The organism is Pseudomonas sp. BP8 (assembly GCF_017875955.1).
Lineage (GTDB): Bacteria > Pseudomonadota > Gammaproteobacteria > Pseudomonadales > Pseudomonadaceae > Aquipseudomonas.
The window spans coordinates 61,300-118,970 of record NZ_JAGINK010000001.1 but is presented as its reverse complement, the minus strand read 5'-3'; the positions used below and the strand labels follow the sequence as shown (position 1 = coordinate 118,970).

The window sequence follows — 57,671 nt, the reverse complement described above, 5'->3', positions numbered from 1 at the left end:
TCAATGGTTGTACCCGCGTCATTGCCAGCAGTTCGGCACGCCGGTCGGCCACCGCAGTGGCGAGCCGCAGCACATGGTCGTGTTGGGCATGGGCAAGCTCGGCGCGGTGGAGCTGAACCTGTCATCGGACATCGACCTGATCTTCGCCTACCCCGAAGGCGGCGAGACCGAAGGGGTCAAGCGCTCGCTGGACAACCAGGAGTTCTTCACCCGACTCGGCCAGCGCTTGATCAAGGCGCTGGACCCGGTCACCGTCGACGGCTTCGTGTTCCGCGTCGACATGCGCCTGCGCCCATACGGTTCGGCCGGGGCCTTGGTGCTGTCGTTCAATGCACTGGAGCAGTATTACCAGGACCAGGGCCGTGACTGGGAACGCTACGCCATGATCAAGGCGCGGGTGGTAGCCGGTGACCAGGCCGCTGGCGCGCAGTTGCAGGAGATGTTGCGCCCGTTCGTGTACCGGCGTTACCTGGACTTCTCGGCGATCGAAGCGCTGCGCACCATGAAGCAGCTGATCCAGCAGGAAGTCCGCCGCAAGGGCATGTCGGAAAACATCAAGCTCGGTGCTGGCGGCATCCGCGAGGTGGAGTTCATCGCCCAGGCGTTTCAGCTGATCCACGGCGGCCGTGACCTGAGCCTGCAGCAGCGGCCACTGCTCAAGGTCCTCGCCACCCTTGAGGGGCAGGGCTACCTGCCGCCGGCAGTGGTGGCCGAGCTGCGCGAGGGCTATGAATTCTTGCGCTACACCGAGCACGCGATCCAGGCCATCGCTGACCGCCAGACGCAGATGCTGCCCGAGGACGACACTGACCGTGCGCGTGTGGCGTTCATCCTCGGCTTTGCCGACTGGACCAGCTTCCACGATCAGTTGATGGCCTGGCGTGGCCGTATCGACTGGCACTTCCGCCAGGTGATCGCCGACCCGGATGAAGACGAAGGCGAGGGCGAGCTGGTGGTCGGTGGTGAGTGGTCACCGCTGTGGGAGCAGGCCCAGGATGAGGAGGCCGCTTGCCGCCAGTTGGAAGAGGCCGGCTTCCGCCAGCCGGCCGATGCCCTGCGTCGACTCGCCGGGCTGCGCGCCAGCCCGCAGTTGCGCTCGATGCAGCGCTTGGGGCGCGAGCGCCTCGATGCGTTTATTCCACGCTTGCTGGCCCAGGCGGTCGAGCACGACAACCCTGATCTGGTACTGGAGCGGGTGCTGCCGTTGGTCGAAGCCGTGGCCCGGCGCTCGGCCTATCTGGTGCTGCTCACGGAAAACCCGGGCGCGCTGCGCCGGCTGCTGACGCTGTGCGCCGCCAGCCCGTGGATCGCCGAGCAGATCGCCCGTTATCCGCTGTTGCTCGATGAGCTGCTCAACGAAGGCCGGTTGTTCAGCCCACCGCTGGCGCCGGAGCTGGCCAGCGAGCTGCGTGAACGCCTGACGCGCATCCCCGAGGATGACCTCGAGCAGCAGATGGAAGCCCTGCGGCACTTCAAACTGGCGCACAGCCTGCGGGTGGCCGCGTCGGAAATCAGCGGCAACCTGCCGTTGATGAAGGTCAGCGATTACCTGACCTGGCTGGCCGAAGCGATTCTCGACCAGGTGCTGGCCCTGGCCTGGCGACAGACGGTTGCTCGTCATGGCCAGCCCAAGCGCAGCGACGGCAGCCTGTGTGATCCGGGCTTCATCATTGTTGGTTACGGCAAGGTCGGCGGCATCGAGCTGGGGCATGGTTCGGACCTCGACCTGGTGTTTATCCATGACGGTGACCTGCATGCCGAAACCGATGGCGCCAAGCCGATCGACAGTGCGCAGTTCTTCACCCGCCTGGGCCAGCGCATCATTCACTTGCTGACCACCCAGACCAACTCTGGCCAGCTGTATGACGTTGATATGCGCCTGCGGCCGTCCGGTGCCTCGGGGCTGCTGGTCAGCTCGTTGGGGGCGTTCGAGCGCTACCAGCAGGGCGAGGCCTGGACCTGGGAGCATCAGGCGCTGGTGCGGGCGCGGGTGCTGGTCGGATGCAAGCAGGTGGCGGGTGCGTTCGAGGCGGTGCGGGCCAAGGTACTGGGTCAGGCCCGCGACCTCGATAAGTTGCGGGTGGAAGTCAGCGAGATGCGCGCCAAGATGCGTGACAACCTCGGCACCAAGCTGACCGGCGCGGGGACTGCCGGTAATGCCTTTGATGCGGGTGTTCCGTTCGATATCAAACAGGATGCGGGGGGTATCGTCGATATCGAGTTCATGGTGCAGTACGCCGCCTTGGCCTGGTCGCACGACCACCCGGCGCTGCTGCGCTGGACTGACAATATCCGCATTCTCGAAGAGCTTGAGCAGGCGCGGTTGATGCCGGCCAGTGATGCGGTGTTGCTGCGTGAGGTGTACAAGGCGTTTCGGTCGGCGTCGCACCGGCAGGCGTTGCAGAAGCAGGCGGGGGTTATCGATGCGGCGCAGTTTGCTGATGAACGCCGGGAGGTGCGGCGGATCTGGGGTGAGTTGGGCCTGACGTGAGATCGCTGGGGCCGCTTCGCGGCCCCAAAAAGCCTTGCTTCACCACCAGTGGTACACTGCACGCCACCTAGCCTGAATATAAAGAGGGGAGGCCGGCTGCATACTCTCCCCGAGCGTTCCTGGACAAAGCATGAGAATACTGATCATTGGCCCCAGCTGGGTCGGCGACATGGTAATGGCGCAAACCCTGTTCCAGTGCCTGAAGCAGCAGCACCCCGAATGCGTGATCGACGTGCTGGCGCCCGAGTGGAGCCGGCCGATCCTTGAGCGCATGCCCGAGGTGCGCCAGGCGCTGAGCTTTCCGCTCGGCCACGGCGCGCTGGAACTGGCCACGCGCCGGCGTATCGGCAAGTCCCTGGCTGGCCAGTACGACCAGGCGATCCTGCTGCCCAACTCGCTGAAATCGGCGCTGGTACCGTACTTCGCCGGCATCCCCAAGCGCACCGGCTGGCGCGGCGAGATGCGCTACCTGCTGCTCAACGACGTGCGCAAGCTGGACAAAGCCCGCTACCCACTGATGATCGAGCGCTTCATGGCCCTGGCCTACACGCCCGGCGCCGAGCTGCCACAGCCGTATCCGCGGCCGACCCTGCAGATCGAAGCAGCCAGCCGTGATGCAGCCTTGGCCAAGTTCGGCCTGGCACTGGACCGCCCGGTGCTGGCGCTGTGCCCGGGCGCGGAGTTCGGTGAGGCCAAGCGCTGGCCCGCCGAGCACTACGCCGCAGTGGCCGAAGCGATGATCCGCCAGGGCTGGCAGGTGTGGCTGTTCGGTTCGAAGAACGACCACCCGGTGGGTGAGTCGATCCGCGACCGGCTGATCCCGGGCCTGCGCGAAGAGTCGAGCAATCTGTCCGGCGAAACCTCGCTGGCCGAGGCCATCGACTTGATGTCGTGCGCCGACGCGGTGGTGTCCAACGACTCCGGCCTGATGCACGTTGCCGCCGCACTCAACCGCCCGCTGGTGGCGGTGTATGGCTCGACCTCGCCAGGCTTCACCCCGCCGCTGGCCGATCAGGTCGAGGTGGTACGCCTGGGCCTGGAGTGCAGTCCGTGCTTCGACCGCACCTGCCGCTTCGGCCACTACAACTGCCTGCGTCTGCTCGAACCCGGCAAGGTCATCGCCGCGCTGCAGCACCTGGCCGGGCCGAACCTGATCGATGTCATGGCAGAGGTCGACTAAGTGCGGGTGCTGATTATCAAGACGACGTCGCTGGGGGATGTGATCCACACCCTGCCGGCGCTCACCGACGCCGCTCACGCCATCCCCGGAATCCGTTTCGACTGGGTGGTGGAGGAGGGCTTCGCCGAGATCCCCAGCTGGCACCCGGCTGTCGATCAGGTTATCCCGGTGGCGATCCGCCGTTGGCGCAAGAACCTCTGGCAGACCTTCAAGAGCGGCGAGTGCAAGGCCTTCAAACAGCGCGTGCGCGAGCACAAGTACGACCTGGTGATCGATGCTCAAGGCCTGGTCAAGTCGGCCTGGCTGACCCGTTACGTCAAGGCGCCGGTAGCCGGTCTGGACCGTTTCTCGGCGCGTGAAGGGTTGTCCAGCCGCTTCTATGACCGACCTTTGTCGGTTGCCGTCGGCCAGCACGCGGTGGAGCGCGTGCGCCAGCTGTTCGCCCTGGCCTTGGCCTACGACCTGCCCGAGGGCCTCGGCGACTACGGCCTGGACCTCGCGCGCCTGCAGTTGCCGCCGACCAAGCCCTACGTGGTGTTCCTGCATGGCACCACCTGGGCCACCAAGCACTGGCCCGAGGCGTACTGGCGTGAGCTCGCCGAGCGCATGGGCCGGCGCAACCTGCAAGTGTGCCTGCCGTGGGGCAATCCGGCCGAGAAAGAACGTGCCGAGCGAATTGCCCAAGGCTTGAACAACTGCCAGGTACTGCCCAAATTGAACCTGGCCGGGGTCGCCCGCGTGCTGGCCGCGGCCAAGGCCTGCGTGGCGGTCGATACCGGCCTGGGCCACCTGGCCGCCGCGCTGGACGTGCCGACCATCTCGCTGTTTGGCCCCACCAACCCTGGTTTGACCGGCGCTTATGGACGTGTCCAGGTCCACCAGGCAAGCGACTTCCCCTGCGCGCCCTGCCTGCAGAAGAAGTGCACCTATAAACCGAGCGCCGAGGACCTGCGCCGGTTCGATCTCAAACGCGAGTGGCCGCTGTGCTTCACTCGCCTGAATCCCGAGCATGTGGCGAGCCGCTTGAGCGCGTTGCTGCTGGCTGAGGATGTCCGTTGATGCAACTGGCTTTCGTGCTTTACAAATACTTCCCCTTCGGTGGGCTGCAGCGTGACTTCATGCGCATTGCGCTGGAGTGCCAGCAGCGCGGCCACCAGATCCGCGTCTACACGTTGATCTGGGAGGGTGATATCCCGCCGGGCTTCGAAGTGCTGGTGGCGCCGGTCAAGGCGCTGTTCAACCATCGCCGTAACGAGAAGCTCAGCGCCTGGATGGCCGAAGACCTGGCCAAGCGCCCGGTCGACCGCGTGATCGGCTTCAACAAGATGCCCGGCCTGGACGTCTACTACGCCGCCGATGGCTGCTTTGAAGACAAGGCGCAGACCCTGCGTGGCGGGCTGTATCGTCGCTGGGGCCGCTACCGGCACTTCGCCGAGTACGAGCGGGCGGTGTTCGCCAAGGACGCGCGTACCGAGATCCTGATGATCTCCGAGGTGCAGCAGCCGCTGTTCATCAAGCACTACGACACGCCGGTGGAGCGCTTCCACCTGCTGCCGCCGGGCATCTCCCAGGACCGCCGAGCGCCAGACAACGCCGCCGAAATCCGTGCCGAGTTCCGCAAGGAGTTCAACCTCGGCGAGGACGACCTGCTGCTGGTGCAGATCGGCTCCGGGTTCAAGACCAAGGGCGTCGACCGCAGCCTCAAGGCCCTCGCCGCACTGCCGTCGGCACTGCGCAAGCGCACGCGGTTGATGGTTATCGGCCAGGACGATCCGAAGGTGTTCCAGCTGCAAAGCGCGACCCTCGGCCTTGGCGAGCAGGTACAGTTTCTCAAGGGCCGCAGCGATATCCCGCGCTTCCTGCTCGGTGCCGACCTGCTGATCCACCCGGCCTACAACGAAAACACCGGCACGGTGTTGCTCGAAGCCCTGGTGGCCGGGCTGCCGGTGCTGGTATCCAGGGTCTGTGGTTACGCCCATTACATCGCCGAGGCCGACAGTGGCCTGGTGCTCGACGAGCCGTTCGAGCAGGCCCAGCTAGACCGCTACCTGCAACAGATGCTCGAAGACCCGGCAGCGCGGGCGGCCTGGTCGCGCAATGGCCTGGCCTTTGCCGACAGCGCCGACCTCTACAGCATGCCGCAGCATGCCGCCGATGTGATCCTCAACCAGGAGCGCGCATGAAGCTGATACTGGCCGAGCCGTTCAAACGCCTGTGGGCTGGGCGTGATGCCTTCGAGGCCGCCGAGCAGCTGCAAGGTGAGGTGTTCCGCGAGCTGGAAGGCCGCCGCACGCTGCGCACCGAGGTCGACGGCGCCGGCTATTTCGTCAAGATCCACCGTGGCATCGGCTGGGGCGAGATCTTCAAGAACCTGTTCAGCGCCAAGCTGCCGGTGCTCGGTGCCGGCCAGGAATGGCGGGCCATCCAGCGCCTGCATGAGGTCGGCGTACCGACCATGACCGCGGTGGCCTATGGCGAGCGTGGCAGCAACCCGGCGACTCAGCACTCGTTCATCGTCACCGAAGAGCTGGCGCCGACCATCAGCCTGGAAGACTTCAGCCTCGACTGGTTGCAGCAGCCGCCCGCGCCGCGCCTCAAGCGTGCGCTGATCGCCGAAGTGGCGAAGATGACCGGCGGCATGCACCGCGCCGGGGTCAACCATCGTGATTGCTACATCTGCCACTTCCTGTTGCACACCGACCGGCCGGTGACCGCTGACGACCTGAGGCTGTCGGTGATCGACCTGCACCGGGCGCAGACCAGCGCCAGCATCAGCCGCCGCTGGCGCGACAAGGACCTTGCCGCACTGTACTTCTCGGCGCTGGACATCGGCCTGACCCAGCGCGACAAGCTGCGCTTCCTGCGTGGCTATTTCCAGCAGCCGCTGCGCCAGATCCTGGCCGACGAGGCAACGTTGCTCGCCTGGCTCGAACGCAAGGCGCAGAAACTCTATGAGCGCAAGCTCCGGTACGGGGATGCGCTCTGATGGCGGGTTGGACACTAGCGCCAGGCTATGCAGCGCTGGCGGCGGATTTCGGCAGCCTCGACGCGGTGTTCGCGGTCGAAGGCGAACGGCTTACCAGCGACCCGCTCAGCGAGGTCGTGCGCATCCAGCGTGACGGCGTGTATTACTACGTCAAGCGCTACACCGCCGCCGGCAAGCATATGCGTCGCTACCTGGGCCGGCCGCGGATCAAGGCCGAATGGCAGAACCTCAAGCAGTTCGCCAAGTGGGGCATCCCCACCGCCGAAGTGGTTGCCTGGGGTCTTGAGCGCAAGGGCATGGCCTTTGGCCGCGGGGCGATGGTGACCCGCGAACTGCCGCGCACCGAGGATCTTTCCGAGCTGGCCAAGCGCAATGACCCGCGCCTGGCCGACCGTGCCTGGGTCGATCACATCAGCCGGCAGCTGGCCCGCCACACCCGGGTCATGCACGATCACCACTTCGCCCACAACGATTTGAAATGGCGCAATCTGCTGGTCGACGACCAAGCCACGCTATTCTTCATCGACTGCCCGACCGGTGACTTCTGGCGCGGCTTCATGCTCCGCCACCGGGTCATCAAGGACCTGGCGTGCCTGGACAAGGTCGCCAAGTATCACCTGTCGGCCACCCAGCGCCTGCGCTTCTACCTGCAATACCGCGGGCACGCGCGGCTCAACGCGCATGACAAGCAGAGGGTGCGTGAAGTGGTGCGTTTTTTTGAGGGAAGGGAATGACCGATTACCTGGCCAGCAGCGACCTGGCGCTGCTGCAACGCCACGGCCTGAACGATTTCGAGGCGCTGTGGGCGCTGCAGCTCGATGCCGTGGACGAACCGAACACCGGCCGCGGCGGCTGGAGCAGCGTTTATCGCCTGGAACTCGAGGGCAAGGGCTACTACCTCAAGCGCCAGAGCGACTACCTCACGCGGACCCTGCACCGGCCTTTTGGCGAGCCGACGTTCGCCCGCGAGTTTCGCAACATCAGCCGCTACCAGAAACTGAAGATCCCTGCTTTGCAGGCGGTGTTCTATGGCGAGCGCAAGAGCAAGGGCGAGCACCGGGCAATTCTCATGACCCGCGCGCTGGACGATTGGACCGACCTTGACCAGTTGCTCGCGCAATGGCCGCAACTGGCTGCCGAAAAGCGCCTGGGGGTGCTTCAGGCCTGCGGTCGGCTGGGGCGTACCTTGCACGCGGCCGGTCAGGTGCATGGCTGCTTCTATCCCAAGCACATCTTCCTGCGTGAGCGCCGTGAAGGCTGGCAGGCGCAACTGATCGACCTGGAAAAAACCCGCCCGCTGCTGCTCGGCATGCGTGACCGGCTCAAGGACCTCGAACCCTTGCTGCGCCGGGCTCGCGCCTGGAGCGAAGGGGATGTGCGCAGCCTGCTCGCGGCTTACCTGGAGCAGCCTGCCGACAGCACGTTGGTCACTAACTGGCTGCAGCGCCTGGTGCGCCGCCGTCGTGAAAAAGAGGCCCGCTGATGCGTTTGTCTGAACTGAAACAGGCCGGGCGCAGCCCGAGCCTGCCGCTGAGCGTGACCCTCGCCGATGCCGCTGGCAGTGCCGAGCTGCAACTGCTCAGCCTGCTGCGCGTGCTGCCCGGGCAGCGCTATGTCGGGGCCGGGGTCTGGCGTGGTACGCCGGTGTTGGCCAAGCTGCTGGTGGGCAACAACGCCGCCCGGCATTTCCAGCGTGAGCTGGAGGGCGTCAAGCTGATGGCCGCGCAAGGCCTGACCACGCCCAAGCTGCTCGCCGACGGTCTCAAGGAAGTCGAGGGTGGCTGGTTGCTGTTCGAGTTCCTGGAAAACGCCGAGAGCCTCGGCGATGCCTGGGCCAAGGTCGAACATCTGCCGGTGCTCGCCGATGAGCAGCAGGCGGTGCTGGGCGAGGCGCTGAGCGCCGTGGCCCAGATGCATGCCAAGGGCCTCTGGCAAGCCGATCTGCACCTGGACAACCTGCTCCGCCACGCCGGCCAGCTGTACCTGATCGATGGCGCCGGGATCAAGGCCGAAACGCCTGGACAGAACCTGTCGCGCCAGCGCGTGCTGGAAAACCTCGGGGTGTTCTTCGCCCAGTTGCCCAAGCGCCTCGAGCCGTTCATCGAAGAGCTGCTGGTGCACTATCTGTTGGCCAACGGCGAGCATGCCCTGCCGCTCGAAGCGCTGCAGAAGCAGGTCGACAAGGTCCGCAGCTGGCGGATGAAGGACTACCTGGAAAAGGCCGGTCGTGAATGTACCCTGTTCAGCGTGCAGCGCAGTTTGTCCGGCTTGCGCGCGATCCGCCGGCCAGAGGTCGAGGCGATGCTGCCGGTGCTGGAGCAGGCCGATGCACTTATCGACCAGGGTTATCTGTTCAAGACTGGCGGCGCGGCCAGTGTGGCGCGCGTCGAGGTCGGCGGGCGCACGCTGGTGCTCAAGCGCTACAACATCAAGAATACTGCGCACTGGTTCAAGCGCTTCTGGCGTCCGAGCCGGGCCTGGCACTCGTGGATCGAGGGGCATCGCCTGGCGTTTCTCGACATCGCCACGCCCAAGCCGCTGGCAGTGCTGGAGCAGCGCGTGATGGGCCTGCGCAGCCGTGCTTACCTGGTGACTGAATATGCCGATGGGCCGGACTTGATCGCAAGCTTTGCGCCCTTTGTCGAAACCGGCGAGGCGCCGCAGGAGCAAGTCCAGGCGCTGGTGCACTTGATGCAGCAGCTGATTCGCGAGCGCATCAGCCATGGCGACATGAAGGGGCATAACCTGTTCTGGCAGGATGGCCAGTGGTCGCTGATCGACCTCGATGCCATGTGCCAGCACGCGACCCAGCTCAGCTTTGCCCCGGCCTACGCCCGAGACCGGGCGCGGATGCTGCGCAACTGGCCGACGGGCAGTGCGCTGCATACGCGGATGAACGAGCTGTTGCCGAGGTTGGCTGAGTAATCTGTGTGTGTCAGGGGTGGCCTCTTCGCGGGGCAAGCCCGCTCCTACAGGTTATGCAGCGGTACCTGTAGGCGCGGGCTTGCCCCGCGAACACCGGTGAAGCCGGTGCCATGCACCGCTGCAGATCAATCATTCACTGGCAACGCCAGCCAAGCACTGGCCCGCCCGGCTTGGCGCAGGCGAATCTGCCATTCTCCAGCGTGCCAGCGCAGTACCGCCCACGGCACCACGCCAGCGTCTTCTGCACCCGGTATCAACAGATGCCAGTAGCCTTCGAGCAAGTGCCTGCGCAGCGCCACCTGGCCGAAGCGCGTCGGCAGGTAATACTGTTCTTCAAAGGCCTGCACGCCATGCCCTTGCGCCACCAGCGTTCCGGCCAGGGGTGGCTGCAGGCGGCATTGCCCGAGCAAGCCAGGCAGATCCGGTAGGCCGTCATACCAGAGCACAGGTGAATCGACCACCCACTGGCCGTTGCGCAGGCGTTTGATCGGTTGCTGCAGATAGGCATCCGGTTGCTCAGGGTCGATCACCTGCCAGCGCTTGCCATCGAAGCTCACTTTGTAATGACTGCCCTGGTTGTCCCTGACGAAGTACTGCGACAAGCCACCAAACGACGACACCTGTTCGTAGACGCCGATGTCGTGCACGCCATCGATGCGATAGCGCAACGTGCTCGTGTCGACATTGACTCTGTAGCGGGCCGGCAATGGCAGTGGCGGTTGCTTGGGCAAGCCCCGTACCGCTCGACGCAAGATGCCGGTAGCGATGAAACTTCCCCCCGCATCTGTGGCATGGCTGATGGTGTTGTAGAGATGGCGCAACACGCCCTCCATGTCGTCGCGCTGGTGGGCCTGGATGCCATCGCAGATGTCGAGGACCATACGCCCGATCGACAACGCCATCAGGGCCTTGGCAGGCAGCACCAGGCTTACCAGATCCAGCAACCGCCAGGACAGGTCGATGACTGACTGGACATTGACCTCGCGGGTGGCCTGGCTGCTGGCGTCGACCGCCGCTAGTTGGCCGCGTACCTCTGCCATATACAACGCGAAGAACAGATCGTCGGTAACTGCTGGCATGCTTACGGAACTGCCCAAGCCCCCTTTGAGCAACAGCCGTTGCAGCTCACTCTCCTCGACCTGTGGTAGCCGAGCGCTCAGATACTGGCGCAGCGCCGGTTTGTCGCGCAGGGTGCGCAGCAATTGCCGGGTGGTGGAAAATTCGCGCCAGTTGCGTCGGTCTGGCGCTTCTGGGGTGTACATAAGAAACGAAGGCACGCTGCTTTGTTGGGTATTTATCAGTAACACCCCTTGCACCGTATGGCCCTTGATCAGCAGTTGCCGAACCGTGACTGCATGGCCATCTACAGGCGCGCGCAGCGCGTTGTCGGGCTGGTCCAGTACTGCCGTCGCCCAGCGGTAGCCACGCTCGACGCGGTGTTCGGCGAAGTGGCCGGCATACCTGGCTTTGACCGCTTCAGCGCGCATTCGGGCACGGTTGATCCGGGCATGGGCGTGCAGGCGCCAGCGGCCCGCGCGCGAATCGACCAACTGGGTATGGAGAAAATCTGCATAGCGCCCGCCGGCATTGAGGCTGCGCACCAGTGACTTGACATAGGTCGGCGTCAGCGCTGGGGGCAGCGTACGTGCCTCGACATGGCTGACACGTGCGGTCAACCAGTAGTCGTAATTGAACCAGGCGAGGTTGACCAAGGCCAGATCGTCCAGTGGCAAGCGCTCGGTGACCATTTCAATGGTTTCATCGCCGACCTGTTTGAGGCCGTGCCAGGTAACGAACAAGGATGGATTGAAGGGGTAGGGCTGCGGCCCGACCTGACGAGCGCGGGTGATGCTCACTGTTATGTCTTGCGGCGCCAGTTGCAGGCCGAAATCGTCACGCAGACGCTCCTGCAGGCGGGCTCGTGTCCATGTCCTGAGATCGTTTTGCCGCAGAAACTGCTGTTGGGTGAGGATGCCGGGAGCCGCCGCCATCTCACTGGCCACCACCAGTTCCTGCATGGTCTGCATGATGTGGCTGAGGCTTTGCGTGTCAGCGTCGCGCAGCCATGCCGGCATGTGTTTTTCCAGTAACCGCGAGTAGCGAGTGTTCAGCGTTGCCTGGGTAGCGAGATCATTGTCGAGTCTGATTGCAGCCATGACCTGTGCGTGGCGCGTGGTGGTCGACGGCGTCTGGGTGTTGTCCCAGAGCGATGGCAGATTCAGGCGCTGGCGCTGGGTGTCGATCAGTTGCAGCACCTGCGCTTCGATCGGATCATCGGCGTACCACTCATAACGCAGACGCGCAGCCAGGCGCGCCTGTTTGGCGGATTGCTGGTCCGCGTACAAGTGCAGCAGCGCTTTGCTCTGAAGAGGGTCGTCCAGCCGTTCGCACAGTTCGTCATGCAAGGCCTTGAGCGAGGGGAACACCTCGATGCCTTGCGACAGGCAGCACAGCAGTACCTCACCTGTCTGGGCATCAGCCTCGAGCAGCGTGCCTTCGGCGGTTCCCGAGATGATCACCATCGCCCCAGGCAGGTAGCTGCGCCAGTGAGGTTGCAGGTTTTCGAGCACAGGTCGATAGACCTGAGGCCGCTTGGCTGCCGGCATCTGCTGGCGCTGCCAGGCGCGTGGGTGCTCAATGCAGGCGCGCAGTGGTGCGGCCTGGTCTGCGCTCAGCGTGTCGTCACTGACGCGCAGGTCGATTTCGGCCAGCAGGTACAGCTGGCGCAGGGCGATCAGCGACTTCCTGCGGTTCAAACCTTGAGGATTGAGCTCTGACCAGTAGCTGGCCAGATCGCTGTGGATCTTGCGCCGCGTCTGCAGGTTATTGTGCAGCGGCTGCTCAATGACGGGCAGCTGTTCGAGCAGCGCGTTGATCTGGCCGGTGAGCGTTTCGATGAGTTTGAGAGGTTGCATGGCCCGCTCCTTGTCATGGGGGACCCTGCATCCTAGGCACGTCAAACCGGCTGTGACTGTAAACAGATAACTCAGCCGGGCTTGCGCTTGAGCAATGCCTGCAGCCCCAGCCCGGCAGGAATGCCCAAGCCGACCCAAGCCAGAACATCCCAGCCATTGTCACCGAGCAACGCCGCGAACAGCCCGATCGCACCCAGCAGCGCGATCAGCAGTGGCCAGGTAAAGATCCGCCAGGTGGATTGCGAGCGATGGCTCATGGCGTGGCCTTCCCACGGCTGCGACGCTTGTCCCACCATAGGTACAGGCCGCTGACGAGGACGACGATGGTCAGCACATCCAGCAGTGCCCAGAGGATCTGCATTGGCCGCCCGCCGTAGTCACCAAAGTGCAGCGGCTGGGACAGGCCCATCGCATCCATGTACCAGGGGCGCTCGCCGACTGCCGTGACGGTGAGGTTGCTGGCGTCGATCAAGACCGGGGTGAACAGGTGTGAGGTCAGGTGCGTGGCGCCGTTCATGAATACCGCGTAGTGGTGCTCGCTGGAAAAGCGAGTGCCCGGGAACGCGATGAAGTCGGCGCGCATGTCCGGCGCGGCGGCGGCGGCGATTTCCAGTAACTGGCTGGCTGCAGCCCGCTCGGTCAGCGGTGGTGTATCGCGATAGGGCGCAACCATCGCCGCCAGGCTGTCATTGCGCCAGGCGGCGATGACCAGATCCGCACAGGCACTGATAACGCCGGTGACGCCAACCACCAGCGCCCAGGTCAGGGTGACGACGCCGATCAGGTTGTGCAGGTCGAGCCAGCGCAGACGCGGTGACTTGTCCTGCCGGACCGTGGCGAAGGGCAAGCGGCGCATGAACGGCGCATACAGCACCGTGCCGGAGATGATTGCAACGACGAACAACAAGCCCATGAACGCCAGCCAGAGCTTTCCCGGCAGGCCGGCGAACATGTCTACGTGCAGGCGCAGGATGGTCATCATCACACCGCCGTTGGCGGCCGGCATGGCCACTGCTTCGCCGGTGCGGGCGTCAAGCATGAAGGTGTGCGAGTCGTTGGGGTCGCTGTCGGCAGTGGCGGCAGTAATGGCGACCACGCCATTGGGTTCATCTTCGTCGTAGCCGAAGTACTGCATGACTTCGCCGGGGCGATGCTGTTCGGCTTTCCGCACCAGTTGCTGCAGGTCCAGATGTGGGGTGTCGGCGGGCATCTGGCGCAGTGCGGGCGCGTCGCCGAGAAGGTGCTCCAGTTCGTGGTGGAAGATCAATGGCAGGCCGGTGAGGGCCAGCAACAGCAGGAACAGCGTGCAGATCAGGCTGCTCCAGGTATGGATAGCGGACCAGCGGCGCAGGGTTTGGCTTTTCATCACGGGGCTCATGTGTCGTCAGCATTGGGGCTGCCGTGCAGCCCTTCGCGGGGCAAGCCCGCTCCTACAGGTTCAGCGCTGAGCCTGTAGGAGCGGGGCTTGCCCCGCGAATGGGCCGCACAGCGGCCCCGGGCACCACTCAGAACTTATAGTTGACGCTGGCTACGACGTTGCGCTCGTCACCGTAGTAGCAGTAGTAACCGTCACAGGTAGACAAGTAGTCCTTGTTGAACAGGTTCTTCGCGTCCACTGCGACCGTCACGCCTTTGAAGCTGCCGTTCAGACGGCCCAGGTCATAGTGCACCGAGGCGTCATAGACGGTGTACGACCCCACATGCCCCCAATCGGTATTGGTGGTGTTGCCATAGGTATCGCCGACATAGCGCACGCCAGCGCCGACGCCAAAGCCATCCAGCGGGCCGCTGTGCCAGGTGTAGTCTGCCCAGGCAGTGGCCTGGTTACGCGGCACTTGCGCCATGCGCTTGCCTTCTTCAGCGCTGGTGCCCTTGGTGATCTCGCTGTCGTTATAGGTGTAGGAACCGATCAGCTTGAGGTTCTCGGTCACATCGGAGGTCGCTTCCAGCTCCAGGCCCTTGACCCGCACTTCACCCACCTGGCGGGTCACGCTGTTCTCGGTCACCGACATGTTTTGCTGGGTCACGTCGAACACCGCTGCGCTGAGCAAGGTCTTGCTGCCCGGCGGCTGATACTTCACGCCCAGTTCGTACTGCTTGCCTTCGGTTGGCTTGAAGGCGTCGGTGCTGTTGACCGTGCTACCCACGGCAGCCTGGAACGATTCCGCGTAGGAGATATAGGGGGTGATGCCGTTGTCGAACACGTAGCTCAGCGCCGCGTTGCCGCTGAACTTCTTGTCACGCTGGGTATTGGTGGCGTCGCCCAGGTTGTGGAACGTGGTGCCGGTATGCACCCAGTCCTCACGACCGCCGAGGGTCAGGCGCCAGTTGTCCATGGCCATCTGGTCTTGGATATAGACGCCGGTCTGCTGGGTCTTCTGGTCGTAGTCGTACATGTCGAAGTACTGGACGTTGGAGAAGTCCTGACCGTACACCGGGTTGTGGATGTTGCTCGGCGGCACGCCAGCCGAGCCCCAGCGCCAGCGCGCGTTGCTGTCGGAGCGCTGGTGATCGAGGCCGAGCAGCACGGTATGGCTGACCACGCCGGTCTGGAAGTCGGCCTGGAAGTTGTTGTCCAGGGCGAACTGGCTGATGTCTTCCTCGACGATACCTGCAGTGCGCTGCACGGTACCGTCGGCGCTGACCGCCTCATCAGGCCCTGCCGGCCAGATCGAACCGCCGGCGGTGATGCCCTTGAAGTCCAGTTCGTTGCGGGCGTAACGCAGGTTCTGCCGGAATTGCCAGGTGTCGTTCAGGCGGGTCTCGAAGGCGTAGCCCAGGTGGTAATAAGTGCGGTCGTAGGATTCCCAGTCGGGGTCGCCGAGGTTCTTGTGGTGGGAGATCTTGCCGGCCGCACTGTCCAGCTTGGTGCCCTGCAAGGGCAGGAACTGCCCGGTAATGCCGGTATCGTCGCGGGTGAACTGGGTGATCAGCGTCAGCTTGGTGTCGTCGTTGATGTTCCAGGTCAGGCTGGGCGCAAGGTTGTAGCGTTTGTCCGGCACATGGTCGATGGCTGAGTTGCTGTCGCGCACGGTACCGCTGAGGCGGTAAAGAAACTGGCCTTGATCGTCGACCTTGCCGGTGCTGTCGAAGTTGATCTGCTTGTGCTCGTTGCTGCCGGCCTGCACTTCCACTTCATGGCTGCTTTGCGCCTGCGGGCGACGGCTGGTCATGTCCAGCAAGCCGCCGGGTGGCGTCTGGCCATAGACGGAGGAGGCCGGGCCGCGCAGCACCGCGATGCGCTCCAGGTTCCACGGCTCGATCTTTGGCGAGGCGTAGTTACCCTTGGGCAATGGCAAACCATCGAGGAACTGGGTGGGGATGAAGCCGCGGACCAGCAACCAGTCGCTGCGCGAATCGGCGCCATAGCCGCTGCTTTGCACCCCGGCGGTGTAGCGCAGGGCGTCGTTGAGGTTGAGTACCGGGCGGTCGTCCATCTGCTGGCGGGTGATGACGGTTATCGAGCGTGGCAGCTCGGCGATGGCGGTGTCGGTCTTGGTCCCGGCTGCTGTGCGGGTCGCGGTGTATCCCTCGACTGCACCCCAGGCACTTTCATAAGTGCTGTCGGCATTGATGCTGGTGACTGGCAGCGCCAGGCTGTCTGCAGGTGTCGCGACCAGGCTATAGCTGCCGACGCTGCTCTGCTGCAATTGTAGGCCGGTGCCTTGCAGGGCGGCTTGCAGGGCGCCGAGGGCGTCGTATTGGCCATTGACCGGGGCCGAGGTGCGGCCGCTGACGGTGGCGGGGTCGATGGCCAGGGCGATGCCGGCCTGACTGGCGATCTGGTTCAGGGTGGTGGCCAGTGGTGCGCTAGGCAGGTTGTAGGCGCGCACGGATTGCTCGGCAGCGTACAGGGCAGGGCTGGTCAACGGTACAGACAGGGCAATTGCCAGAGCCATCAGGCTGGGGCGCAGGAAACTATCAACAGCACGGGACATGCAGCGGCTCCTCGAAGGATAAGTGCTAACTGCTTCCTTGCCGGGCGAGATTTGAAAAGTGACAGAGGGGCGATGAAAATATTTTTCAGGCTGTTAGGGGGGGGGCAGTGCTGGCCTCTTTGCGGGGCAAGCGCTAATGCTGTTCACCTAAACGCTTCATCGCCAGCATTGGGGCCGCTTTGCGGCCCATCGCGACACAAGGCCGCTCCCACGCCGATCGTGTATTTACAGGACAACGCGGACACATTGGGGCAGCGGGCTTGCCCCGCGAAGAGGCCGGTACTGGCCAGGCATCGATTACTTGGCGACGACCGTCACCCACCACGGCGTATGCCGCTCGACCTTCACCGGTAGCGCCGGCAGCAGCGAGGCCAGCGCGAGGTCAGTGTCGGTCAGCGGGAAGCTGCCGGTCACGCGCAGGTCGGCCACTTCATCGGCCACGCCCAGATGGCCACTGCGGTAGCGCCCCAGTGCCACGATCAGGTCGGCCAGGCGCACGTTGTCGACCACCAGCATGCCGCGCGTCCAGGCATCGGCACCGGCGGCTACCAGGCCGACCTGGCCCAGACCGTTGCTATCCATCAACACCTGCTGGCCTTCTCCCAGGACCTGCTCGTCGCCACTGTTGAGCGGCATCGCCGCCACCTGCGCCTGCAGTACCTCCAGACGCGTGCCGTGCGCCTCGCGCTTGACCAGGAAGCGCGTGCCCAGTGGCCGCAGCTGACCATCGTCGGTGCGTACCAGCAGCGGGCGCGGGTCTGCATGCCCGGTCTCGACAGAGATCTCGCCCTGGTGCAGCACGAGCACGCGTTGCTCACCGGCAAAATCAATGTCTACCGCGCTATCTGTGTTAAGGCTCAGCAGCGTGCCGTCTTCCAGGCGCAGCGTGCGCAACTCACCGGTGCCGGTGCGCTGGTCGGCCAGCCAGTAACCAGGCGACAGCGACGGTACGCCAAGCTGCATCAGCAATGCGCCGACCAGCAGCACGCCGGCCAGCCCACCGCCAAGCTTGCCGACCCGCCGGCGCAGGCTGACGCGCGACTGCAGCAGCGCCTTGCGCGCCGGGCCGGCGGCGGCACTGACACGCTGATCGAGCATGCCCAGCTGGCGCCAGGCACGCGCATGCTCTTCGCTGGCGGCATGCCAGCGCATGAAGGCGCTGCGCTCATCGGGGGAGCCAGGGTTGTCGTCCAGGCACAACTTCCAGGCAATCGCCGCGTCGAGAACCTTGCTTGAGACGGGGCTCGCGTTCACGTCGGCTGCCCGTACAGGGCGATGTAGCACTGGCGCATGCCTTGGGCGATGTACTGACGCACCCGCGATACAGACACACCCAGCTGCTCGGCGATTTCGGCGTGGCCCATGCCGTCCAGGCGATTGTGCAGGAACGCCGCGCGGGCCTTGCTCGACAGCTTGCCGAGCAGACGGTCGATGGCCTTGAGGTCTTCGAGCACCAGCAATTGCAGTTCAGGCGAGGGCTGTTCAGCCTCGGGGATCAGCGACAGCTCGGCCAGGTAGGCCTGTTCGAGTGCGGCGCGGCGAAAATGGTCGAACAGCAAGCCCTTGGCCACTGCCACCAGAAAGGCCCGCGGCTCGCGCGGCGTGGCCAACTGGTCGCGGCCGAGCAGGCGCACGAAAGTATCCTGGCTGAGGTCTTCGGCACGCTGGCGGCAGGCGATACTGCGTTGCAGCCAAGCCATCAGCCAGCTGCGGTGGTCGCGGTAGAGCGCGCCGACCAGATCGGCATGGGGGCTTTGCGCAGACGACAAGAAGCGTCACCTCGGAAACAATGCGTTAACTAACGATAATTATTCGCGATTGTTGCAGAGGCGAGGGGCGTGGTGCAATCGACGTCTATCGGATTGCCATTACCAGCCATGGCTGTGGGCCTTGCGCTGGCGCCACTGCTGCAGGCGCAGGCTTAACTGCAGTGGGCTGTCGAGCTGCTGGCGACGCGCTTGGCTGAACAGGATGAGGGCCAGTTCGGCGGTGACCTGGGCGTCGGCGCTGGCGTGATGGCGGGCCTCGACCTGCAGGCCGAAACGGGCGATCCAGTCGTCCAGACCGGCCTCGCGCAGGACGGTGTCGGGGTTGAGCAGTGGTGCCAGCTCGGCGACATCGAAAAACGGGTGTTGCAGGCGATAGCCGAGGCTGTCTTTCAGGGCGCGGGTGAGCATGTGCTGGTCGAACGGCGCATGAAAGGCCAGCACCGGGCTGTCGCCGATGAACTCCAGCAGATCGAGCAGCGCCGCAGCCGGCGCACAGCCAGCGGCCAACGCGTCTGGACCAAGGCCGTGGATCAGCACGCTGGGGTTGGTCTTTTGCGCCGGGCGGTGCAGGGTGCGCTCGAACTGTTGGCTGAAGTCGATGGCACCGTCTTCGATCGCCACGGCGCCAATCGACAGCACCTGGTCACGGTTGAGGTTGAGCCCACTGGTTTCCAGGTCGAGCACGACCCAGCGTTGTTCGCGCAGCGACTGCACGCTGAGCGCGGCGGGCTTGGGCAGCTGCGCCAGGCGCAGGCGCAGCGGCTCGGCGAGGGCGGGCGAAGGTGAGCGCAGCCAGGCGAACAGGTTCATAGCTGGTACCGCAGGGCCAGGCTGCTCTGCAGGCGCTGGGCCTGGCGCAGTGACTCGCGCAGGATACGCCGGTCGAGGTGGTTGAGGCTGTCCGGGTCAAGCCGATTGGAGTACGGCAGGTTGTCGCGACTCTGGCGCTGGTGCTGCTGCATGCGGGTCTGCTGGATAAAGTGATAGGCCTCTTCGAAGGCGGCGCCGTCGAGCGCGGCGATGACGCCCTTGGCCACCAGCTGGCGCAAGCGCTCAAGGGTGTTGCAGGCGCCGATGCCGTTGGCCAGGGCCAGCAGTCGCGCGCCATCGACGAAGGGCGTGAGGCCTTGCACCTTGAGGTCGAGGGTGGCGGTTTTGTCATTGCCCTGGCGGGTAAGCACGAAGTCACGCAGACGGCCGACCGGCGGGCGCTGGCGCAGGGCGTTGTCGGCCATCATGCGCTGGAAGATGCGATTGTCGCTGACCTGCTCAAGCATGCCCTGGCGCAGCTGCTCGCAGGCGTGCTCATCGCCCCAGACCACCCGCAGGTCGAAGTAGATGGTCGAACCGAGCAGGTTCTCCGGGCTGGCTTCGCGGACGAACCCGGCAAAGCGCCGGGCCCACTCTGTACGCGACAGGCACAGCTCGGGGTTGCCGGCCATGACGTTGCCCTTGCACAGGCTGAAGCCGCACTGCGCCAGGCACTGGTTGATGTACTGGGCCAGCGGCAGCAGTTGTTGGCGGATGGCATCGGCCTGGGCGGTGTCGGCGGCCTCGAACAGGATGCCGTTGTCCTGGTCGGTGTGCAGGGTCTGCTCACGGCGGCCCTCGCTGCCGAAGCACAGCCAGCTGAACGGTACGCCGGGGTCGCCCCGTTCGGCCAGGGCCAGTTCGATCACGCGGCAGACCGTGTGGTCGTTGAGCAAGGTGATGATCTGGGTGATCTGGGTCGACGAGGCGCCGTGGGCGAGCATGCGCTCGACCAGTTGGCCGATCTCGCCGCGCAGCGATACCAAGGTGTCCAGCCGTGGCGCGTGGCGGATGGTGCGCGCCAGGTGCACCAGGTCGACCCGCTGCAAGGAAAACAGATCACGCTCGGAGACCACGCCACACAGGCGTTGATTGTCGACCAGGCAGACATGGGCGATATGCCGCTCGGTCATGGCCATGGCTGCATCGAAGGCGCTGGCCTCGGGCGCCAGGTAGAACGGTGCGGCGGTCATGTGCTCGGCAATCGCTGCACTGAGTTCGGCGCTGCTATCGGCCACCACCTGGCGCAGGTCGCGCAGGGTGAAGATACCAATCGGAAAACGCTGCGGGTCAATGATGACGATGCTGCCGACCTGTTGCTCATGCATCAGGCGCACGGCGTCGCGCAGTGGCGTATCGGGGGTGCAGACCACCGGATGACGCATGGCCAGCTCGCCCAGCGGGGTGTTCAATGAGTATTGGCTGCCGAGGGTTTCCACGGCGCGCTGGCGCACCTGCTGGTTGACCTGGTCGAGCAGGCTGCTGACCCCGCGCAGGGCGAAATCGCGAAATGCCGCGGACATCGAGAACAGGCGAATGAACGCCGCTTTGTTCAGCTGCAGGCAGAAGGTGTCTTCGCTTGCCACATGTTCAGTGCGGGTGGCGCGCTCGCCGAGCAAGGCCGCCAGTGGGAAGCACTCGCCGCTGGTGATTTCGAAGGTGGTTTCCACCCCTGGCTGGCTGACGTGCTGGCGCTCGCCGGCGACGCGCCCTTGCTTGACGATATAGAAATGCTCGACGGGGCCGTCGGCGGGCTTGATGATGCTTTCGCCGCTGGCGTGAAAGCGCAGTTGGCACTGCTCGACGAGAAACGCCAGGTGACTGTGTTCCATCAGGTTGAACGGCGGGAAGCGCTGCAGGAACTGCAGGGTGCCCTGGATATTCTGCAGAACCGCGGTTCTGCCAGCTTGACTGTAGGCGTCCTTTTTACTCATGAACTGACCGTATCGCTATGCCGATCTAACTATCTCTAACTATATATATAGGGAGATCGGGCTTTGTTGTTCTCGGTCCCCATGGTCGGCTGGCTGCCTGTTTGTGCCCATTGGACGTAAGTCTATGAGGGCAAAGGGCCGGGGAGCGATCAATGCGCCGACGAAGGTTCCGACGAAAGGCCGACTGCATAATGCGTTGTTTTGCGGTCCTACCAGTGCACGAGATTTGATGACGAGATGACCATGGTTGAGCATGACGAGATCCTGAGTGACGCCGAGCGCGAGGCGTTGGCCATGGTGAGTGCGCCGGTGTCGGCGACGCCGCGGGTACTGGTAGTGGATGACAATCCGGTGAACAGCGAGGCGCTGTGTCTCTACCTGAAGACCAAGGGCATCGAGTGTGTCACGGCTGATGGTGCCCAGGCGGCGCTGGACGCACTGCGGCGTGACGCGCGCATCAGTTTGATGATCACTGACCTGCGCATGGAGCCCAAGGACGGTATTGAACTGATTCGGCAGATTCGCGAGTCGGAGCGGGCGGCGTTGTCGATCATCGTTGTGTCGGGCGACACCGATGTGAAAGAGGCGGTGGACGTGATGCACCTGGGGGTGGTGGATTTTCTGCTCAAGCCGGTGGATCTGGGGCGGTTGCTGGAGTTGGTGAGGAAGGAACTGCGTATCGAATGAGGGATTGCTAGCGTTGCTGGGACCGCTGTGCAGCCCTTTCGCGACACAAGGCCGCGCCCACAGGGACCGCGCGGTTTCTGTGGGAGCGGCCTTGCGTCGCGAAAGGGCCGCAAAGCGGCCACAGGTTCTCAAGCTAAACGCATTCAGCCTGAAAGTGCTGCCGCTTACAGGCTGTTACGCGCCTTGAACTCGCGGCGACGACGGTGCAGGACTGGCTCGGTATAGCCGTTCGGCTGCTTGGCACCGTCAACCACCAACTCCAGCGCTGCCTGGAAGGCCACGTTGTCGTCGAAGTTCGGCGCCATCGGGCGGTACTCGGCATCATTGGCGTTCTGCTTGTCGACCACCGCTGCCATGCGCTTGAGGCTTTCCTCGACCTGCGCTTGGCTGACAATGCCATGGCGCAGCCAGTTGGCCAGCAACTGGGCAGAGATGCGCAGGGTGGCGCGGTCTTCCATCAAGCCGACGTTGTTGATGTCCGGCACTTTCGAGCAACCCACGCCGTGGTCGATCCAGCGCACTACGTAGCCGAGGATGCCCTGGGCGTTGTTGTCCAGCTCGTTGCGGATCTCGTCGGCAGACCAGTTGGTGTCAGCCGCCAGCGGGATAGCCAGGATGTCGTCCACCGAGGCCGGGACACGCTTGGCCAGCTCGGCCTGACGCGCCTGCACATCGACCTTGTGGTAGTGCAGCGCGTGCAGCACAGCGGCCGTCGGCGAAGGCACCCAGGCGGTGTTGGCACCGGCCAGTGGGTGGGCAATCTTCTGCTCGAGCATGTCCGCCATCAGGTCAGGCATGGCCCACATGCCCTTGCCGATCTGTGCGCGACCCTGCAGGCCGGTAGCCAGGCCGACGTCGACGTTGTTGTTCTCGTAGGCGCCGATCCACTTCTGGTTCTTCATGGCGCCCTTGCGCACGACGGCGCCGGCTTCCATCGAGGTGTGGATCTCGTCGCCGGTGCGATCGAGGAAGCCGGTGTTGATGAACACCACACGCTCGGCGGCGGCCTTGATGCAGGCCTTGAGGTTGACCGTGGTACGGCGCTCCTCGTCCATGATGCCGACCTTCATGGTGTTGCGCGGCATGCCCAGCACGTCTTCGACGCGGCTGAAGATCTCGGCGGCGAACGCCACTTCTTCAGGGCCATGCATCTTCGGCTTGACGATGTAGACGCTGCCGGTGCGGCTGTTCTTGCGGGTGCTGCTGCCGTTGAGGTTGTGCAGGGCGATCAGGCCGGTGAACAGGCCGTCCTGGATGCCTTCGGGGATTTCGTTGCCTTGGGCATCGAGAATCGCCGGGTTGGTCATCAGGTGGCCAACGTTACGCACGAACAGCAGCGAACGACCGTGCAGGGTAACCGTGCCGCCATTGGGCGCGGCGTACTCGCGGTCCGGGTTCATGGTGCGGGTGAAGGTCTTGCCGGCTTTGCTCACGCTCTCGGCCAGGTCGCCCTTCATCAGGCCCAGCCAGTTGCGGTAGACCACCACCTTGTCGTCAGCGTCGACGGCGGCGACCGAGTCTTCACAGTCCATGATGGTGGTCAGCGCCGCTTCCATCAGGATGTCTTTGAGGCCGGCGGCATCGGTGCTGCCGACCGGGGTGCTGGCGTCGACCTGGATTTCGAAGTGCAGGCCGTTGTGCTTGAGCAGCACCGACGTCGGTGCGTTGGCGTCGCCCTGGAAACCGATCAGTTGCGCGTCGTCACGCAGGCCGCTGTTGCTGCCGCCCTTGAGCGCGACAACCAGCTTGCCGGCTTCGATGCGGTAGCCGGTGGAGTCGACGTGCGAGCCGGCAGCCAGTGGCGCGGCTTCGTCGAGGAAGGCGCGGGCGAAGGCAATCACCTTGTCGCCCCGGACCTTGTTGTAGCCCTGGCCTTTTTCGGCACCGCCGGCTTCGCTGATGGCGTCAGTGCCGTACAGCGCGTCATACAGCGAGCCCCAGCGGGCGTTGGCGGCGTTCAGGGCGAAGCGGGCGTTCATCACCGGCACCACCAGCTGCGGGCCGGCCATGCGCGCGATCTCTTCATCGACGTTTTGCGTGGTGGCCTGGAAGTCGTCCACTGCTGGCAGCAGGTAGCCGATTTCTTCGAGGAATGCTTTGTAGGCTACGGCGTCGTGGGCCTGGCCTTGGCGAGCCTGGTGCCAGGCATCGATCTTGGCTTGCAACTCGTCGCGCTTGGCGAGCAGGTTTTTGTTCTTTGGAGCGAGGTCGTTGATGATCTTTTGCGCACCGCTCCAGAACTGCTCGGCGACGATGCCGGTCCCCGGGATGGCTTCGTTGTTGACGAAGTCGTACAGGACCTTGGCGACCTGAAGGCCACCGACTTGAACGTGTTCAGTCATTGCTTGCCTCACTCTGCTCAGCTATTTCGCTCATCGTATTAAGCCTGTAGCGCTTCTTTAAACACGCACCAGTGCATGCCCGAAGGCGGCTGGGTGCGGCCCGCCAGACGGGCCGGCGGGCAGTTTGCGTATTTTCACAGGCGCCATGGCAGACATCCAAACGACGTTTTGTAGTCCGCGTCGGGGCATACTACATGAAGCAGCAGGCGGGTGAACATCAGACTAAAAGCGTCGCTGCGCGACCGTTTGGTCGCATAGGGTCACGCTGGGAATCGGCATGTTCGCAAAAAACAGGGGGATTGTTCCAGATAAATCTTGAAACAGTACACGATTGGCCGTTCGAATTGCCCTGCGGCAGGTTGCCGCGGCTTGCCTATACTGACTCGATCCCCAGGATTCATGCCGTTTGCGGTGTGGCCTGAAGCCCAAGCGCAGACAAAGGAGCATGCAGTGGACCACCTCGTATTGACCGTGATCGCCCCCGACAAGGCCGGGCAGGTCGAGCGCATTGCCCAGTGCATCGCCGAGCATAACGGCAACTGGCTGGAGAGTCGCATGTCGCGCATGGCCGGGCAATTTGCCGGGATCTTGCGGGTCGCGGTGCCTGCTGAATCCTACGACGATCTGGTGGAGTCCCTGCAGGCGTTGGGCAAGTACGACATCCGCGTGCTGATCGCCGAGAGCGGTATCGAGCCTTCCTGTACCTGGAAGCCGATCGCGATGGCGCTGGTTGGCAATGATCGGCCAGGTATTGTGCGAGACATTACACGGTTGTTGGCGGAGCTGGGGGTAAACCTTGAGCGTTTTACCAGCGAGGTACGGCCGGCGCCGATGAGCAGTGAGCCGCTGTTTCATGCCGATGCGTTGTTGGCGATGCCGTTGACCTTGTCGCTGGATGAGCTGCAGAAGCGTCTGGAAGACTTGGCTGATGATCTGATGGTGGAGCTGGAGTTGCGCCCTGAGGATTAGCGGGTAGCAGTGCTGGCCTCTTCGCGGGGCAAGCCCGCTCCTACAGGAGAGGCGTCGTTGCGCCCATCAGCGGTTATCCCAGATTTACTTGGACCCGCCTGTGGATAACCTCTGGAGATGTCTCTACAGGCCACGTCATTCGTGGCCTGTAGAGTTATGATCATTTAATGATCAGGCGCGCTTGCGCAGCGACAGCCAGGCATCGACGCTGTACAGCACCAGCCCTGACCAGATGCAGACCAACGCCACCAGGCTGCTCGACGACAGATGCTCATCAAATAGCAGCACCGCTTGCAGCAGCACCAGGGTAGGTGCCAGGTATTGCAGGAAACCCAAGGTGGTGTAGGGCAGGTGCCGAGCCGCAGCGTTGAAGCACACCAGCGGCACCAGGGTCACTGGCCCTGCAGCGATCAGCCAGAGCGCCTGGCTGGTACTGAAGAACTCGCCCTGGGCACTGCTCGCAGCCGGGTTCAACAGCAACCAGCCAAGGGCGAGCGGCACCAGGATCCAGGTTTCCACCACCAGCCCAGGCAGCGCCGCCACGGGCGCCTGCTTGCGAATCAGGCCATAGAAACCAAAGGTCAGTGCCAGCACCAGCGAAATCCACGGCAGGCTGCCGACCTGCACCACCTGTTGCGCGACGCCGACTACCGCCAGCCCCACCGCGAGCCATTGCAGGCGGCGCAGGCGTTCGCCGAGCAGGAGCATGCCGAGCAGGACGTTGACCAGTGGGTTGATGTAATAGCCCAGGCTGGCCTCGATCATGCGACCGTGGTTGACCGCCCACACGTAGGTCAGCCAGTTGCCGGCGATCAACGCGCCGCTAAGCGCCAGAATCGCCAGCCGACGCGGGTTATCGCGCAGCTCGCGCCACCAGCCTGGGTGTTTCCAGACCAACAGCAACAGTGAACCGAACAGCGCCGACCAGAGCACCCGATGGACGATGATCTCGACCGCCGGAACGCTTTGGATGGCTTTGAAGTACAGGGGGAACAAGCCCCAGATGATGTAGGCGGTAAGGCCCAGAATGTACCCGCGACGCGGGTTTGCGGCGTGCATGCAGAATCCTTGCTTAGGTAGCTAAATACAGCACGCCTATTGTAGACAGACCGTCCTCAGCTTCTAGAACAATTTCAGCGGTTGCTCGTCGAGGGCGGAAATTTGTTCGCGCAGGGCAAGGATCTGGTCGCCCCAGTAGCGTGGCTGGCCGAACCAGGGGAAGCTGCGGGGGAATGCCGGATCGTCCCAGCGCCGCGCCAGCCAAGCGCTGTAGTGCAGTTGGCGCAAGGCACGCAAGGGCTCGATCAAGGGCAGTTCGCGTGGGTCGAAGTCATGGAATTCGTTGTAGCCGTCGATCAGTTCGGCCAATTGCCCGAGGCGCTCTTCACGGCTGCCGGCGAGCATCATCCACAAGTCTTGCACGGCGGGGCCCATGCGGCAGTCGTCGAGGTCGACCACGTGGTAGGCCTCGTCGCGGTGCATCAGGTTGCCGGGGTGGCAGTCGCCGTGCAGGCGAATCAGCTGATGCGGGGTGCGCGCGTAGATTGCCTCGACCCGCTTGAGCAGGTCGCGGGCGACCGACTCGTAGGCGGGAAGGAGTTCTTTCGGGACGTAGTTGCCGGCCAGCAGGGTCTCGAGCGAGGCGTGCCCAAAGTTGTCCACAGCCAGTGCTTCGCGGTGTTCGAACGGGCGGGTAGCGCCGACCTTGTGCAGGCGCCCGAGCAACTGGCCGAGGCGGTACAACTGGTCGAGGTTGCCCGGTTCGGGCGCATGGCCACCGCGCCGGGGGAACAGCGCAAAGCGAAAGCCCTGGTGCTCGAACAGGCTGCGCCCGTCGAGCTGGATTGGCGCCACCACCGGTACTTCGCAGTCGGCCAGTTCGGCGGTGAAGCTGTGCTCCTCATGGATCTGCGCATCGCTCCAGCGGCCCGGCCGATAGAACTTGGCGATCAGCGGCTGCTGGTCTTCGATGCCCACCTGATAGACACGGTTCTCGTAACTGTTGAGCGCCAGCACCCGCGCGTCGCTGAGATAGCCGATGCTTTCAACGGCGTCCAGGACCAGGTCGGGGGTGAGGGTGTCGAAGGGGTGGGACATTGGAGCTCCGGAGGGGCGACATCGTGAGCACCATGGTATCGCATTCCTCTCCGGCGCATGGCCTGCCTACGCAGGTACCCCAAGCAGTACATAGGACGGATGAAACTGCGCCCGCACCTGCCACCCCGAGCGAACCTGCCGTTCCCGCAACCATTGCGCGTCGACAAATGCGCACAGCGTCTGTCCATTGCCCAGCGCCAGTCTCACTTCACTGCTGTCGCCTTCATGCGCCAGCACTTCCTCAACCGTGGCGTGCAGGCAGTTGCTCCCGGGCTCGGCCACGTCACCGGCACCGAGCACCTGCACCCAACCGGCCTTGAGCAATGCCACCACCATGCTGCCCAAGCCCAGCTCCAGGCGTTCGGTGCTGTCGCGGGTAATCAGCGCCTCGATCTCCAGTCCGCCGGCCAAGGTCAGGGTGACCCGGTCATGCCGACCTTCTCGGCGCAGTCCGCTGACTTCGCCTTGCAACTGATTGCGGGCACTGGTGCGCAGCATCAGGCGGCCGAGCAGGTCGAGGTCGCTGCTTTGCTCGGCGGCCTCCAGCACCTGAGCCTGCAAGCTTTGCACGCGCTGGTACAGGCGCAGCACGCGTTCGCCCTCGGCTGACAAGCGTGCGCCACCGCCACCGCGACCGCCGGTACTGCGCTCGACCAACGGCTCGCTGGCCAGGTTGTTGAGCTCGTCGATCGCATCCCAGGCGGCTTTATAGCTGATGCCGGCGGCCTTGGCGGCGCGGGTGATCGAGCCTTGTTCGGCGACGTGCTGGAGCAGGGCGATACGCTGCGGGCGGCGGGCGATGTGCTGGGTGAGTGGGCTGGGCAGGGACATGAATGCGGGCCATAGGGGTGGATGGAGCGACGTTGCCTCCCCACCTGGGTTGAGTCAAGTCGAATGCCGGGGCCGCTGCGCAGCCCTTTCGCGACACAAGGCCGCTCCCACAGTGTGGACCGCGTTGCACAGTCCCCCTGTGGTAACGCGGTCCACACTGTGGGAGCGGCCTTGTGTCGCGAAAGGGGCGCGCAGCGGCCCCCTAGGCCCTCAAGCCTGACCAGGTTTCGGCGTGCGCGCCAAACAATACACATCGACCCGCCGCGCCCCCGCCTTGCGCAGTACCTCGGCCAGCGCATGGGCGGTGGCGCCAGTGGTGAGCACATCGTCAATCACTGCCACATGCAGCCCCTCTACATTGGCCCCAGGCGCCAGGCAAAACGCCTGACGCAAGTTGCGCCGTCGTTCCCGTGCGCCGAGCATCTGCTGCGCCGGCGTATCCCGCGAGCGCTGAAGCAAGCGCCCGTTGCAGGCAATCTTCAGCTGCCCAGACAGCCAGCGTGCGAGCATCTCGGCCTGGTTGAACCCGCGCTGGCGCAGTCGACGTGCCGCCAGTGGCACGGGCAACAACTGGTCAGGCCGTGCCAGGCCTTCTGCGTAGCGATGCTCCAGGGCATGCCCGAGCAGTCGCGCCAGCAACTGGCCGATCGGCCACTGGCTACGATGCTTGAAGCGGCTGACCAAGGTGTCCAGCGGAAAACCGAAATGCCACGGCGCAACCACGTGGGCAAACGCCGGCGGCCGGCGGCTGCACTGGCCGCAACTGAGGTCCGCCATCGGCAGCGGCAGCGCACACTGCAGGCATTGCTCCACCAGCCAGGGCAACTCGGCCTCACAGGCCATGCACAGCGGGTAGGCCTGATCGGCGGGCTCATCACAGAGCAGACATGCTTGATCAATATTTATACACTTGTAAACCGGTCGCCTTACCAGTAGTTGACAGTCCATGGGCCTTCCGTAAATATTGCGCTTATCCGTGATGCGCCGGCGGCTTTGCTGTCACCGCGCCAGTCAAAGCCTAGATAAGGAAACGCCGATGAGCGCCAGCACAACTGCAACAACACGTCACGACTGGGCCCTGGCCGAAGTCAAAGCATTGTTCCAGCAACCGTTCAACGACTTGCTGTTCCAGGCGCAGAGCGTGCATCGCGCACATTTCGACCCCAATCGCGTACAGGTGTCGACGCTGCTGTCGATCAAGACCGGTGCCTGTCCGGAAGATTGCAAATATTGTCCGCAGTCCGGCCACTACAACACCGGGCTGGAAAAACAGAAGTTGATGGAAGTGCAGAAGGTGCTTGAGGAAGCCGCCCGGGCCAAGGCCATCGGCTCGACCCGCTTCTGCATGGGCGCCGCCTGGAAGCACCCGTCCGCCAAGGACATGCCGTATGTGCTGGAGATGGTCAAAGGGGTCAAGGCCCTGGGCCTGGAAACCTGCATGACCCTCGGTCGCCTCGATCAGGACCAGACTGCCGCGCTGGCCAGCGCCGGCCTGGACTACTACAACCACAACCTCGACACCTCGCCCGACTTCTATACCAGCATCATCACCACCCGCACTTACAGCGAGCGCCTGCAAACGCTGGCGTATGTCCGCGATGCCGGGATGAAGATCTGCTCGGGGGGCATCCTCGGCATGGGCGAGTCGCTCGATGACCGTGCCAACCTGCTGATCCAGTTGGCCAACCTGCCTGAGCACCCGGAGTCGGTGCCGATCAACATGCTGGTCAAGGTTGCCGGCACGCCCCTGGCCAATGAAGAAGACGTCGACCCGTTCGACTTCATCCGCATGCTGGCGGTGGCCCGGATCCTCATGCCCAAATCCCATGTGCGTCTGTCCGCTGGCCGCGAAGCGATGAACGAGCAGATGCAGGCCCTGGCCTTCATGGCTGGCGCCAACTCGATCTTCTACGGCGAGAAGCTACTGACCACCGCCAACCCGCAGGCTGACAAGGACATGCAACTGTTCGCCCGCCTCGGGATCAAGCCGGAAGCGCGCGAAGAGCACGCTGACGAAGTGCATCAGGCCGCCATCGAGCAGGCATTGGTCGAGCAGCGCAGCAGCGAGATGTTCTACGACGCAGCGTCTGCCTGAGCATGGCCTTCGACTTGTCGGCGCGCCTTGCCGAACGGCGCGCCGCCGACCTCTATCGGCAGCGGCCGTTGCTGCAAAGCCCGCAGGGACCAGAGGTGGTGGTCGATGGCCAGCCACTGCTGGCCTTCTGCAACAATGACTACCTGGGCCTGGCCAATCACCCCGAGGTGATCGCCGCCTGGCGTGCTGGCGCCGAGCGCTGGGGGGTGGGTGGTGGCGCCTCGCACCTGGTGATCGGTCACAGCACACCGCATCACGACCTCGAAGAGGCGCTTGCCGAGCTTACCGGGCGGCCGCGCGCCTTGCTGTTCTCCACCGGCTACATGGCCAACCTGGGGGCGATCACCGCGCTGGTCGGGCAGGGTGACACGATCCTGCAGGATCGCCTCAACCACGCCTCGCTGCTCGATGGTGGGCTGCTCAGCGGCGCCCGCTTCAACCGCTATCTGCACAACGACCCGCTCAGCCTGGCCAAGCGCCTCGACAAGGCCACCGGCAACACCCTGGTGGTGACCGATGGGGTGTTCAGCATGGACGGTGACCTCGCTGACCTGCCGGCCCTGGCGGCAACGGCAAGAGCCCGCGGTGCCTGGTTGATGGTCGATGACGCGCACGGCTTGGGCACCCTCGGCGCCAATGGCGGCGGGATCGTCGAGCACTTCGGCCTGGGTCTGGATGATGTCCCGGTGTTGATCGGCACGCTCGGCAAGGCCTGTGGCACGGCGGGCGCTTTTGTCGCCGGCAGTGAAGAGCTGATCGAGGCGCTGGTGCAGTTCGCCAGGCCGTACATCTACACCACCAGCCAACCGCCGGCATTGGCCTGCGCGACGCTGAAGAGCTTGCAACTGCTGCGCCGCGAAAGCTGGCGGCGCGAGCACCTGGCTGCGCTGATTGGCCAGTTCCGCCGGGGCGCGGAGCAGATCGGTTTGCAGTTGATGGACAGCCAGACGCCGATCCAGCCGATCCTGATCGGCGACAGCGCACGTGCCTTGCAGCTGTCACGGATGTTGCGTGAGCGCGGGCTGCTGGTGACGGCGATTCGCCCGCCGACCGTGCCTGCAGGCAGTGCGCGCCTGCGGGTAACCTTGAGCGCCGCGCACAGTGCGGCCCAGGTCGAGCTATTGTTGAATGCATTGGCCGAGTGTTTCCCACTGCTGGAGTCCGCCGATGCGTAACCGACTGATCCTTTTGCCAGGCTGGGGCCTGGGCACCGCTGCACTGGAACCGCTCGCCGCCAGCTTGCGGGCGCAGGACTCACGTTTGCTGGTCGAACTGATGCCCTTGCCGGAACTGGCCGAGGGCGATGTGCAGGCCTGGGTCGACCAGCTTGATCGCAAGTTGCCGCGCGACACCTGGCTGGGCGGCTGGTCGCTGGGCGGCATGCTCGCCAGCGAACTGGCGCGCCGGCGCGGTGATCATTGTTGTGGGCTGCTGACGCTGGCTAGCAACCCGAGTTTCGTCAGCCGGGCGGATTGGCCGCACGGCATGGCGCCAGACACCTTCGGTACCTTTGTCGATGGTTGCCGCAGCCATCCCCAGGTCACCCTCAAGCGCTTTCGCACGCTGTGCAGCGAGGGTGCGCAGATGCCGCGCACGTTGCTGCGCCAGCTCGGCGTAGGGGTGCCCAATACCGACCCGCTGTACCTCGCCAGCGGCCTGGAAGTGCTCGCCCGGCTCGACACCCGCGCGGCGCTGGAACAGTACGCCGGCCCTCAGCTGCACCTGTTTGCCGGCAGCGATGCGCTGGTCCCGGCGGAGGCGGCCAAGGCCTTGAGCGAGCTGCTCCCTGACGTTGAAGTCGGCCTGGTCGAAGAGAGTTCGCACGCCTTCCTGCTGGAATATCCACAGGAGCTGGCGGCGGGCATCAAGAGTTTTCTGCATGAGAGTGGTGATGACTGATCTTTCCCAGCCGAGCCTGCCCGGCATGCTGCCGGACAAACGCCAGGTGGCGGCGTCGTTCTCCAAGGCTGCGGCCAGTTATGACAGCGTCGCGGCCCTGCAGCGGGCGGTCGGTAGTGATCTGCTCGGCCGACTGCCGGGCGATCTTGCCCCCAGTCGTTGGCTCGATCTGGGCAGTGGTACCGGCCACTTCAGCCGGGCGCTGGCCGAGCGTTTTGCCGGTTCGCTGGGGGTTGCGGTAGATATCGCCGAAGGCATGCTCGGCCATGCCCGGCGCGAGGGTGGTGCGCGTTTTCACGTCGCAGGCGATGCCGAACGCCTACCGTTGCAGGCTGACTGCGTCGACTTGGTGTTCAGCAGCCTCGCTGTGCAGTGGTGCAGCCAGTTCGCCAATGTGCTCGATGAAGCGCAGCGGGTCCTGCGCCCGGGCGGGGTATTGGCGTTCAGCAGCCTGTGTGTCGGCACCCTCGACGAACTGCGCGCCAGCTGGCAGGCCGTGGATGGCATGGCCCACGTCAATCGCTTCCGCCGCTTCGAGGATTATCAACGCCTGTGCGCCGCGAGCAGCCTGCAGCTGCTGGGGCTTGAGCAGCGCGCGCAGGTTTTGCATTACCCGGATCTGCGCAGCCTGACCCATGAGCTGAAGGCCTTGGGGGCGCACAACCTCAACCCCGGTCGCCCGGCCGGCCTGACCGGCCGAGCACGCCTGCAGGGTTTGCTGCAGGCGTATGAGCGCTTCCGTCAGCCGCAGGGTCTGCCGGCCACCTATCAGGTGGTCTATGGTGTGCTGCGCAAGCCATTGCAGGCGGGGGAGTGACATGAATCAGGGGTATTTCATCGCGGGTACCGACACCGACGTCGGCAAGACCACCATCGCCGCCGGCTTGCTGCATGCGGCCCGTCTGAACGGCCTCAGCACCCTGGGAGCCAAGCCGGTGGCGTCTGGCTGTAGCGTAACCAGCAAGGGGCTGCGTAATGCCGATGCCCTGGCGTTGATCGACGAAAGCACGCTGAAGCTGGCCTACGAGGAGGTCAATCCGTTCGCCTTCGAGCCGGCCATCGCCCCGCACCTGGCGGCGCGTGAGGCGGGGATCGCACTGGGCGTGCCGGCGCTGCTGGTGGCTATGCGCCATGTGCTGGCTCAGGAGGCGGACTTTACCCTGATCGAGGGGGCCGGTGGCTGGCGGGTGCCGTTGTCGGATCAAGCCAATCTGTCGGATTTGGCGATTGCCTTGAAGCTGCCGGTGATCCTCGTGGTGGGGGTGCGGTTGGGTTGTATCAACCATGCACTGCTCAGCGCTGAGGCGATCGCGCGTGATGGTCTGCAATTGGCGGGGTGGGTGGCCAACGTGATCGAGCCCAAGACCTCGCGACTGGAAGAAAACCTGGCGAGCCTGGCCGAGCGTCTGCCGGCGCCTTGCCTGGGGCGGGTGCCCAAGCTCAAGCAGCCTGGGGCGGCGGCGGTGGCTGAGTATTTGCAGTTGGATCTGCTCGATTGATGCCGGCGGGTATGCCCTGGGTCTATCGGCTGGCACTGGGCTATTAGGGATTTAAACGGGCCTTTTTGCCGTTGGGCTGCTTTAATGGAGCCTGTCTGTAATCCAGCGTTATTGGAGTCTTGACATGGAAATCACCGGTAGCTCCGCCTACTACGCAGGTCTTGGCGCCATCCAGGCCGGCCAGAACCGCGTCGACCAGGCCGCCAGCCAGATCGCCAACGGCACCGTCGAGCGTGCCGCCACCAGCCAGTCCAGCGACTACCAGGCCGAGCGCTTGCGTGCGGTCGATCGCAGTCAGCAAATGGACATGGCCACCAGTACCGTGCAACTGGCCCTGGGCAAAAATGAAGTCGCGGCAGGCGTCAACGTCGCCAAGGCTTCCGACGAAATGCTCGGCAGGTTCATCGACACCTACGCCTGATCCACAGGCGGTCAAACTGCTTACCAAGACGCGGGCTTGCCCTGCGATCACGCCAGGTCAGACAGTCTTGTCTGAAACTCTGGCGTGGTCGCGGGGCAAGCCCGCTGCCGTATTGCACCTGGCGATTGTTGATGCTGGCGTAAAAGCCATATTTCGTGACGTAAATGGCACCATAGTCCCTCCTTGACAATACCGGCCCCTAAACGTAAGTTTCAAACAACTGTTTGACCGAAAGCCACCCAAGAGCTGGTCGGTATCAGCGGTCACCCCACCGGACTCCTCAAGAGGTTCATCGCAATGCCTGAATACAAAGCCCCCTTGCGTGATATTCGCTTCGTTCGCGACGAGCTGCTCGGCTACGAAGCGCACTATCAAAGCCTGCCGGGTTGCGAGGAGGCCACGCCCGACATGGTCGACGCGATCCTTGAGGAAGGTGCGAAATTCTGTGAGCAAGTGCTGGCCCCGCTGAACCGCGTTGGTGACCTTGAAGGCTGCACCTGGAGCGAGTCGGGGGTGAAAACTCCTACCGGCTTCAAGGAAGCCTACAAGCAGTTCGTCGAAGGCGGCTGGCCGAGCCTGGCCCATGACCTCGCCCACGGCGGCCAAGGCCTGCCGGAGTCGCTGGGCCTGGCGGTGAGCGAAATGGTCGGTGAGTCGAACTGGTCGTGGGGCATGTACCCAGGCCTGTCGCACGGCGCGATGAACACCATCTCCGAGCACGGCACGCCAGAGCAGCAAGAGGCCTACCTGACCAAGCTGGTGTCAGGCGAGTGGACCGGCACCATGTGCCTGACCGAGCCGCACTGCGGCACCGATCTGGGCATGCTGCGGACCAAGGCCGAGCCTCAGGCAGATGGCTCGTACAAAGTGTCCGGGACCAAGATCTTTATCTCGGCCGGCGAGCACGACATGGCCGACAACATCGTCCATATCGTCCTGGCGCGCCTGCCCGATGCCCCGGCGGGCACCAAAGGCATTTCGCTGTTCATCGTGCCGAAGTTCCTGCTGACCGCCGATGGCGGCGTGGGTGAGCGCAACGGCGTCAGCTGTGGCTCGCTGGAGCACAAGATGGGCATCCACGGTAACGCCACCTGTGTGATGAACTTCGACAGCGCCACGGGTTACCTGATCGGCCCTGCCAACAAGGGCCTGAACTGCATGTTCACGTTCATGAACACCGCTCGTCTGGGCACCGCGCTGCAGGGCCTGGCCCATGCCGAAGTGGCCTTCCAGGGCGGTCTGAAATACGCCCGTGATCGCCTGCAGATGCGTTCCCTGACCGGCCCGAAAGCGCCCGACAAGGCTGCCGACCCGATCATCGTCCACCCTGACGTGCGGCGCATGCTGCTGACCATGAAGGCCTTTGCCGAAGGCAACCGGGCGATGGTTTACTTCACCGCGCAGCAGGTCGACATCGTCAAGTACAGCCAAGATGAAGAAGCCCGCAAAAAGGCTGACGCGCTGCTGGCGTTCATGACCCCGATCGCCAAGGCGTTCATGACCGAAGTCGGTTTCGAGTCCGCCAACCACGGCGTGCAGATCTACGGTGGTCACGGTTTCATTGCCGAGTGGGGCATGGAGCAGAACGTGCGTGATAGCCGGATTTCCATGTTGTACGAAGGCACCACCGGCATCCAGGCCCTCGACCTGCTGGGGCGCAAGGTCTTGATGACCCAGGGCGAAGCGCTCAAGGGCTTCACCAAGATCGTCCACAAGTTCTGCCAGGCGCAAGAAGGCAACGCGTCGATCAAGGAGTTCGTCGAGCCGCTGGCGGCGATCAACAAGGAGTGGGGCGAGCTGACCATGAAGATCGGCATGGCGGCCATGAAGGACCGTGAGGAAGTCGGCGCTGCGTCGGTCGACTACCTGATGTACTCCGGCTATGCCTGCCTGGCTTACTTCTGGGCTGATATTGCTCGCCTGGCTGCCGAGAAACTGGCTGCTGGTACCAGTGAAGAGGCGTTCTACACCGCCAAGCTGCAGACTGCGCGTTTCTACTTCCAGCGGATTCTGCCGCGTACCCGTACCCATGTGGCAACCATGCTGTCCGGCGCTGGTAACCTGATGGCGATGGACGAGGAGCATTTCGGCTTGTCGATCTGAGACTGTTTGCTTTAGCGAAAACCGTCTGTCTCATTGGCAGGCGGTTTTTTGGTTTTTCGTGGATTGTTGGGGGAGTTGGGGCTGGGGCTGGGGCTTGAGGTTGGGGACTTATCCATTTGATGTGGTGGCATCACTGGCCCCTTCCGTCCTTACGACGGGTCACTTTTTTTCTTGGAAAAAAGTAACCAAAAACCGCTTGCTCCTGCATCCGGCCCCTACGCTACGCTGCGGGGTTCCCTCGCTCCGGTCTTGCTCCGGGAGGACCGCGCTGTACGGCCCATCCTGGGCCTCAGCGCTTTCCGGCCATCCATGGCCTCCACCTCCCTACGCAAGACCTCCACTCGGCCTCCTGAAGTCGCTGGTAGATCAAGAGCAAGATCAACAGCCAGGGCAACGGCTGGCGAATCGCTGCGCTCTCGCTTTGTTTATCTACCAGCGGATTTGTGGGGTGGCTGGCAGGGCTGCGCCCTGCGATTTGCATTGGCAGTACCGGCCTCTTCGCGGGGCAAGTCGGATCGCCGCGCCGCCGCTCCTACAGGATTTGCATACCTGCCTGGCTCTACACCAATCAGGGCAACGGCAGGCGAATCGCTGCGCTCTCGCGTTGTTTGTTTACCAGCGGATTTGTGGGGTGGTTGGCAAGGCTGCGCCCTGCGATTTGCGTTGGCAGTACCGGCCTCTTCGCGGGACAAGCCCGCTCCTACAGGTACTGCGCCGAATTCAAAATTTGCGCAATACCTGTAGGAGCGGGCTTGCCCCGCGAAGAGGCCCGAAAAGCCAACATATCAAATGGATAAGTCCCCAACCTACAAGCCCAAGCCCAAGCCCAAGCCCAAGCCCAAGCCCAAGCCCAAGCCCAAGCCCCAGCCCCAGCCCCAGCCCCAGCCCCAGCCCCAGCCGCCCCCGGCCACCGTGAAGAACCTTTTTTGCCAGCCGTCATGGCCTCTTCGCGGGGCAAGCCCGACGGACCACTCCTAACACCCTGCTACAGACAAACGCTAAGCCTAAGCGCCCCCCTGCCGTTAACCCCTCCCATGTATTCATCTATTCATTCGCGCTGCCGATGAAGTAAAGGCACAATGCCACCACTAATCTGCCGGGTTGGAGATTCCCTTGTTTCAACTATCTGCTGTACGCGCGAGCCATTTTCTACCGTCACTGGTACTGCTGGTGTCGGGGCTCGCCGCGGCGTATGTAAGAGACCTCAGCGTCTTCTTCACATCGCTGTTCAACGTTTTGCCTACCTTGGTGCTGCTGCTGGGCGGTGCCTACTGCGTGGTATACCGTCGCCAGCGCGAACTTTTTCTGATGGTCACGGTGTACATCGGCTACTTCCTGCTCGATACCCAGACCGACTTTTACCGTGACAACGGCCGCGTCCGCGATGACGCTGCAGTTATCTTCCATCTGGTCTGCCTGCTGCTGCCGGCCATGTTCGGCCTGTTCGCCGCGTGGCAGGAACGCACCCACCTCGCGCAAGACATGCTCGCCCGTTGCGCCGTGCTGTTCGCGGTGGGCGGCGTGGCCGTGGCCCTGGAGCAGAGCTTTCCCGAGGCGCTGTTGAAGTGGCTGGCGGAGATTCGCTGGCCCACGCTGCATGGGCAGTGGATGAGCCTGATCCAGTTGACTTACCCGGTGTTTCTTGGGGTGTTCATCCTGCTCGTGGTGCAGTACTTGCGCCAGCCGCGGCCACTGCATGCGGCGCAGATCATCGGCCTGATCGGCATTTTCTGGATGCTGCCCAAGACCTTTATCCTGCCGTTCACGCTGAACATCATGTGCAGCCAGGTGATGCTGATGATTGCCGCGGCGGTGTCGCACGAGGCCTACCAGATGGCCTTCCGCGACGAGTTGACCGGCTTGCCGGGGCGTCGCGCACTGAATGAGCGGATGCAGCGCCTCGGGCGTAATTACGTGATCGCCATGACTGACGTCGATCATTTCAAGAAATTCAACGACACCCATGGCCACGATGTCGGCGATCAGGTGCTGCGCCTGGTCGCCAGCCGGCTGTCCAAAGTCACGGGCGGCGGTAGGGCGTATCGCTACGGCGGTGAAGAATTTGCCCTGGTGTTTGCCGGCAAGACGGCCGAAGAGTGCCTGCCGCATCTGGAAGCGGTGCGCGAGATGATCGCCAACTATGCGATTCAGTTGCGTGACCAGAGCAGTCGCCCGCAGGATGACTGGGCAGGGCGCCAGCGCCGTGCAGGTGGTGCCAATACCACGGTTTCGGTCACCATCAGCATTGGCGTCGCCGAGCGGTTGATGGATCACCGCAACCCTGAAGCCGTACTCAAGTCTGCCGATGAAGCGCTCTACAGTGCCAAGGGGGCGGGACGTAACTGTGTCGTCCAGTTTGGCCAGCCATCGCGACGCGGCGCCGAGCGAATGGCGTGACTATACAATACTAACTAGTCACGTGATGACCCTATGTCTCGCAAAAGTTGTTCGGTTACACTGCGTTCAAACCAGTGCAGCGGTCCTGCAAGACCGCCCGACCCTACTAGCGAGAGGTTGTCATGGCTGACTATAAAGCGCCCCTGCGCGATATGCGCTTCGTTCTCAATGAAGTCTTCGACGTGGCCAAGCTCTGGTCGCAGCTGCCGGAGCTGGCTGAAGCGGTCGACCAGGAGACTGCTCTGGCCGTGCTGGAAGAGGCCGGCAAGGTCACCAGCAAGACCATCGCCCCGCTGAACCGGGCCAGCGACGAGGAAGGCTGCCAGTGGGACAACGGTGCAGTGCGCACGCCGAGCGGCTTCATCGAGGCCTACCAGACCTACGCTGAAGGCGGCTGGGTCGGCGTCGGTGGCGATCCGCAGTTTGGCGGCATGGGCATGCCCAAGGCGATCTCGGCTCAGGTCGAGGAGATGGTCAATGCCTCGAGCCTGTCCTTCGGACTGTATCCGATGCTTACCGCCGGTGCCTGCCTGTCGATCAACGCCCACGCCAGTGAGGCGCTCAAGCAGCAGTACCTGCCGAACATGTATGCCGGCGTCTGGGCAGGCTCGATGTGCCTGACCGAACCGCATGCCGGTACCGACCTGGGCATTATCCGCACCAAGGCCGAGCCGCAGGCGGATGGCAGCTACCAGGTCAGCGGTACCAAGATTTTCATTACCGGCGGCGAGCACGACCTGACCGAGAACATCATTCATCTGGTGCTGGCCAAGTTGCCGGATGCCCCGGCTGGACCGAAGGGCATCTCGCTGTTTCTGGTGCCCAAGTTTCTGGTCAATCCAGATGGCAGCCTGGGCGCGCGCAATCCCGCCAACTGTGGCTCCATCGAGCACAAGATGGGCATCCAGGGCTCGGCCACCTGCGTGATGAATTTTGACAGCGCCGTGGGTTACCTGGTCGGTGAGCCGAACAAGGGCCTGGCGGCGATGTTCACCATGATGAACTACGAGCGCCTGGGGGTGGGTATTCAGGGCCTGGCGTCGGCTGAGCGCTCCTACCAGAACGCCGTCGAGTATGCGCGCGACCGTCTGCAGAGCCGTTCGCCGACCGGTCCGCAGGCCAAGGACAAGGTCGCCGATCCGATCATTGTCCATCCCGATGTGCGCCGCATGCTGCTGACCATGAAGGCCCTGATCGAGGGTGGGCGGGCATTCTCCACCTATGTCGCGATGCAACTGGACAGCGCCAAGTACAGCGCAGACCCGGTCACGCGCAAACGCAGTGAAGAGCTGGTGGCGCTACTGACGCCGGTGGCCAAGGCCTTTCTGACCGATACCGGCCTGGAGTGCGCTGTGCATGGCCAGCAGGTGTTCGGTGGCCATGGTTACATCCGCGAGTGGGGCCAGGAGCAGTTGGTGCGTGACGTGCGTATCACGCAGATCTACGAAGGCACCAACGGCATCCAGGCACTCGACCTGATGGGGCGCAAGGTCGTCGGCAGCGGTGGCGCGTTCTACCGGGTGTTCGCTGACGAGATTCGGCAGTTCATTGGCACTGCCGGCAGCGAGCTTGGCGAATTTACCCAGCCTTTAGGCGCTGCGCTGGAGCAGCTCGATGGGCTCACCGAGTGGGTGCTGGAGCAGGCCAAAGGCAACCCGAACGAGATTGGTGCGGCGTCAGTCGAGTACCTGCATGCGTTTGGGTACGTAGCCTATGGCTACATGTGGGCCTTGATGGCGCGGTCGGCCCAGGCGGGTGAAGGGGATGAGGCGTTCTATGGTGCCAAGCTGGGGACGGCGCGGTTCTACTTTGCCCGGTTACTGCCGCGGGTGGATTCGCTGGTGGCTTCGGTGAAGGCGGGGAGCGAGACGCTGTACCTGCTGGATGCTGCGCAGTTCTGAGAATCCGGGGCCGCTGCGCGGCGCCTGTGTTTGCATGGCATCCGCTTGTAAGCATTTTCCTACACGACGTGGTGACTTTTCGCCTCTTCTCTCAGATTGGATCCACAGGTAATCTTTCTTACATGGACGGAGCGCAGGAAGCGCAAAGGACAGAACAGGGAACCGTAGGATTCTCGCCAGGATGGTGAGGCGATAAGGATGTCAGGGAAACAGTCTGGAAAACCCCGCTTCGGCGGGGTTTTCTTTGTCTGCAGCTTTTTCAGTTCAGCACGTCCAATGGCGCAACGCCTAACGGGCGGGGATCGGTTTCTTCCTCGAGCAACGTGCGCAATAGCTCCACCGAAGCCTGCTGGCGTTGAGCGTCGCGGAACACCAGGCCAACCTTGAGTGGCACCCGCGGCTCGCTCAAGGGCTTCCACAGCAGCGCTTGGTCATCCTCTGCAGCCTCCTTGGCCCGACCGGGCAATATCGTCGCCAACGCGGTATGCGCGAGGCTGTCGAGAATCCCGCCCATGTTGTTCATCTCGGCCTGTACCTGCGGCCGGCGCCCTTGGTTGGCCAACTGTTCTTTCCAGATCTGGCGGATCTGAAACTCCTCGCCCAGCATCAGCATGGGTAATTCGGCGGCCTGTCTGATCGATACCTTCTTGAAGTCCTTCAACGGATGGGTATTGGGGATGACCAGCTGCAGCTCATCTTCGTACAGCATCAGGCCATGCAAACCCGGTTGGCGCGGCGGCAGGTAACTGATGCCGATATCCAGGTTGCCATTGAGCAGGCGCCGTTCGATCTCCAGCCCCGACAACTCGTAGATCTGCACCACCAGATGCGGTTGCGCTTTGCGCACGCGCTCCAGCAACTTCGGCACCAGGCTCGGACGGACGGTCTGCAGCACGCCGATGGCCAGGGTACGCAGCGACTGCCCCTTGAAGTTGCGCATGGCCTCGTGGGCTCGCTGCAAGCCGTCGAGCAGGGGCTGCGCGTGGTTGTAAAGGGTGTGCGCGGCGAGGGTCGGCAGCAGGCGCTTGTTGCTGCGCTCGAACAGGCTCAGGTCGAGACTGTGTTCGAGTTGGCGGATCTGCTGCGACAATGCCGGCTGAGACAGTGACAGGCGCTCCGCCGCTCGGCCGACATGGCCCTCTTCATAGACCGCGACGAAATAGCGCAGTTGGCGAAAATCCATAAGCAACACTTATCGAAAAAGCTGGGAAAACGAAATGGCCGAGAAGCCGTGGAGTGCCTAGTCTATCGCCGTGTTCAAGCGTTACACAGCGATGCTTTGGTCGATTGTCAGCGCTGATGAGAAAGACGTTTGATAGGCAAGGCTAAAAGATCGGTTTTGCAGCTGATCACCTGTTTTTCCGGCGCATGACCGGACCTTGACCGCCAGTTACCGTGATTGCCTGGAGCCCTGATGAACCTGTTCAACTTGCGCCGTTCGGCTACTGTGGTTGCCGAGCCCCCGCGTGCCCCGCTGGCTGAGCCGGACGCTGCGCCGTTGTCGCGTAAACGGCTGATGCCCAGTGCCGAGCGGGCACCGCAGGTGTTCGTCCGTGGTCAGGGCTCGTGGCTGTGGGACAGCGAAGGCCAGGCGTATCTGGACTTCACCCAGGGCTGCGCGGTGAACAGCCTCGGGCATAGCCCGAGCGTGCTAGTGAAGGCGCTGGGCAACCAGGCCCAGGCGTTGATCAACCCGGGAGCAGGCTTTCATAGCCGCGGCTTGCTGACCTTGGTCGAGCGTTTGTGCCAGAGCACTGGCAGTGACCAGGCCTACCTGCTCAACAGCGGCGCCGAAGCCTGCGAGGGGGCGATCAAGCTGGCGCGCAAGTGGGGCCAGCTGCACCGCAACGGCGCTTATCACATCATCACCGCCAGCCAGGGCTGTCATGGCCGCAGCCTGGGGGCGTTGTCGGCCTCCGACCCGTTGCCGTGCAACCGCTGCGAGCCGGGCTTGCCGGGGTTCAGCAAGGTCCCGTTCAACGACCTCGAGGCCCTGCATGCGGCGGTCGATTCGCGCACGGTGGCGATCATGCTCGAACCGATCCAGGGCGAGGCTGGGGTTATTCCGGCGACGCGTGCCTATCTGAAGGGTGTCGAGCAGTTGTGCCGCGAGCTGGGCATTCTGCTGATCCTCGATGAAGTACAGACCGGTATCGGTCGCTGTGGCGCGCTGCTCGCCGAACAGACGTACGACGTGCGTGCAGACATCATCACCTTGGGCAAAGGCTTGGGCGGTGGTGTGCCACTGGCAGCGCTGCTGGCGCGGGGTACTGCGTGCTGCGCCGGCCCTGGCGAGCTGGAAGGCAGCCACCACGGTAATGCGCTGATGAGCGCGGCTGGCCTGGCGGTGCTGGAGACTGTGCTTGAGCCGGGGTTCTTTGCGCAGGTGCAGGACAGTGGCCGCCATTTGCGCGATGGCTTGAGTCGCTTGGCCGGGCGCTACGGCCAGGGTGAGGTGCGGGGGCAGGGGCTGTTGTGGGCGCTGCAGTTGCAGCACGAGCTGGCCCAGGAGCTGGTGATGGCCGCTCTGGACGAAGGCTTGCTGCTCAATGCGCCGCAGGCTGACGTGGTGCGGTTTTCACCTGCGCTGACGGTGAGCAAGGGCAACATTGACGAGATGCTGTTGCGCCTGTCGCGCGCGTTTGCCCGTTTGCATGCCCAGTTGAAGGAACGCCGCGAGGTGCCAGCCTGAAGAATTGAAACGAACCGTCTCGCGTGTCTGCGCATCGCCCTTGGCCTGCTTCATTTGGCCCGGGGCGTTTTTTTATGTCTTCACGCATTGTTGGGGGATGATTTGTTCGCTTGGGTCGCTTAGAAATTGTGGGCTTATCCATTTAATCTGCTGGCGCTTCTGGCCCCTTGCCTCCCTACGACCAGGCCTCTCAAGGTCTTTGAGATTTAGTCTGGCTTGAGTAAGCCGGGTCTGCTGCGCAGCCCTTTCGCGACACAAGGCCGCTCCCACAGGTATAGCGCATGCCTCAAAAGCGGCGCGGTTCGCCCTTGTGGGAGCGGCCTTGTGTCGCGAAAGGGCTGCGCAGCAGACCCAGCGTACCCAAGTCAGGCACAATTTCAGAAGACCTTGAAAGAGTTGGCCGTAAGGGCAGAAGGAATCGGTAGCGGCACCCCATCAAACGGATAAGCCCCCAACCTGCAAGCCCCACCGTCCTAGGCAATCCGCAAAAACCCTTTTTGGGGGGCCTTGCGCCTAGCTGTTGAACCTCTGGCGTGCGCGACTAGTCTCTGTTTAAACCCTTTGACGGAGAGACATGCATGGACATTATTCGCATCATTATCGCGATTCTTCTGCCGCCGCTGGGTGTGTTCCTGCAGGTTGGGTTTGCCGGTGCGTTCTGGCTGAATATTCTGCTGACGCTGCTTGGGTACATTCCGGGCATCGTGCATGCGGTGTATATCATCGCCAAGCGTTGAGACCGTTGGGGCCGCTGTGCGGCCCTTTCCGACCGGTCCGGCTTTGAACCTGTGGCAGCAGCCCCATGATCTATCGGTCCAACACCCGGCAGTAAAACTTCCACTCTTCCTCAAGCGCATGCGCCAGGTTCTCAGCCTTGCGGAACCCATGCCGTTCACCCGCATAGAAATGCCCTGCAGCCTCGATCCCATTGGCTTGCAACGCCGCGAGCATCTCGCGTGTCTGCTCCGGCACCACCACCGCATCCAGCTCCCCTTGGAAGAAAATCACCGGCACCTTGATCTGCTCGGCATGCAGCAACGGCGTGCGCTGCCGGTAGCGCTCGGTATCCCGCTCGGGGTCGCCGATCAGCCAGTCGAGATAATCCCCTTCGAACTTGTGCGTGCTGCGGGTCAACGCCAGTGGATCGCTGACCCCGTACAGACTGGCGCCTGCGCGGAATACATCATGGAAGGCCAGCGCGCACAGTGTGGTATAGCCACCAGCACTACCGCCCCGGATAAACGCTTTGCCCGGATCGATCAGCCCAAGCCCGGCGAGGTGCGCTACCGCGGCACAGGCGTCTTCGACGTCGGTTTCACCCCAACGCAGGTGCAGCGCCTGGCGGTAATCGCGTCCATAACCGGTGCTGCCGCGGTAATTCAGGTCGGCCACGGCAAAGCCGCGTTGGGTCCAGTACTGGATGCGTGCATCAAGCACCGGGTAGCAGGCCGAGGTCGGCCCACCATGGATGAACAGCACCAGCGGCGAAGGGCCTGCGCTGTTCATGGCCGGATAGAAGAAACCGTGCGCGTGGGCATCGCCGCTGGGGTAGCGGATCGGCTGCGGGCGGCTGACACGTTCTGCTGGCAGAGGCGCGCCGCCACCTGCCAGTAACGCTATCTGCTGGCTGACCCGATCGATGGCGATCACGGCGGGTGGGCTGACAGGTGAGGCGGCTATTGCATAGAGGTGGCGATCATCCAGCGCCAGGCTGCGAAAACGCGTGTACTCGCTAGCGTACTGCTGCAACTGATCCTCATTGCGCAGGCCAAGCAGGCCGAAGCCTTCTTCAAACCAGCTCGCCAGGTAGCGCCGCGGACCAAGCGCGATCCAGCTGCTGGCGCCCAGTTGCCAAGGCGCGGCGGCGTGATCGGCTGGGGTGGCGGGCAGCGCCTGCCATTGACCGTCGATCTCGCCCCAGGGTTGCCAGAAGCCATTTTGGTCAGACAGGCAATACAACCGGGCTTGCTCATCGAAGCGTGGTTGTTGCAGCGACAACTGCTGTGAGCCGTCCCCTGCCAGACACCGCGCTGCGTTCCAGTCGCCGTGCTCATCACGTTCGCGAGCCATCAGCCGGGTGCGGGTCCAGGGCTGTTCCGGGCGGTCCCACTCGATCCACGCCAGGCGCGTGCCATCGGCACTGAGGGTGGGCGCCGCGTAGAAATCGGCACCTTCTGCCAGTACCTGGCGCCCTTGGCCGCCAAGGCTGACCAGGCGATGACTGACCGATTGGCCATGCTGCTCCTCGACCGCCAGGACCTGGCCGTCGCGCCACAGCACATCGCCATACCGGCAATCGTCAGCGTGGGTCAGTGGGCGTGGCGGCGAACCATCCAGCGCCTGGGTGTAGACCTGCTGATCCGCCTCGTTGACGAATACCAGCCCATCGCCACCGAGGCAGAAGCTGCCGCCGCCATATTCGTAGACCCGGCTGCGCACGCTGAAGCCATCCGGGGTCAGGCAATGGGCCTGTTCATCGCGCCATTGCCAGATACGGCAAGCACCGTCGGCAGGGCGGAATTCGTTCCAGAACACGCCACTGGCGCCGACCTTGAGTTCGGCAAAATCAGTACCGGCGGCGACGGCCTGGGCGGCGCTGAAGTCAGCCGCGGACGATGACACGGGAGTTTCGCTCATTGCGGAATGTCAGCTCTTCAATGGCCAGGTGGGCGTGCTCGGCTTCTTCGCGCGCCTTGAGAATGATGTCGTGATGCGGTGACTTGGCACACACCGGGTCGGCGTTGCTGGCGTTGCCGGTGAGCATGAAGGCCTGGCAGCGGCAGCCGCCGAAGTCCTTTTCCTTCTCGTCGCACGAGCGACAGGGCTCGGGCATCCAGTCATAGCCACGGAAGCGGTTGAAGCCAAACGAGTCGTACCAGATGTGCTTGAGGTCGTGCTCGCGCACATTGGGGAACTGCACCGGCAATTGGCGTGCGCCGTGGCAGGGCAGGGCGGTGCCGTCGGGAGTCACCGTGAGAAACACGCTGCCCCAACCGTTCATGCAGCCCTTGGGGCGCTCTTCGTAGTAGTCGGGGGTGACAAAGATCAGTTTGCAGGGGCTGCCGGCCGCCTTGAGCCGCTCACGGTACTCATTGGTGATGCGTTCGGCGCGCTCCAGCTGCGCCTGGGTCGGCAGCAGGCCGAGCCGATTGAGGTGGGCCCAGCCGTAGAACTGGCAGGTGGCAAGCTCGACGAAATCGGCCTCCAGCGCGATGCACAGCTCGATGATGCGGTCGATCTTGTCGATATTGTGCCGGTGGGTGACGAAGTTGAGCACCATCGGGTAGCCGTGGGCCTTGACCGCACGGGCCATCTCGAGCTTTTGCGCGAAGGCCTTCTTCGAGCCGGCGAGCAGGTTGTTGACCTGCTCGTCACTGGCCTGGAAGCTGATCTGGATGTGGTCCAGGCCGGCCGTCTTGAATTCGGCGATGCGCTGTTCGGTGAGGCCGATGCCAGAGGTAATCAGGTTGGTGTAGTAGCCAAGGCGACGGGCCTCGCCGATCAGTTCGGCAAGGTCCTGGCGTACCAGCGGTTCACCCCCGGAGAAACCCAGTTGTGCCGCGCCCATTTCGCGCGCTTCGGCCATCACACGGAACCACTGTTCAGTGCTCAGCTCCTGGCCCTGGGCAGCGAAGTCCAATGGGTTGGAGCAGTAAGGGCACTGCAGTGGGCAGCGGTAGGTCAGCTCGGCCAGCAGCCACAGCGGCAGGCCGACTGGCGGTGTGGCTGGCACCTCAGGCGAGGACGATCCAGTGTTCGGCACGGGCCACCTCCATGAACTGCTCGATGTCGTCAGCGACTTCGGGCACATCGGGGAATTGCTGCGAGAGCTCGGCGATGATCGCTGCAACCGAGCGCTGGCCATCGATCAGGCCACCGATCAGCGCGGCGCTCTCGTTGAGCTTGATCATGCCCTCGGGGTACAGCAGGACATGGCCTTTTTGCGCCGGCTCGTACTGATAACGATAGCCGGGGCGCCAGTTGGGGGTCAGTTGGCGGTCGAAACTCATAGGGTGATCCCCTTGTGCCAGACCCGCTCGCGGGTGACGGAGTGATAGGGTGGGCGGTCCAGTTCGTAGGCCATGCTCATGGCGTCGAGCATGCTCCAGAGGATATCCAGCTTGAACTGAAGGATCTCCAGCATGCGCTCCTGGCCTTCGCGGGTGGTGTAGTGCTGCAGGGTGATCGCCAAGCCGTGTTCGACATCGCGCCGGGCCTGGCCGAGGCGGGTGCGGAAGTACTCATAGCCGGCCGGGTCGATCCACGGGTAGTGCTGCGGCCAGCTGTCCAGGCGCGACTGGTGGATCTGCGGGGCGAACAGCTCGGTCAGCGAGCTGCTGGCGGCTTCCTGCCAGTTGGCGCGGCGGGCGAAGTTGACGTAGGCGTCGACCGCGAAGCGCACGCCGGGCAGCACCAGCTCCTGCGAGCGCAACTGCTCCGGGTCGAGGCCGACGGCCTGGCCGAGCCGCAGCCAGGCCTCGATGCCGCCGTCTTCGCCGGGCGCGCCGTCGTGGTCGAGCAGGCGCTGGATCCACTCGCGACGTACTTCACGGTCGGGGCAGTTGGCCAGGATCGCGGCATCCTTCAGCGGGATATTGACCTGGTAATAGAAGCGGTTGGCCACCCAGCCCTGGATCTGTTCACGGGTAGCACGGCCGTCATACATGGCCACATGATACGGGTGATGAATATGGTAATAGGCGCCCTTGGCGCGCAGGGCCTGCTCGAACTCGGCAGGGGACATCGGCGTTGCGTCGCTCATCAGGGCCTCCTACAACTCGATGCTCATGCCGTCGAAGGCAACTTCGACGCCCCGGCGCAGGACTTCGGCGCGCTCGGGCGAGTCTTCATCGAGAATCGGGTTGGTGTTGTTGATGTGGATAAGCACCTTGCGCTGGCGGGCAAAGCCATCCAGCACTTCCAGCATACCGCCGGGGCCGTTCTGCGCCAGGTGACCCATCTCGCGCCCGGTACGGGTGCCGACGCCGCGCCGTTGCATTTCATCATCCTCCCACAGCGTGCCGTCGACCAGCAGGCAGTCGGCGCCGTGCATCATCTCCAGCAACTTGGCGTCGACCTGGCCAAGGCCTGGGGCGTAGAACAGCTTGCCGCCGGTGCGCAGGTCTTCGACCAGCAGGCCGAGGTTGTCGCCTGGGTGCGGGTCGAAACGGTGCGGCGAGTAGGGTGGTGCAGCGCTGCGCAGGGGGAACGGGGTAAACCTGAGGTTGGGGCAGGCGTCGATGACGAAGCTGCCCTCAAGCTCGATGCGGTTCCACTGCAGGCCGCCGTTCCAGTGGCTGAGCATGTTGAACAGCGGGAAGCCCGTGGTCAGGTCCTGATGGACCATGTCGGTGCACCAGACCTGGTGCGGGCAGCCTTCGCGCAGGCTGAGCAGGCCGGTGGTGTGGTCGATCTGGCTGTCGAGCAGGACAATCGCGTTGATGCCCGTGTCGCGCAGGGCGCGGGCTGGCTGCATTGGCGCAAAGGCTTGCAGCTGGGCGCGGATATCCGGCGAGGCGTTGCACAGGATCCAGTGCTCGCCGTCGTCGGAGAGGGCGATCGATGACTGGGTGCGCGCCGTGGCACGCAACGAACCGTCACGAAAACCCTTGCAGTTGACGCAGTTGCAGTTCCATTGGGGGAACCCGCCACCGGCGGCAGAACCGAGAATCTGGATGTACATGGCTATTCTCTATGCAAAAACCTAGCAAAAAGCGCTATCCGAAAACAACGACGCCCCGGCGGACCGAGGCGTCGAACCGCAAGCAATGCTTAGCGGTTGGCGAAGTACATGGTCACTTCGAAGCCGATACGCAGATCAGTGTAAGCAGGTTTGGTCCACATGAGATGACTCCTTCGGGATAGGTCTTGGGGGTTGTCAGCTACTTATTGGGTACCGCCTCGACGAGGAGGTTCCATTGGCTGGGATAGCGTTATCTTACAAGAAATTTTTGTACCGAAAGGTTAATTCTGCGAAAAGCGCCCTTACGGATCAGGTAACAATCAGCGCCACTGCTGGCTTGGCGCTGCGCTGGTGGCCAGACACAGCCAGCCATTTCTCGCGTTGAGCAGATCGAGGAGCAGGGCATCAAGCTGCGTTTGCCCGGTCTTGAGAATAGACCCGCGCACGCCGTCCAGATCGATTGCCTCTGTAGCCAGATATGTCTGCCATGCCCAATGGGCGACCTCGGCATTGGGCATGGCGCTCTCCGTGAACGTACTAGCCAGGGCCTGGCGAGCAGGGAGGTCGAGGGTAATGCCCGCCTTGAGCAGGTTGAGCAGGTGCTCGAGGATTTGCGCCGGAGTGGCGTGCGGGGATTGCACGCCAAACAGCAGGCCGCCGACCCCGTCGATCTGACGAAAGGCGCTGAACACGGCGTAGCCTAATTGCAATTCGACACGTAGACGTTGGTACACCGGCCCCTGCAGCAACTGCGCAAGCAGCCGCCCAGCGCCTTGCTGCGCCGCCGGCAACGGACAGAAAAATAGCAGTGCATGCTCGCTGCCCGCAGTATCGGCATGCACCCAGCGCCGGCCATGCCCAGACTCTGTAGGAGCGGCCTTGCGTCGCGATTGGGCCGCACAGCGGCCCCACGATTGCGCGCCCAGCACAGCCCCCAAGGCTGCCTGTTGATGACTGTCGAAGCCGACAGCCAAGCCTTGCCAGTCGGCGTTTTGCCAGACCTGATCAAGCACCGTCTGATCTAGCCCACGTGAGGTTGAGGCCAATGACTGGGGTTGCGAACCGGTGAGAGCCTCTGGAAGTTGCTTGAGCAACGCCCTGATCGGTATCAGCGGTGGCGCATTCGGTGCAGGCGCAGCCCAGCTGTCGCCTTCCGGCGTGCGCAGTCGCTGCAGCGCCTCGTCCAGAGTGCGAATCACGGCTGCGGGCAGGCCTGCACAACGCAACTGCCAGTGGTCGCCACTGGCGCTGAAATCAAGCTCGACCGAGGCCCGCTCAGCGCGCTCGGCCAAGGGCCGCAATGCGTGTGTGAGAACGCCGTGCAGGCGCGCTCGCTGAGGGCTGGCGATGGACCAGCGCAGATAGACCACCGCGAACTGGCGTGAACTCGGCAAGCAGTCAGTGACCGCAAGGCCAGTCGGCAACGCTGCGGTTGCGCCAGGCAAGTCGCTCTGCAGCAGCGGATCGGCGGGCGGCAACTGCCATTGGCCGGGAGTACCAGGCGGCAGGCTGTCGAGCAGCGCTTGGAAGGCGCTCAAGCCCTGCTGGTCGAGTGGCCCGAAAGCGCGTCCGGTGCTGTCTTGCCTGGCCAGCTCCAGCGCGCTCGCGGCTTGCTCACGGCTGCGTTGCAACTGGCCAAACTGCTCGTTCAGGGCATGAGCGTCGGCCTGGCGGATGAAGCTCAACCAGCTGTCGAGCAACTCGCGAACTTCGCGCTTGCACGCCCCTTCGCGCAGTTGCAGGCGCAGGTGCCAAAGCAGTTGGCCGGCAAATTCGTGCAGGGCCTGTGCCTTGTAGTCCTGCAGCCAGCCCCGTTGGCGCAGCGCCGCCAACCAGCTTCCCGGTCGGCTGTCGCCCAGATAGGCAAGCAGCAGCTCTATCGCCTGATCTGTGCCCTTGGGAAGGTGCTCGTGGGCAAACAGCAGTTGCAGGTGTCCATTGTCACTGGCAGGTTGGATCAACGGTCCTTCCAGCAAGGCCGGGGGTGATGCCTGAGCGGCCGGCGCGCCGCTGGCGATCAGTTTGCCGAACTGGCAGGCGATGGTTTCCAGCGCGTCCAGTGGCTGTGGGCCGCACAGGCTCAGGTGCATCTGCCCGCCCTGGTAGAAGGTCTGGTGAAAGGCCGCGAGTGCCTGCTGGAACGCGGCGCTGTGCACGGCGAGGGTATGCCGGTTGCCGGCATGAAAAGCGCTTAACGGGTGCTGCGCTGACACGGCCTGGAGCAGGGCGAATTGCGTTTGCGCTTCTGGGTTGCGTGACCAGGCGATGAACTCGGCGTGGATCACCTCGCGCTCGCGGCGCTGGCGTTCGATACCCAGGTCGGGCTCGGCAAGCATCTGGCACAGGCGCTCGAGGCCGCCGGCCAGCGCTGCAGGTGGCACCTCGAAGAAAAAGTCGGTGGTGCGCTCGCGGGTGCTGGCATTGACCTGACCGGCCACACCCTGAACGTAACGCATGAGGCCGTCGGCCAGCGCAAAGCGCTCGGTGCCGAGAAAGAACAGGTGTTCAAGAAAATGCGCCAGGCCAGGCCATCTGGCGGGTGCGTCGTGGCTGCCGGCGTGCACCCGCAGGGCCGCTGCCGCGCGTTTCAGGCGAGGGGCGTGGCGCAGGGTGAGCTGCAGGCCATTGGCGAGGGTCAGGTGGCGGATGGCGTCTGGCATGGGGGCTCCGGTGTGGCGAAGCATCATGCTAGCGCATATGCGTGGATGTGGCGGTGGCTGATCCGGCCTCTTCGCGGGGCAAGCCCGCTCCTACGAAGTTGCGCAGGTCCTGTAGGCGCGGGCTGGGCCGGCGAAGAGGCCAGCAACGATTTCAGCCTTGGCGAAGCTGATGCAACTCCCGGCGCAGATCGCTCAGGTAAGGAAACGCCTCGCGCCCCTGAATCACCCGCTCGCGCTCAATGTCGGCCGACAACTGGCATTCATCCCGCCCTGCCATCGCCAGCAGGCTGCCATCAGGGGCAATGATACTGCTCTGCCCGCAATACTCGATTTCACCCTCCGCCCCACAGTAATTGGCGTAGACCAGGTAGCACTGGTTCTCCTGCGCACGCGAACGCACAGTGACCTGGCAGACGAAATCATACGGCGTCATGTTGGCGGTCGGCACCACGATCAGCTCGGCGCCGGCCAGTGCCAGGCGGCGGGCGTTCTCCGGAAACTCGATGTCGTAGCAGATCAGCAGGCCGACCTTCCAGCCGTCGAGATCGACCACCGGAAAGTGATCGGCGCCAGCACTGAACATGGCCCGGTCGAGCTCACCGAACAGGTGGGTCTTGCGATAGTTGCACAGGCTGCGGCCATGCGCGTCGATCAACTGCACACTGTTGTACAGCGCGCCGTCTTCGCCGCGCTCGGGGTAGCCATAAACAATGGCGATACGATGCGCCTGGGCGATCTCCACCACCGCCATCGCCGACGGCCCATCTTCCGCTTCCGCCAGGCGCTCGACCTGGGCGCTGCCGATGTTATAGCCGCTCAGGTACATCTCGGGGCACACCAGCAACTGCGCACCGCGCGCCGCTGCCAACTGCGCCTGATGCTGCAGGCGTTCGAGGTTGCCAGGCACGTCCAGTGGTCTGGGCGCGCCTTGGAACAGAGCGATGCGCATGGCGCCTCCTTGTTTCAGTCGGCCAGGGCGATCGGCCCGATTTCATGGAACACGTCGCCTGGGCCGGGGTTGTCCGAGTGGCTCTTGCCACCAAAGTGATTGATGATACCCCACACGGCATTCAACGACGTCTGCACCGCGCCCTCCACCCAGGCTGGGGTCCATGACACATCGTCACCGGCGATGAATATGCCGCGCTGTTCACTCGGCAGGTCGTCCTGCATGAAGTGCGCGTACATGCGCTGGTTGTAGCGGTAGTGGCCCGGCAGGGCACCCTTGAAAGCACCGAGGAAGTACGGATCGGCCTCCCAGGAAATGGTGATCGGGTCACCGATGATATGCCCGGCGATGTCGGTTTTCGGGTAGATCTTCTTCAGCGCGTCGAGCGCCAGCTGTACGCGCTTCTCCACCGGGTGCGGGAGCATCTTCAACGCATCGCTCATCCAGGCGTAGGACAGGCAGATCACCCCCGGTTTGTGATCACCGTTGTCGAACAGGTAGGTGCCGCGGGTGAGGCGGTCGGTCAGGGTCATGCTCATCAGGTCGCGACCGGTCTGCGGGTCCTTGTCCTTCCAGAACGGCCGGTCGACCATGACGAAGGTCTTCGACGACTGCATGTAGCGCGTGCGGTCCAGGGCCATCCACATCTTTTGTGAGAACAGCGATTCTTCGCAGTCGATCTGGGTGGTCAGCAGCCAGCTCTGGCAGGTGGTCAGCACGGCTGCGTAGTGCCGGCAGTTACCCCAGTTGTCGGTGACTGCCAGGCGGCCATCGCTGGCCCGGGCGATACGCTTGACCCCGGCTTGTGGCGCGCCGCCGTGCAGGCTGCTCAGGCTGGTACCGGCCGGCCAGTGTGCGCAGCGCTCCGGCACATGCCGCCAGATGCCCTGCGGTACTTGCTCGACGCCGCCGACGATCAGGTGCTGGTGGTCATCGCAGTTGGTCATCACCACGCGGAAGATTTCCAGCATCGAGTTGGGGAAGTCCGAATCCCAGCCGCCGGTGCCAAAGCCCACTTGGCCAAACACCTCGCGGTGCTGAAAGCTCAGCTTGGCGAAGGCTTTCGAGGTAGCGACAAAGTCGTAGAAGGTGCGGTCGTCCCACAGCGGCACCAGGGTGTTCCACAGCGCCTTGAGGCGCGGCACATCGCGGTCGCGAATGGCCTGCTGGATATCGGCGAAGCGCGCTCCGCTTTCGAGCGCGTCGGCCCAGGCGTCGGCCACTTCCTGAAACAGTGCTGGCAGGTCTGAAGCCTTCTCGGCGTAATAGGTCTGGCCTTCGAGGTCGATCACCGTGCTGGGCGAGGCCGGCGTCAGCGGGTTGGGGAAGGGCTTGGTCTCCAGGCCCAGCTTGTCGACGTAGTGATAGAACGCCGTGGACGACACGGGGAAGCGCATGCCGCCCAGTTCGGCGACGATCCCGTCGCTACCGTTGAACGCTTGCGAGCGCAGCCGGCCGCCCATTTTCGACGCCTCGTAAACCACCGGCTTGAGGCCCAGCTTCATCAGCTCGTAGGCCGCTACCAGGCCGGCGATCCCGGCGCCGACGATCGCGACTTCTTCACCATGGCGCTCGGCCGGGATGCTGCCCAGGCCAGCGGGGTGCTCCAGCCAGTCGTCGAAGGCGAATGGGAAGTCAGGGCCGAAGATGGTGATCGGCTGTTTACCGTCGGCGGGGTGGCGATTGTTGTTGTTCATCGAGTGACCTTGCCAGGGGCTGCGCGTGGGGCGGAGCCTGAGTATAGGAAATGCCTGGGGTCATTCTAGGGAGTGGAGAGTTCGTTATTAAGTATCAATTTGTAGTCTAAAGTTGGTAAGGCTGGTCGATTCGACGAGGTTATTGATCAAAAGTTTGGTGCAGTGGTGCGTGAGCCGTCCTCTTCGCGGGTCGAGTCGGATCGCGAAGAGGCAGCCACTGCCTCTAACAGTCTGAATAGACGCGACCAGTCAGCCCGGCTGGCCGCGATCTACCTTGCTGCTGAGAATGATCGAGGTGGTGGTCTTCTCCACCCCCTCGAGGCTGCCGATCTGGTCGAGCAGCTGATCCAGTTGCTCGGGCGAATCGGTGTGCAGCCACGCCACGTAATCGAACTCGCCGCTCACTGCGCACAATTGCTGGACCTGACCCATGGCACTCATGCGGCGCACCACGTCCTTGCCGGCGCGCGGCTGTACCTTGATTCCCACATACGCCTGCAAACCACCGCCGATCAGGCGTTGGCCCAGGCGTACGCCATAACCGGAGATGATTTTGCTCTTCTCCAGCCGTGCCAAGCGTGAATTGACCGTGGTACGCGCGATACCCAGATGGCGGGCGAGCGTCGCCACGCTTTCACGCGCGTTGATCTGCAGCAGGGCAATGAGCTTACGGTCGATTTCGTCGAGGGCGATGGGGCGGGCGTCCGACATGGCGAGTCTCTTCAATGGGCGGCTCTAGCCTAGTCATCTCGGCCTATGGCTGGCAAGTTTGCCTGTTTCAGCGCACTGAGCTGGAAACGTCGACTTTACAGCCACGCTTGCGCGAAACCTCCCATATTGAGTACAACGTGTTACAACAAGCCCGACGGGAAGCAGTAATGTATTCCTAATGTCTGCGCCCGCCTTCAAATCGTGATGCCGGACATGAATGGTCGACATAATGAGTCCTGCGAAATGCACATGCCCAGTGCCTTCGCAGCTCGCATCTGTTTCGAGAGAACAAAGGGATGAGCAAAGCCAAGGACCTCAGCCGTCTGGCGATCGACGGCGTATTCTGTATCAGCCTGAAGGAACGCAACGACCGTCGCGAGTTATTGCGCCGCGAGTTCGCCGGCAGTGGGCTGGAGATCGAGTTCATACTGGTGGAGCGAGACAATGAGAGCCCGGAGCGGGGCTGTTTTGACTCGCACATGAAGTGTGCCCGCACGGCGGTGGAGCGCGGCTATCGCCGCGTGCTGATTCTTGAAGACGACGCCACCCTGCTGGCGTTCGAGCAGATTCAGGTCGAGCAGATCAACCGGTTTCTCGAGCACAGCGATCCCGAGCTGTTCTACCTGGGCGCAAACCTGGGTAAGGTCTGGTTGACCTGGCGTCGTGGAATTGCGCGCGTTCGGGCCCGCGGCACCCACGCCTACATTGTCTCCAATGGCGGCTGCAGACGCTTGTTGCAGCAGTCGACCTACAGCGGGACTGCCATCGACCGGATTCTTTCCGAGCGCTTCAGGGCCTACATGGCCTTCCCGATGCTGAGCCAGCAGCAGCCCGAAGAAGTCTCTTCCAGCGATATTCTGCGTGCCCGTTCCAGCGACGGCACCGCAGCAGATGCAGCGTTCTGGCGTGACAACTGGCGCCGGCAGTACAGCCAGGCGGTGCGTAATGTTGGCAAGACCCTGCTGTTGCGGGATCTTTAATCGGCGCCGTCAGTTGCTGTTGTACTGTCGGGCCAATTGATCTGATAGCGGGTGCTGCGGCCGCCACCTGGCAAACGCATCAAACAACCTTTTTCCAGCAGATCGCTCAGGTGTCGGGTCGCAGTTGCCTTGGACACCTTCGCCACCGCTTGGTATTGAGCGGCATTGATGCCATCGGCAAAGCCGCCCCGCTGATGGGTGGCGGTAGTTTGAAATGCACCTTGGGCCGGTAGATGCGCCCATTCAGCGTGTTGCCAGATCGAGATCGGTAGGGGCTTGAGGCTATCCAAGATACGTGAGCCGAATAATCAAGCTAATCGGCTCATTTGGTGAGCCGATGAGCTTGATTATTCGGCTCATCGTCTAGTTGGGACTAGCCGGCTGCTTGAGGCAGAAACAACAAAGCCGCGCTGATGCGCGGCTTTGTTGTGTGTTTGGTGGGCCCACACGGACTCGAACCGTGGACCAAAGGATTATGAGTCCTCTGCTCTAACCAACTGAGCTATAGGCCCCAGGAGGTGGCGCGATTATAACGAGGGTTTTGAACGGGTGCCATCCGAAAGATCCGATAGTGCTATGCGAAGAAAGCTCGTGGCGAACTCTGCCGCAGGCAGCGGCAGGCTGACGATGTAGCCCTGGATCTGCTCACAGCCTTCTGCGGCGAGGAATTGCTGCTGGGCGAGGTTCTCCACGCCCTCGGCAATGATCGTCAGTTGCATGCTGCGGCCCAAGGCGATGATGGCGCGCGCAATGGCGGCATCGTGCGGGTCGTCGGGCAGTCCGCGGATAAACGACTGGTCGATCTTGAGGATGTCCAGCGGCAACCGCTTGAGGTAGCTGAGGGACGAATAGCCTGTGCCGAAGTCATCGATCGCCAGTTGCACACCAAGCTGTTTGAGCTGATGCAGCACGCTCAGGGCCTCCTCGGCCTGGCTCATGATGAAGTTCTCGGTGATCTCCAGCTGCAGGTCACCGGCTTGCAGATGATAGGTCTTGAGCAACTGTTCGATGCGTTTGGCCAGGTTAGGCTGGCGCAGCTGGGCGCCGGCGAGGTTGATCGACAGCGGGCCAAAGGATTGATAACCGGTCTTCCAGCTGTGCATCTGACGGCAAGCCTGTTCCAGCACCCAGTCGCCGAGCTGGAGGATGGTGCCGTTCTCTTCGGCCAGGTGAATGAAGTGCTCCGGTGGGACTTCGCCCAGGCTTGGGTGGCTCCAGCGGATCAACGCTTCGGCGCCGACCAGGCTTTGCGTCTTGAGGCTGAACTTGGGTTGGTAGCACAGGCTCAGCTCGTTGCGTTCAATGGCCCGGCGCAGTTCGTGTTCCATGGCCACGCGCACGCTGGCCTGGGCGGTCAGGTCACGGGTGTAGGCTTCGACCCGGTTGCGGCCCTTGGCCTTGGAGCGGTACATGGCGGCGTCGGCGTTGCGGATCAGGCTGGCGACGTCGCTGCCATCCTGTGGATACAGGCTGATGCCGATACTGGCGCTGGTGAAGAACTCGTGTTCGCCCGCCTGGAACGGCGCGCTGAAGCAGGCCAGCAGTTTGTTGGCGATGGCGCTGGCGTCACTGGGTTTGTGCAGGCCGGGCAAGAGAATGATGAACTCGTCGCCGCCCAGTCGGGCCACGGTGTCGACGTCGCGCACCTGCTCTTTGAGGCGCTGGGCAATGCCTTTGAGCAGGAGGTCGCCAACCGGGTGGCCGAGGCTGTCGTTGATGTGCTTGAAGCGGTCGAGGTCGAGGAACAGCACCGCGCCCTGGCGGTTGGAGACCTGAGAGCAGGTGAGGGCGGCTTGCAAGCGGTTTTCGAACAGTGCGCGGTTGGGCAGGCCGGTCAGCGGGTCGTGGTGGGCCTGGTAGTCGAGCTTGGCCTGGGCGTGCTTGAGGCTGGAGATATCGGCAAATACCGCGACGAAGTGGGTGATTTCGTGTTCGCTGTTGCGCACTGCGCTGATGGTCAGCCAGCCGGGATAGAGTTCGCCGTTCTTGCGTTTGTTGTTGATCTCGCCTTGCCAATGGCCTTCGGCGGTCAACTGGTGCCACATCGCGGCATAAAAGGCGCTGTCATGCTGGCCCGAGGCGAGCAGGCGTGGGGTCTGGCCAAGGGCTT

The 57,671-nt window shown here is 63.5% G+C and carries 47 protein-coding genes, 1 tRNA gene and 1 pseudogene (2 of these 49 only partly in view); 22 read left to right on the top strand and 27 right to left on the bottom strand.

All coding sequences use genetic code 11. The features are described 5' to 3' along the window. From glnE to J3B00_RS00475, 8 genes are all read left to right on the top strand, one after another. Positions 1-2,491: the 3' portion of a bifunctional [glutamate--ammonia ligase]-adenylyl-L-tyrosine phosphorylase/[glutamate--ammonia-ligase] adenylyltransferase gene (glnE, locus tag J3B00_RS00510; protein ID WP_209861969.1), read on the top strand. 443 nt of this gene lie to the left of the window's left edge; the window shows 2,491 of its 2,934 coding nt (coding positions 444-2,934); its start codon lies beyond the left edge, outside the window; the stop codon is at positions 2,489-2,491. A 130-nt stretch (positions 2,492-2,621) separates the two neighbouring features. Next, a complete protein-coding gene (waaF, locus tag J3B00_RS00505) occupies positions 2,622-3,671 on the top strand; it encodes a lipopolysaccharide heptosyltransferase II (protein WP_209861966.1) in 1,050 nt (349 codons plus the stop codon). Continuing rightward, the gene (waaC, locus tag J3B00_RS00500) at positions 3,672-4,730 is read left to right on the top strand and encodes a lipopolysaccharide heptosyltransferase I (protein WP_209861963.1); all 1,059 of its coding nucleotides are present in this window, start codon (positions 3,672-3,674) and stop codon (positions 4,728-4,730) included. Continuing rightward, entirely contained in the window at positions 4,730-5,854 is a 1,125-nt protein-coding gene (locus tag J3B00_RS00495) for a glycosyltransferase family 4 protein (RefSeq protein WP_209861959.1), read from the top strand. The genes waaC and J3B00_RS00495 overlap by 1 nt, the downstream gene beginning before the upstream one ends. After that, complete coding sequence (rfaP, locus tag J3B00_RS00490; RefSeq protein WP_209861956.1) at positions 5,851-6,657, top strand: lipopolysaccharide core heptose(I) kinase RfaP; 807 nt, start codon at positions 5,851-5,853, stop codon at positions 6,655-6,657. The genes J3B00_RS00495 and rfaP overlap by 4 nt, the downstream gene beginning before the upstream one ends. Further along, entirely contained in the window at positions 6,657-7,391 is a 735-nt protein-coding gene (locus tag J3B00_RS00485; RefSeq protein ID WP_209861953.1) for a lipopolysaccharide kinase InaA family protein, read from the top strand. Before rfaP ends, J3B00_RS00485 begins: the two co-directional genes overlap by 1 nt. Beyond that, a complete protein-coding gene (locus tag J3B00_RS00480) occupies positions 7,388-8,140 on the top strand; it encodes a lipopolysaccharide kinase InaA family protein (RefSeq protein ID WP_209861949.1) in 753 nt (250 codons plus the stop codon). The genes J3B00_RS00485 and J3B00_RS00480 overlap by 4 nt, the downstream gene beginning before the upstream one ends. Further along, a complete protein-coding gene (locus J3B00_RS00475; protein WP_209861944.1) occupies positions 8,140-9,582 on the top strand; it encodes a lipopolysaccharide kinase InaA family protein in 1,443 nt (480 codons plus the stop codon). The genes J3B00_RS00480 and J3B00_RS00475 overlap by 1 nt, the downstream gene beginning before the upstream one ends. A gap of 125 nt (positions 9,583-9,707) precedes the next feature. Here the strand turns inward: J3B00_RS00475 and J3B00_RS00470 are convergent, their stop codons facing one another. From J3B00_RS00470 to J3B00_RS00435, 8 genes are all read right to left on the bottom strand, one after another. Next, positions 9,708-12,497, bottom strand: a complete 2,790-nt coding sequence (locus tag J3B00_RS00470; protein ID WP_209861941.1) for a DUF6543 domain-containing protein — start codon at positions 12,495-12,497, stop codon at positions 9,708-9,710. 71 nt (positions 12,498-12,568) lie between these two features. Then, positions 12,569-12,754, bottom strand: a complete 186-nt coding sequence (locus J3B00_RS00465) for a hypothetical protein (RefSeq protein ID WP_209861938.1) — start codon at positions 12,752-12,754, stop codon at positions 12,569-12,571. Continuing rightward, positions 12,751-13,863 (bottom strand): PepSY-associated TM helix domain-containing protein, encoded by a 1,113-nt coding sequence (locus tag J3B00_RS00460; RefSeq protein WP_209861933.1) that lies wholly within the window; start codon positions 13,861-13,863, stop codon positions 12,751-12,753. The genes J3B00_RS00465 and J3B00_RS00460 overlap by 4 nt, the downstream gene beginning before the upstream one ends. Positions 13,864-14,002: 139 nt before the next feature. Continuing rightward, entirely contained in the window at positions 14,003-16,435 is a 2,433-nt protein-coding gene (locus J3B00_RS00455; RefSeq protein WP_209861929.1) for a TonB-dependent siderophore receptor, read from the bottom strand. A gap of 297 nt (positions 16,436-16,732) precedes the next feature. Beyond that, a complete protein-coding gene (locus J3B00_RS00450; RefSeq protein ID WP_209861924.1) occupies positions 16,733-17,689 on the bottom strand; it encodes a FecR family protein in 957 nt (318 codons plus the stop codon). Further along, the gene (locus tag J3B00_RS00445) at positions 17,686-18,204 is read right to left on the bottom strand and encodes an RNA polymerase sigma factor (RefSeq protein WP_209861921.1); all 519 of its coding nucleotides are present in this window, start codon (positions 18,202-18,204) and stop codon (positions 17,686-17,688) included. The genes J3B00_RS00450 and J3B00_RS00445 overlap by 4 nt, the downstream gene beginning before the upstream one ends. A gap of 99 nt (positions 18,205-18,303) precedes the next feature. Then, entirely contained in the window at positions 18,304-19,014 is a 711-nt protein-coding gene (locus J3B00_RS00440) for a 3'-5' exonuclease (protein ID WP_209861918.1), read from the bottom strand. After that, a complete protein-coding gene (locus J3B00_RS00435) occupies positions 19,011-20,948 on the bottom strand; it encodes a putative nucleotidyltransferase substrate binding domain-containing protein (RefSeq protein WP_209861915.1) in 1,938 nt (645 codons plus the stop codon). Before J3B00_RS00435 ends, J3B00_RS00440 begins: the two co-directional genes overlap by 4 nt. A 243-nt stretch (positions 20,949-21,191) precedes the next feature. On the opposite strand from J3B00_RS00435, the gene J3B00_RS00430 reads away from it, so the two are divergent. Next, a complete protein-coding gene (locus J3B00_RS00430; RefSeq protein ID WP_209861908.1) occupies positions 21,192-21,635 on the top strand; it encodes a response regulator in 444 nt (147 codons plus the stop codon). Between the two features lie 164 nt (positions 21,636-21,799). Here the strand turns inward: J3B00_RS00430 and J3B00_RS00425 are convergent, their stop codons facing one another. Next, positions 21,800-23,977 carry a malate synthase G gene (locus J3B00_RS00425; protein WP_209861907.1) on the bottom strand — a complete coding sequence of 726 codons (2,178 nt, stop codon included), beginning with the start codon at positions 23,975-23,977 and terminating at the stop codon, positions 21,800-21,802. Between the two features lie 450 nt (positions 23,978-24,427). Between J3B00_RS00425 and J3B00_RS00420 the strand changes: the two genes are divergently transcribed. Further along, a complete protein-coding gene (locus tag J3B00_RS00420; protein WP_209861906.1) occupies positions 24,428-24,946 on the top strand; it encodes a glycine cleavage system protein R in 519 nt (172 codons plus the stop codon). A 171-nt stretch (positions 24,947-25,117) separates the two neighbouring features. On the opposite strand, the gene rarD is transcribed toward J3B00_RS00420, so the two are convergent. The 4 genes from rarD to J3B00_RS00400 form a co-directional block, all read right to left on the bottom strand. Further along, entirely contained in the window at positions 25,118-26,005 is an 888-nt protein-coding gene (gene rarD / locus J3B00_RS00415) for an EamA family transporter RarD (protein WP_209861905.1), read from the bottom strand. A 63-nt stretch (positions 26,006-26,068) separates the two neighbouring features. Further along, a complete protein-coding gene (locus J3B00_RS00410; RefSeq protein WP_209861904.1) occupies positions 26,069-27,043 on the bottom strand; it encodes a serine/threonine protein kinase in 975 nt (324 codons plus the stop codon). Between the two features lie 66 nt (positions 27,044-27,109). After that, positions 27,110-27,874: a TOBE domain-containing protein gene (locus J3B00_RS00405; RefSeq protein WP_209861903.1), complete on the bottom strand. Its 765-nt coding sequence runs from the start codon at positions 27,872-27,874 to the stop codon at positions 27,110-27,112. Positions 27,875-28,084: 210 nt separating this feature from the next. Then, positions 28,085-28,822: a ComF family protein gene (locus J3B00_RS00400; RefSeq protein WP_209861902.1), complete on the bottom strand. Its 738-nt coding sequence runs from the start codon at positions 28,820-28,822 to the stop codon at positions 28,085-28,087. An 88-nt stretch (positions 28,823-28,910) separates the two neighbouring features. Between J3B00_RS00400 and bioB the strand changes: the two genes are divergently transcribed. The 9 genes from bioB (at position 28,911) to J3B00_RS00355 (ending at position 40,189) form a co-directional block, all read left to right on the top strand. After that, on the top strand, positions 28,911-29,969 hold the full coding sequence (bioB, locus tag J3B00_RS00395; RefSeq protein ID WP_209861897.1) for a biotin synthase BioB: 1,059 nt from the start codon (positions 28,911-28,913) through the stop codon (positions 29,967-29,969). A 2-nt stretch (positions 29,970-29,971) separates the two neighbouring features. Continuing rightward, complete coding sequence (gene bioF / locus J3B00_RS00390; protein WP_209861892.1) at positions 29,972-31,144, top strand: 8-amino-7-oxononanoate synthase; 1,173 nt, start codon at positions 29,972-29,974, stop codon at positions 31,142-31,144. Next, positions 31,137-31,868, top strand: coding sequence for an alpha/beta fold hydrolase (locus J3B00_RS00385; protein WP_209861887.1), 732 nt, complete (start codon positions 31,137-31,139; stop codon positions 31,866-31,868). The genes bioF and J3B00_RS00385 overlap by 8 nt, the downstream gene beginning before the upstream one ends. Next, positions 31,861-32,685, top strand: coding sequence for a malonyl-ACP O-methyltransferase BioC (gene bioC / locus J3B00_RS00380; protein ID WP_209861884.1), 825 nt, complete (start codon positions 31,861-31,863; stop codon positions 32,683-32,685). The genes J3B00_RS00385 and bioC overlap by 8 nt, the downstream gene beginning before the upstream one ends. Before the next feature lies 1 nt (position 32,686). Further along, complete coding sequence (bioD, locus tag J3B00_RS00375; protein ID WP_209861881.1) at positions 32,687-33,367, top strand: dethiobiotin synthase; 681 nt, start codon at positions 32,687-32,689, stop codon at positions 33,365-33,367. Positions 33,368-33,491: 124 nt separating this feature from the next. Further along, a complete protein-coding gene (locus J3B00_RS00370) occupies positions 33,492-33,788 on the top strand; it encodes a pyrroloquinoline quinone biosynthesis protein PqqE (protein ID WP_209861878.1) in 297 nt (98 codons plus the stop codon). Between the two features lie 297 nt (positions 33,789-34,085). Further along, entirely contained in the window at positions 34,086-35,891 is a 1,806-nt protein-coding gene (locus J3B00_RS00365) for a phenylacyl-CoA dehydrogenase (RefSeq protein WP_209861875.1), read from the top strand. Positions 35,892-37,004: 1,113 nt separating this feature from the next. Then, on the top strand, positions 37,005-38,288 hold the full coding sequence (locus J3B00_RS00360) for a GGDEF domain-containing protein (protein WP_209861872.1): 1,284 nt from the start codon (positions 37,005-37,007) through the stop codon (positions 38,286-38,288). A 122-nt stretch (positions 38,289-38,410) separates the two neighbouring features. Next, positions 38,411-40,189 (top strand): acyl-CoA dehydrogenase C-terminal domain-containing protein, encoded by a 1,779-nt coding sequence (locus J3B00_RS00355; RefSeq protein ID WP_209861869.1) that lies wholly within the window; start codon positions 38,411-38,413, stop codon positions 40,187-40,189. Positions 40,190-40,448: 259 nt separating this feature from the next. Here the strand turns inward: J3B00_RS00355 and J3B00_RS00350 are convergent, their stop codons facing one another. After that, on the bottom strand, positions 40,449-41,372 hold the full coding sequence (locus J3B00_RS00350) for a LysR family transcriptional regulator (protein ID WP_209861865.1): 924 nt from the start codon (positions 41,370-41,372) through the stop codon (positions 40,449-40,451). Between the two features lie 231 nt (positions 41,373-41,603). Between J3B00_RS00350 and J3B00_RS00345 the strand changes: the two genes are divergently transcribed. Together J3B00_RS00345 and J3B00_RS00340 are read left to right on the top strand one after the other, a co-directional pair. Further along, complete coding sequence (locus J3B00_RS00345; RefSeq protein WP_209861862.1) at positions 41,604-42,881, top strand: aminotransferase class III-fold pyridoxal phosphate-dependent enzyme; 1,278 nt, start codon at positions 41,604-41,606, stop codon at positions 42,879-42,881. Positions 42,882-43,459: 578 nt separating this feature from the next. Continuing rightward, positions 43,460-43,618, top strand: a complete 159-nt coding sequence (locus J3B00_RS00340) for a YqaE/Pmp3 family membrane protein (RefSeq protein WP_092400858.1) — start codon at positions 43,460-43,462, stop codon at positions 43,616-43,618. Positions 43,619-43,688: 70 nt separating this feature from the next. Here the strand turns inward: J3B00_RS00340 and J3B00_RS00335 are convergent, their stop codons facing one another. The 10 genes from J3B00_RS00335 to J3B00_RS00290 all read right to left on the bottom strand — a co-directional run bounded on the left by J3B00_RS00335 (position 43,689) and on the right by J3B00_RS00290 (position 54,581). Then, the gene (locus tag J3B00_RS00335; RefSeq protein WP_209861859.1) at positions 43,689-45,518 is read right to left on the bottom strand and encodes a S9 family peptidase; all 1,830 of its coding nucleotides are present in this window, start codon (positions 45,516-45,518) and stop codon (positions 43,689-43,691) included. Continuing rightward, positions 45,484-46,644 (bottom strand): pyrroloquinoline quinone biosynthesis protein PqqE, encoded by a 1,161-nt coding sequence (gene pqqE / locus J3B00_RS00330; protein WP_209861856.1) that lies wholly within the window; start codon positions 46,642-46,644, stop codon positions 45,484-45,486. Before pqqE ends, J3B00_RS00335 begins: the two co-directional genes overlap by 35 nt. Then, positions 46,616-46,891 carry a pyrroloquinoline quinone biosynthesis peptide chaperone PqqD gene (pqqD, locus tag J3B00_RS00325; protein ID WP_209861853.1) on the bottom strand — a complete coding sequence of 92 codons (276 nt, stop codon included), beginning with the start codon at positions 46,889-46,891 and terminating at the stop codon, positions 46,616-46,618. Before pqqD ends, pqqE begins: the two co-directional genes overlap by 29 nt. Continuing rightward, positions 46,888-47,643: a pyrroloquinoline-quinone synthase PqqC gene (pqqC, locus tag J3B00_RS00320; protein ID WP_209861851.1), complete on the bottom strand. Its 756-nt coding sequence runs from the start codon at positions 47,641-47,643 to the stop codon at positions 46,888-46,890. Before pqqC ends, pqqD begins: the two co-directional genes overlap by 4 nt. Positions 47,644-47,652: 9 nt before the next feature. Continuing rightward, a complete protein-coding gene (gene pqqB / locus J3B00_RS00315) occupies positions 47,653-48,564 on the bottom strand; it encodes a pyrroloquinoline quinone biosynthesis protein PqqB (protein WP_209861848.1) in 912 nt (303 codons plus the stop codon). Between the two features lie 89 nt (positions 48,565-48,653). Continuing rightward, a complete protein-coding gene (pqqA, locus tag J3B00_RS00310; RefSeq protein WP_003243383.1) occupies positions 48,654-48,725 on the bottom strand; it encodes a pyrroloquinoline quinone precursor peptide PqqA in 72 nt (23 codons plus the stop codon). A 159-nt stretch (positions 48,726-48,884) separates the two neighbouring features. After that, positions 48,885-51,224 (bottom strand): pyrroloquinoline quinone biosynthesis protein PqqF, encoded by a 2,340-nt coding sequence (gene pqqF / locus J3B00_RS00305; protein ID WP_209861845.1) that lies wholly within the window; start codon positions 51,222-51,224, stop codon positions 48,885-48,887. Positions 51,225-51,375: 151 nt separating this feature from the next. Further along, positions 51,376-52,173, bottom strand: a complete 798-nt coding sequence (locus J3B00_RS00300; protein ID WP_209861841.1) for a carbon-nitrogen hydrolase family protein — start codon at positions 52,171-52,173, stop codon at positions 51,376-51,378. A gap of 14 nt (positions 52,174-52,187) precedes the next feature. Next, positions 52,188-53,870: an NAD(P)/FAD-dependent oxidoreductase gene (locus tag J3B00_RS00295; protein WP_209861838.1), complete on the bottom strand. Its 1,683-nt coding sequence runs from the start codon at positions 53,868-53,870 to the stop codon at positions 52,188-52,190. Between the two features lie 249 nt (positions 53,871-54,119). Next, positions 54,120-54,581, bottom strand: coding sequence for an Lrp/AsnC family transcriptional regulator (locus tag J3B00_RS00290; RefSeq protein WP_209861835.1), 462 nt, complete (start codon positions 54,579-54,581; stop codon positions 54,120-54,122). Between the two features lie 296 nt (positions 54,582-54,877). On the opposite strand from J3B00_RS00290, the gene J3B00_RS00285 reads away from it, so the two are divergent. After that, the gene (locus J3B00_RS00285; protein ID WP_209861832.1) at positions 54,878-55,561 is read left to right on the top strand and encodes a glycosyltransferase family 25 protein; all 684 of its coding nucleotides are present in this window, start codon (positions 54,878-54,880) and stop codon (positions 55,559-55,561) included. Here the strand turns inward: J3B00_RS00285 and J3B00_RS00280 are convergent. The 3 genes and pseudogenes from J3B00_RS00280 to J3B00_RS00270 all read right to left on the bottom strand — a co-directional run. Further along, a pseudogene (locus tag J3B00_RS00280) lies at positions 55,558-55,746 on the bottom strand (DUF4172 domain-containing protein); the annotation flags it as partial. The gene J3B00_RS00285 and the pseudogene J3B00_RS00280 overlap by 4 nt on opposite strands. Positions 55,747-55,996: 250 nt before the next feature. Next, a tRNA-Ile gene (locus J3B00_RS00275) sits at positions 55,997-56,073 on the bottom strand. A gap of 15 nt (positions 56,074-56,088) precedes the next feature. Continuing rightward, positions 56,089-57,671 carry the 3' end of an EAL domain-containing protein gene (locus J3B00_RS00270; protein ID WP_209861829.1) on the bottom strand. The gene runs 2,161 nt beyond the window's last position, so 1,583 of the gene's 3,744 nt are visible here — the last part of the coding sequence; its start codon lies beyond the right edge, outside the window; its stop codon occupies positions 56,089-56,091.

Excerpts from the sequence above, each read along its gene's own strand:
- pqqC (WP_209861851.1), bottom strand. The coding sequence starts at position 47,643 with ATGAGCGACGCAACGCCGATGTCCCCTGCCGAGTTCGAGCAGGCCCTG.
- J3B00_RS00285 (WP_209861832.1), top strand. The coding sequence starts at position 54,878 with ATGAGCAAAGCCAAGGACCTCAGCCGTCTGGCGATCGACGGCGTATTC.
- J3B00_RS00455 (WP_209861929.1), bottom strand. The coding sequence starts at position 16,435 with ATGTCCCGTGCTGTTGATAGTTTCCTGCGCCCCAGCCTGATGGCTCTG.
- J3B00_RS00355 (WP_209861869.1), top strand. The coding sequence starts at position 38,411 with ATGGCTGACTATAAAGCGCCCCTGCGCGATATGCGCTTCGTTCTCAAT.
- J3B00_RS00435 (WP_209861915.1), bottom strand. The coding sequence starts at position 20,948 with ATGAGTAAAAAGGACGCCTACAGTCAAGCTGGCAGAACCGCGGTTCTG.
- pqqB (WP_209861848.1), bottom strand. The coding sequence starts at position 48,564 with ATGTACATCCAGATTCTCGGTTCTGCCGCCGGTGGCGGGTTCCCCCAA.
- rarD (WP_209861905.1), bottom strand. The coding sequence starts at position 26,005 with ATGCACGCCGCAAACCCGCGTCGCGGGTACATTCTGGGCCTTACCGCC.
- J3B00_RS00400 (WP_209861902.1), bottom strand. The coding sequence starts at position 28,822 with ATGGACTGTCAACTACTGGTAAGGCGACCGGTTTACAAGTGTATAAAT.
- rfaP (WP_209861956.1), top strand. The coding sequence starts at position 5,851 with ATGAAGCTGATACTGGCCGAGCCGTTCAAACGCCTGTGGGCTGGGCGT.
- J3B00_RS00365 (WP_209861875.1), top strand. The coding sequence starts at position 34,086 with ATGCCTGAATACAAAGCCCCCTTGCGTGATATTCGCTTCGTTCGCGAC.
- J3B00_RS00295 (WP_209861838.1), bottom strand. The coding sequence starts at position 53,870 with ATGAACAACAACAATCGCCACCCCGCCGACGGTAAACAGCCGATCACC.
- J3B00_RS00300 (WP_209861841.1), bottom strand. The coding sequence starts at position 52,173 with ATGCGCATCGCTCTGTTCCAAGGCGCGCCCAGACCACTGGACGTGCCT.
- J3B00_RS00370 (WP_209861878.1), top strand. The coding sequence starts at position 33,492 with ATGGAAATCACCGGTAGCTCCGCCTACTACGCAGGTCTTGGCGCCATC.
- pqqD (WP_209861853.1), bottom strand. The coding sequence starts at position 46,891 with ATGAGTTTCGACCGCCAACTGACCCCCAACTGGCGCCCCGGCTATCGT.
- J3B00_RS00440 (WP_209861918.1), bottom strand. The coding sequence starts at position 19,014 with ATGAACCTGTTCGCCTGGCTGCGCTCACCTTCGCCCGCCCTCGCCGAG.
- bioF (WP_209861892.1), top strand. The coding sequence starts at position 29,972 with ATGGCCTTCGACTTGTCGGCGCGCCTTGCCGAACGGCGCGCCGCCGAC.
- J3B00_RS00405 (WP_209861903.1), bottom strand. The coding sequence starts at position 27,874 with ATGTCCCTGCCCAGCCCACTCACCCAGCACATCGCCCGCCGCCCGCAG.
- bioB (WP_209861897.1), top strand. The coding sequence starts at position 28,911 with ATGAGCGCCAGCACAACTGCAACAACACGTCACGACTGGGCCCTGGCC.
- J3B00_RS00340 (WP_092400858.1), top strand. The coding sequence starts at position 43,460 with ATGGACATTATTCGCATCATTATCGCGATTCTTCTGCCGCCGCTGGGT.
- J3B00_RS00425 (WP_209861907.1), bottom strand. The coding sequence starts at position 23,977 with ATGACTGAACACGTTCAAGTCGGTGGCCTTCAGGTCGCCAAGGTCCTG.
- J3B00_RS00385 (WP_209861887.1), top strand. The coding sequence starts at position 31,137 with ATGCGTAACCGACTGATCCTTTTGCCAGGCTGGGGCCTGGGCACCGCT.
- J3B00_RS00495 (WP_209861959.1), top strand. The coding sequence starts at position 4,730 with ATGCAACTGGCTTTCGTGCTTTACAAATACTTCCCCTTCGGTGGGCTG.
- J3B00_RS00470 (WP_209861941.1), bottom strand. The coding sequence starts at position 12,497 with ATGCAACCTCTCAAACTCATCGAAACGCTCACCGGCCAGATCAACGCG.
- waaF (WP_209861966.1), top strand. The coding sequence starts at position 2,622 with ATGAGAATACTGATCATTGGCCCCAGCTGGGTCGGCGACATGGTAATG.
- J3B00_RS00485 (WP_209861953.1), top strand. The coding sequence starts at position 6,657 with ATGGCGGGTTGGACACTAGCGCCAGGCTATGCAGCGCTGGCGGCGGAT.
- J3B00_RS00345 (WP_209861862.1), top strand. The coding sequence starts at position 41,604 with ATGAACCTGTTCAACTTGCGCCGTTCGGCTACTGTGGTTGCCGAGCCC.
- J3B00_RS00290 (WP_209861835.1), bottom strand. The coding sequence starts at position 54,581 with ATGTCGGACGCCCGCCCCATCGCCCTCGACGAAATCGACCGTAAGCTC.
- J3B00_RS00410 (WP_209861904.1), bottom strand. The coding sequence starts at position 27,043 with ATGTCCCACCCCTTCGACACCCTCACCCCCGACCTGGTCCTGGACGCC.
- J3B00_RS00335 (WP_209861859.1), bottom strand. The coding sequence starts at position 45,518 with ATGAGCGAAACTCCCGTGTCATCGTCCGCGGCTGACTTCAGCGCCGCC.
- J3B00_RS00475 (WP_209861944.1), top strand. The coding sequence starts at position 8,140 with ATGCGTTTGTCTGAACTGAAACAGGCCGGGCGCAGCCCGAGCCTGCCG.
- pqqF (WP_209861845.1), bottom strand. The coding sequence starts at position 51,224 with ATGCCAGACGCCATCCGCCACCTGACCCTCGCCAATGGCCTGCAGCTC.
- J3B00_RS00465 (WP_209861938.1), bottom strand. The coding sequence starts at position 12,754 with ATGAGCCATCGCTCGCAATCCACCTGGCGGATCTTTACCTGGCCACTG.
- bioC (WP_209861884.1), top strand. The coding sequence starts at position 31,861 with ATGACTGATCTTTCCCAGCCGAGCCTGCCCGGCATGCTGCCGGACAAA.
- bioD (WP_209861881.1), top strand. The coding sequence starts at position 32,687 with ATGAATCAGGGGTATTTCATCGCGGGTACCGACACCGACGTCGGCAAG.
- J3B00_RS00460 (WP_209861933.1), bottom strand. The coding sequence starts at position 13,863 with ATGAAAAGCCAAACCCTGCGCCGCTGGTCCGCTATCCATACCTGGAGC.
- J3B00_RS00430 (WP_209861908.1), top strand. The coding sequence starts at position 21,192 with ATGGTTGAGCATGACGAGATCCTGAGTGACGCCGAGCGCGAGGCGTTG.
- J3B00_RS00480 (WP_209861949.1), top strand. The coding sequence starts at position 7,388 with ATGACCGATTACCTGGCCAGCAGCGACCTGGCGCTGCTGCAACGCCAC.
- J3B00_RS00350 (WP_209861865.1), bottom strand. The coding sequence starts at position 41,372 with ATGGATTTTCGCCAACTGCGCTATTTCGTCGCGGTCTATGAAGAGGGC.